This is a genomic window from Flavobacterium sp. Root901 (assembly GCF_001429765.1).
In the GTDB taxonomy this organism is placed as follows: Bacteria; Bacteroidota; Bacteroidia; order Flavobacteriales; family Flavobacteriaceae; genus Flavobacterium.
This window is the reverse complement of sequence record NZ_LMJB01000005.1, coordinates 694,317-751,987: the sequence shown is the minus strand read 5'-3', so window position 1 is coordinate 751,987 and position 57,671 is coordinate 694,317. Positions and strand designations below refer to the sequence as shown.

Here is a 57,671-nt window from a genome sequence, read left to right as displayed (position 1 = left end):
AAAGATGGGAAAATGGCTTTCTTGGACAATTGCGTCCATTTAAAAAAGTGTTACACGAAGAAAACTACCATTTAATCATGCAGGCTTTGAAGGTTCTGGCTCCGGAATTCGAAAAGGATTTTGTAGATAGAAGAATAATTAGTTCAATTTGGGGAATTTGCCATTTAGCAAGAGCATGGGCAATTCATCCAGAAGGAATGTTGCACAGTAACAACTTGATTACCGAAGAACAAACAACACAAATTGATAACTGGATAATGGATATATCATACACTGCGGCATGTCTTTTGGATGGCACAGGTGCAGAAGTAGCTTTTTGGGCTTATGATGAAGAAAACAAAAAAATAAACTAAACAAAAACGCCTGCTAAGATTGATTAGCAGGCGTTTTTTATATAAAATTCATTAGGCACGGCCTAATCTCGCCATTAATAAAATTAATCGAATTACTACGATGATAATAGCAATTATCGACCATGTAGACATTCCGCTTGATGATCCGCTGCTATATTCTCTATCCTTTGCAGCGTCGATTCTGTCTTTGTGAGATCGTATTGTATTACTCAATTCGTAATCAATTGGCTTATAGTTAACCATTGAAGATACCATTGGTTCTAAAAACTCATTTCGTACGACTGCACTAACAATTGAACCAGACATTTTACTGTAAATTGCCCTGATTTTTTTGTCATTTTCTTCAGATCTGAAATTAGAAACCAGCGTATAAAAAGTTCTGTATTTAATAAATTCAATTGCTTCGGCGCCAGATGATAAAGAAGGATTTTGATCAAATTTATTGACAACAAAATCAAGTTTTTCGGTCAGTTTTTGACCTAAATTATCTAACGAATTCTGAGGCAGATATTCCTTAGCATTTAAAAAATCATCAACAACATCAAACTTATTCTGTGCTAAGTTCTGTTCAAAAAATTTATCCAGATCTTTAGCTAAAAACTTATCTATAAATGCTTTAATGTTTTCTTCCGGAACAGAAACGGCATAATCAGAAATAAATCTGTTTCGGGAATAATTTTTTCCCGAAAAGAAATTATATAAGATTCTGTTATTAGAAATAAACAAAAGTTCCTTTGGAAATTCATTTATAGCTGTAATTAAGTTAGCTGCAATTTCCGGATCTAAAACTGGGTTCTGCGATCGTTCGATTTCAAACTGTTTCCTGACTTTTTCAGAGTCCTCAATGCTGAAAGCGCTAAGGTTTTCTCTGTAAATCCCGGCATTTTCAAATAGTTCAATTATATTCATTTTTAAGGTTTTTGGTTGGAAACAAATGTATTGTTTTAATGAATTAATCCTAATTTTTTTATTGAAAATAACCTTAATTTAAAACCATCTTTAAATCAGAAAGACACTTAAATCGCTTCAAAAATTTTTCCCGGCAAAGGTCTGATAAGACCTTTAAGTTCCATATTAAGCAGGGTTCCGGAAATTTTAAATATCGGAAAATCGCATTCAAGGGCAATAATATCAAGCAGTTCTTTACCATTTTTTAAAAGAAAATCGTAGATTTTTTGTTCCTCCGGTTCGAGTTCTGTAAATAATTGTTTTTGAATGGTTTTAGGTTTCTTTTTGATATCCCAGTTCAAAACATACACTAAATCGGCGGCACTGGTGAGTAAATTTGCTTTTTGCGTTTTAATTAAATCATTGCAGCCCTGACTGTATTTATCTGTTACTCTGCCCGGAACTGCAAAAACATCTCTGTTATAATCATTGGCAAGATTGGCTGTTATGAGTGAGCCGCCTTTATCTGCAGATTCAATTACAATTGTTGCCTCGCTGATTCCGGCAACAATTCGGTTTCGACGAACAAATTTTTCTTTATCCGGATTTGAAGAACTCCAAAATTCTGTAATAAAACCACCGTTTTCCTCCATTTTTGCCATGTACTTTTTGTGCGTACGCGGATAAATCTGATTTAAACCATGTGCCAAAACACCAATAGTCTGCAAGTTATGTTCCATCGCAAATTGATGCGCCACAATATCAACTCCATAAGCAAAACCGCTTACAATTATGGGATCCAGCGGTGCGAGATCTTCGATGAGTTTTCTGCAGAATTCTGTTCCGTATGATGTTATCTGGCGAGTACCGACAATACTAATTATTTTTTTATTTTTCAAATCTATATTTCCGCCAGAAAAAATCAAAACCGGAGAATCAATACAATGTTTTAATCGTTCCGGATAATTTTCGTCCTGAAAAAACGAAATGTCGATGCTGTTTTTTTTAATAAACTGAAGTTCATTATTTGCTTTTTCGAAAACTGTTTTATCTTTAATATTTTTAATCAAAACAGCTCCAACTCCATCTATTGCAGCTATCTGGTTAGGTTTTGATTTAAAAATTGATTCGGCATTTCCGCAGTGTGTCAATAATTTTTTTGCGATAATATCTCCCACTCCATCCACTTTCATTAAGGCTAATAAATAAAACAACTCCTGATCTGACATCTGCAAAAAATATTATGTAAAATAGAAAGAAAAACTAATTCAAATTAATACTGCAAATATGCTTAAAATAAAGTAATTTCTTAATAAAAACTAAGTTTTATATATAATTGCTTTAAACAGAGCTGATAACTCAATTGTTAAAATATTGAAAATTAATTGTCTATAAAAAAATGAGAATTGTTAATAAAAATTGTGAATAAAATTTTGATAACTATATTGGTTGATTAATTTTGTTACCATGAAAATCGAAACTTATATAGCACAGTTATTATATCGTTATCAGTGTGTAACGGTTCCAGGATTTGGAGCATTTTTAACCGAAATTCACTCGGCTCAGCTGAATGAAAGCACAAATTCGTTTTTTCCTCCTAAAAAAACGGTTTTTTTCAACAGCCGTCTTAAAAACAATGATGGTCTTCTGGCAAATCACGTTGCTCAGGCAGAAAATACGTCATACGGTTTTGCTGTAAATGCTATTGCATTTGAAGTCCAAAACTGGAGACAAACGCTGGAAGAAAACGGCGTTATCAGCTTAAAAAATATTGGCGACCTTCGTCTTAATTCTGAAAATAATATCATTTTCACGCCAAACGATCAGATAAACTATTTATCAACTTCATTCGGATTAAGTCCGTTTGTTTCTCCGTTGGTGAAAAAAGAAATTTTCGAAAAGAAAATCGATCAAATATCAGAAAGAGAAACAGCTGCTTTGTATGAAGAGGAAGAAGTAAGATCATCCAGACCGTATTTAAGATATGCTGCTATTTTTGTATTGGCACTTGGTGTTACCGGAAGTATCGGCTATCCCTTATATCAAAATCAAATCGCCGCACAAACACTTGTAGTAGAAGGAAATGTGCAGAAAAAAGTTCAGAATAAAATTCAGGAAGCGACATTTGAAATTAAAAATCCGTTGCCTGCCGTAACTTTAGCCGTAGACTCAGCAAAAGTAGAAACTGTTGAAGAAAAACTAATGCCTTACCATATTATGGCCGGCGCATTTAGAAGTGAAGCAAATGCCAGAAAAGCTTATAATCAATTGATTAAAGATGGTTATGATGCCCGAATGTTAGGCGAAAACAAACATGGTTTATATCCGGTTTTATACGGAAGTTATGCTACCATGCAGGAAGCTGAAAAAGCACAAAAAGAAATTCAGAAAGGCGAAAATCCAGCTGCCTGGATTCTGGTCGAAAAGCTATAAATCTTTTAAAATCCCATTTTTTTCAAATGGGATTTTTTTTGTCCTATTCTGTCGTTTTTAAATACTTAACCGGCCATTTTTAAAGTATTCAGTCTTTAATTTCGTTTCGAACAAAAATTAAAAATGATGAATAAACTTTTTAAAACCGCTGCCTTAATTTTATTTGTGATGAATTCACATTACTTTATGGCACAGCAAGTTACTACAGATCAAAAAGCTCAGGAAATCTTTTTGCAGAAAAACGAAATTGAAACAAGAAAGATTTTGGCAGAAAACTATAAAAAGCTTGATGATAAAATTTCAGAATTAAAAAACAAGCAGAAGGAAGTAGAAATTCAGAAAAAAGAAGTTGAAAATAACAAAAAAAACCTCGTTAAAGCTGACAAGAATTTACAGATTACAAAAGAAAAAATAAATACGCTTGAGATGGAAAATCAAAAAATTGAAAACAAAATAACAACCACTTCCGTTTCTGATGAAGAAATTCAAAAGCAAAGAATCAAAACAAAAGAGAACGAGCTGAACATCCAAAAACTAAAATTAATGCAGATAACACAGCAAAAAGAGCTTGAAAAGGCTATGTCTATACTTTAATTAAAACCCCGATTCTTAGAATCGGGGTTTTTTGTTTATCGTGAAACAATTTTAGCATTTTGAGAAAGGATTTCTTTTCCATTCTGAGTAATTACCAATCGCGCGGGCGGCGAATCTTTTTCTCCCATAACAATTATCGAACACTCGTAAACATACAAACCTTTCCTGAATTGGTAACTATGGTTTCCGCCAGATCCGTCAGGAATAAACTTTCCATTCAGGATTATTAAATCCGGCTCTTCAGTCATTGGCTTTTTGATCGACCAAGATGCATAACGGTAATTATCATTGCCCAAATCATCAATTCTGACTCTGAATTTTGAAGTTTCTAAAACACAAACCGGACTTTTGAACTTCGATATACTGGAATGAACTGCTTTTTTTTGCGAAGACACCAGTTTTGTTTTCAAATCTTTTTCATACTTCGACTGATAATTGATTCCAATTAACTTGCCGTCAGTATCAAACCAAATGGTTCCGCCATTCAGCATAATGCCGCGCCAGCCCATTTCCTGCCAGTCTTGATTGATTTTTGACGATCCGATTTCCTTTTTTAAATCTGCATCAAAAATCTGCGAATATCGTTTAATAAATTCTGTTTTATTTTTAACTGCAGGAATAGGATTTTCTCTTTTCAGCGGATAAGACACGATTTTTGCAATCTCCTCTTTCCTGTCGTTTTTTACATTATCAATAAACGTTTGAATAAATTTTTGATATTCTTTTTTGAGTTCCTGAGCACTAGTATTTGTGACAGAAAAAATAACTAATACGATGTATATAAGCTTTTTCATGATTTTCTATTTTACATAATGTTTTTTATAAACAATTCGAATATTGCATTACTCCAAGTTACAAAATCTAAATTAATTTATGCTGGCTTTAAACATTTTAAGTTCATCCCAGGAAAATTCATCACCGTGTTTTTCTTTTAGCGGACTTAAAGATTCTTCGGCATAAAATTCAAATGCTTCACGAAGAGCAAGAATTTTGTCATAAGGAAGTACGTCTGAAATTTCAATTTTCTTTGCCTGAATGAGCTTTACCAGATGCGATTCGATAGTTTGAGGTGTAAGTTTTCGAATGCGTGCAATATCATCAACAGAGTTTTTTTGAAGCCAAAGTTCGTGGGTTTCTTCAACAGTAGTCTTTTTTTCTGCTTTTTCAGCCGTTTTATCTGCTTTTTTAGAAGAATAACGGATCACTGGCTCATCAACCTGAAACATATCTGAATTAGACATTTTAAACTCTTCCTTGATTTTAGAAATTTTCTCGGATTTATAGTTTTTAATTGCTGGCGATGTCAGGCTTTCTTTGCTGATTGTTTCACGGGAAACCACGATATCAACCAATAGTCTGGCTTTCATTAAACGTATAACAGCCTTAGTCTGCAGATCATCCAGCAGAGACAATTCTTCGTAAAACTCTTTTACTTTTTTAAATTTCTGAATTTCCGCCATTTTACTCAAAATATCCGAAACCAGTTTATCCATTGGCTTAAAAAAATAATCATAAGCCGCTGCTACTCTTTCCTGAACAAACTGCAGATCGACAGTTTCTTTGCTGAAAATTTTATTGAGCTGCTGAATAAATTTCTGTGAAGGATCTGCAAGCGCTTCAATCGTGTCCATGCGTTTGTGCGCCCACGCGGCATGCTTTGCCTTTTCTGATCCTGCAGCGTTTTCGTTATAACTAAACCTATGATTTCGCCACTCTTGGGCCAAGTCTGTCCAGTTAAAACTGTTAATCAAATAGTTATGAATAAAATTTTTGGTTTCAAAATGAAGTGAGTTTTTCAAATCATCTTCGGTTGCTTTATTTAAAGCATAATCCATTACATCCTGATCATTAGAAAGACCGTTCATCTGCATTTTTGAAAGCAAAATAAGCCCGTTTAAGGAAGTTAAACGCGAAAGTGCTACATAGGCCTGCCCAGGCAGAAAAACCTGCGATACGTCGAGTGCAGCTTTTTCAAAAGTTAATCCCTGACTTTTGTGTACGGTAATCGCCCATGCTAATTTAATCGGATAATGAGCAAATGTGCCTAAAACTTCCTCTTCTATTTCCTTCGTCAGCTCGTTTACTTTATATCGAATGTTTTTCCATTCGTATTTTTCAACTTCTATAGTCTTGTTTTCTTCCGGAAAATGCACAAATATTTCTTCTGCAGAAAGCGATTTTATAACACCCATTTTTCCGTTGAAGTAACGTTTATCAAAAGACAAATCATTCTTAACAAACATAATCTGAGCACCCACTTTAAGTTTCAGGTTTTCTTCGACGGGGAATATTTTTTCGGGAAAATCACCCACAACAAAAGGCTGATAAGTAAATTCATTTCCTGATAAATCATTAATAGCCTGTTCGTTAATTGTATCTGCTTTTGCATTATGAGTGGTCAGAGTTATATAACCCGGATTCATTTTCAAATCAAAATCTGGCTGTACATATTGATTTAAAACCTCAATATCTTCTTTAGTAATCTGATTATTTCGAAGATTATTTAATACCGAAATAAAAACATCATCGCTCTGGCGGTAAATTTTGGATAATTCAATATATAGTGGTGGATTCTGCTGGATTACATGTGAATGAAAAAAGAATTTCCCTTTATAGTAATTTCGCAGTGTTCTCCATTCTTCATCCCGAATTACGGGCGGAAGCTGCAGCAAATCTCCAATAAAAAGTACCTGAACGCCGCCAAAAGCCCTTGTATTTCTGCGAACTGTCTGCATCATAAAATCTATAGCGTCCAGCAAATCAGCACGAAGCATACTGACTTCGTCAATAATAAGCAATTCCATGTTGCGGATAACATTTCGCTTTACATTGTTCATTTTGAAATGCCTGCGCAGTGATTCCTTATTCTCAAATTTTACCGTTTCTGTAAACTGGGAACTTTCTTCATACGAAGGAATAAAGGCCGAAAACGGCAGCTGAAACATCGAATGAATCGTTACGCCGCCTGCGTTTAGAGCTGCAATTCCGGTTGGTGCCACAACAACAGTATTTTTGTGTGTTGTCGCGATAATTTCGCGCAATAAAGTCGTCTTTCCTGTACCGGCTTTACCTGTCAAGAAGATTGATTTTTGCGTTTGATTAATGAATTGTAAGGTGTAAGCTGCAGCTTCTGAAACGTTTTGCATTAGGCCGGTATTAAACGCCAAAAATATCGCATTTTTATAAAAGAAAAAAACCTAAATCCGAAGTGGATTTAGGTTTTTCAATTTTAGTTTTAGTTAGTTTGGCAGTTTTATTTTTTAGCTTCTTCTTTTGCAGCCGGTTTTTCTTCTGCTTTTGGAGATGCTTTGTATTTATCATTCAAAGCTTTAACTATTTCCTTTGTGATATCATACTTATCTTCTGCATACAATACAGTTGCTGCATCACCTGTTCCATAGATATAAGAATAACCGTTTTTCTTACCGTAATCTTTGATGAATTTTTTAACTCCACTAACAAGAGAATCCATTTCTACGCCACTTTCCTGCTGTAATTGTTGTGATAATGCCTGTTGTGCATAACCCAATTGCTGCTCTCTTTTTTGCAATTCTGCTCCTCTTTGTTGTGCCCAAGCCTGTCCATTTGCCTGCGCCTGGCTTTGAAAATTAGCAGCGTCTTGTTTAAAACGAGTAATTTCAGCTTGTAGTTGTCTTCCTTTTTCTTCTGCCTGAGCTTTGTACTTAGCTTCAAGGTCTTTTGCTTCAGTGTACTCTTTCATCAAAACTGAAGTATCTACATATGCTGTTTTTACTTCTTTAGCTTCTGTTGCCTTATTACACGAAACAACCAAAATTGAAAGTGCGGTAATTACTAATGCTTTTTTCATTTTTTAAATTTCTAATTTTTTTATTGTATTGAAGACAAAAATATAAAAAAATAAATAGCATCAACATAAAGTTTAAAAAATGCTATAATTTTATGATATTAGTTTTATTTATGGATTAAAATAGTGCTGTAACATACATTTAAAATCGCTTGAATAGCTTTGCTCAAATATTCATCAATTGATATCAAAATGATGCTGAATTTTTAAATTCTTTTCTTTTTAAAAAAACGGATAATTTCATAACAGTAATTTTCAATTTTTATTTTAAAATATCAGGTGGAAAATTTTTCAGTTTTAAAAAATTAGCATCTTTGAAATTTATCAAAAAAAGTCAAAAACAGCAGTATTTTTAAGGCATTGGTTTTATTTATGAGTTAAAATGATACCATAAAAAAACACTATTAAAAGTGACTTTCATAGCTTTTATTAGAAGGGCTTTTTTAAAAAAGACAACACAAACCCTCATTTAGTCTCAGAAATCGCCTTAAATACGCTTATTTTGCGTTTTAGCTGTTTTTTATCACATAAATATGAGACGAATACTCTTTTGATGCTGATGCTTTTAAATTAGATCTTAAACCGATAAAAAAAGCTCGGATAAAATTCATTTTTCCTGTTTTGTATTTTTCAGACAAAAGGCTCACGTAAAATGAATCGAATTTCATTGGCAAAACTTTTTCCAGTTTCATATCAACTTTTTCGAAAAGAGATTTAATGGCTTTTTTAGAGAAATGCCAAAAATGAATCGGCACATCAAAAGCTGCCCAAAACTCTTTGTAATAATTTGCATCGTAAGATTTAAAATTTGGAACCGCAATAATTAATGTTCCAGTTGGTTTTAATAATCGCTTCAATTCCTGAATTTGAAGTTCTAAATTTGGAACATGTTCTAAAACGTGCCACATGGTAATTACATCAAAAGAATTATTTTCAAGCAGACTGATTTCTTCTACAAATGAAATTCCTTTTTGCTTTGCAATATTTTTTGCGCGTTCGCTTGGTTCAACTCCAATTACATTCCAGCCGTCATTTTTTGCTGTCAATAAAAAATCTCCTGTTCCGGCTCCAATGTCTAAAATTTTTCCTTTTTGAGATTGTTCTGAATTAATTAAATTGAGTTTGTTTTTTAAAGCAATACTTTTTACAAAATGGTATGCTTTTTCAAAAACAGAACGTTTGTTATCTGTATGCGAAATATAATCTTCACTTTCGTAATACCTTCCTAAATTTTGCAAATCCGGCTGTGGAGATGTAATCAGCATATCTAAATCTTCATCATAGTATAATTCAAAAATTTCTTTAGAAACTGAGTGATCTTTTACAGTAAGAAAATGTTTTTTATTTAAAACGTCCATTTATAATTTTTGTTTTTTTTGTTTATTTCATAGCAAACCCTAAAAATGGAAATTTCATTTTTAGGGTCTGTTTATTTTATTTGTTTTTTATATTCCAGTTTATTTTGACACCAGACATTTTCTGATTTTCGATTCTTGTTTCTGCACAAATTGTAAATCCGTTTTTGATGTAAAACAGCAAAGGAGATTTATAAAGCTCTTTGTTTTGCTTCACATCATTTTCGTGATCGATTACCCAGCCGTTCAAATTTTCTTTGTTCTTTTTTAATTCATTCATCAGCAAAGAACCTTTTCCTTTTCCGTGAATTTCTTTATCCAAAATTATAGCAAACCAATCTTCATTGTCTCTTAAAAAAGTAAATGCCCAACCTTGAATTTTACCTTCATCGTTAATTAGAAAGTAATGCTGTTTTTTTGTTAAAGCATCTAGATAAACATCAAACTCATTAATAGTTTGATAATTTAATTTTTCTGGATATTCATTATTCCAAAGCTCCAATAAAAATTCTTTATCCTGCAATGATAAAAAATCCTTTTTAATTATTTTCATAGAATCTATATTTTAGATTTCTGAATTTAGATTTTTGATTATTTAGAACAGAGAACGTTTCACGTGGAACAATCTGGAAATTTTAGACTTTAGAATGTAGATTTTAGATTTTACTCCGATCGTAATTCGGCAATGCATAATCTAAAATCTAAAATTCAGAAATCTAAAATAATTACCTTCCCATGTATATCAAAAGTACAGAAATATCACTTGGCGATACACCGCTGATTCTTGATGCCTGCGAAATAGTAACCGGTCTAATTTTGCTTAATTTTTGTTTTGCTTCAATCGACATCGATTTGATTTTAGAATAATCAAAATTCTCGGGGATTTTTACTTCCTCGAGTCTAGTCAATTTATCTGCGTTGTTTCTTTCCTTTTCAATATAGCCAGAATATTTCACCTGAATTTCTGCCTGCTCTAAAACTTCTTTATCCAGATTATGTTCTTCAACATATGCCTTTACTTTTTCAAATTTTAGCATATCTTCTAATTCAATCTGCGGGCGGGAGAAAACCTTAAACATTTTATCTCCTTGAGAAATTGGCGCAGATTCTTTAGCTTCCAAAATTGGATTCGTTTCTGCAACTGTTACACTTGTTTCTCTAAAAAATGAAACCATCTTTTCAGACTCGTTCAATTTATATTCCATTCTTCGCATTCTGTCTTCAGAAGCTAAACCAATTTCGTATGACATAGGCGTCAATCTGAAATCGGCATTATCTTGTCGTAGCAATGTTCTATATTCTGCTCTCGATGTAAACATACGATATGGTTCTTCTGTACCTTTGGTAATTAAGTCGTCAATCAAAACTCCAATATAAGCTTCATCACGTTTTAAAATTAACGGCGCTTTTTCGTGCACTTTTAAATGCGCATTTATTCCGGCCATCAATCCTTGCGAAGCTGCTTCTTCATATCCTGTAGTTCCATTAATTTGTCCGGCAAAATATAATCCTTCAACCAACTTAGTTTCTAAAGTATGTTTTAATTGTGTCGGAGGAAAATAATCATATTCGATTGCATAACCAGGACGGAAGAATTTCACATTTTCAAAACCGGCAACAGAACGCAAAGCTTTAAACTGAATATCTTCCGGAAGTGAAGTTGAAAATCCGTTTACATAAACTTCACATGTATTCCACCCTTCCGGTTCAACAAAAAGCTGGTGACGTTCTTTATCTGCAAAACGATTAATCTTGTCTTCTATTGATGGACAATATCTCGGACCTAAACTTTTTATTCTTCCGTTGAACATTGGCGAACGATCAAAACCTTCTCTCAAAATATCATGAACATTCAGCGATGTGTATGTCATATAACAAGAACGCTGTTGCGTTAAAGGTTTCGTCAAATCAGAATATGAAAACTTATCCGGGTTCTCATCTCCTTTTTCTTCATTCATTTTAGAATAATCCAAAGAACGTCCATCAACTCGCGGCGGCGTTCCTGTTTTCATTCTTCCTGCTTCAAAACCTGCTTTGACCAAATCTTCGGTAATTCCGGTAGCTGCACTTTCGCCCGCTCTTCCTCCACCAAATTGTTTTTCTCCAATATGAATTAATCCGTTCAAAAAAGTTCCGTTTGTCAACACAACCGATTTGGAACGAATCTCAACTCCAAGCGAAGTTCTGATTCCTTTTATTTTTCCGTTCTCGATAATTAGACCTTTCACCATCTCCTGGTAAAAATCTAAATTAGGAGTTCCCTCCAGCATCATTCTCCATTCTTCTGCAAAACGCATTCGATCACTTTGAACTCTCGGCGACCACATTGCAGGACCTTTCGACTTGTTCAACATCTTAAATTGTATCGCCGTTTTGTCTGAAACAATTCCCGAGTATCCACCAAGCGCATCGATCTCTCGCACAATTTGTCCTTTTGCTATTCCTCCCATTGCAGGATTACAAGACATCTGTGCAATGTTCTGCAAACTCATCGTAACCAATAAAGTTTTGGATCCTAAATTTGCTGCCGCTGCCGCGGCCTCTGAACCGGCATGACCGGCACCAACAACAATAACGTCGTATTCTTCTAAAAACATTTTGTTTTATTTTTTTTCTCCGAAACGTTTTGCAACGAATCAGAATTACTTTTTATCTGATGTTCCACGTGGAACGATTTATATAAATTCTAATTCAAAAAATTCTAAATTCCAAACTAACTTACATCGTTCCACGTGGAACACAATCACAAAATCTAATCAACTTAAATCGTTCCACGTGGAACGATTTAATTAAATCACTAAAAATCTAAATATTAAATTTTAGTCTTTCGTTCCACGTGGAACGTATTAATATATAATTCAATAATATGTTTCACGTGAAACAAAATTGATTTATGTAAAGATGTTTAATTACTGTTCCACGTGAAACATCGCAATTTTTTCATCCTCTTTTGAACGCATAAGTTCTGCATCTGCATCGCTCTTATCTTTATATCCACAATAATGTAATATGCCGTGAGCAAGAACACGCTTTAGTTCTTCTTGAAATGAAACATTAAAATCTTTAGCATTATCCTCTACTCTTTCGACAGACACAAAAATATCTCCGCTTATTTCATTTCCTACAGTATAATCAAAACTGATAATATCTGTTAGAGTGTCGTGGTTTAAATACTCTACATTTATTTTATGCAGGTATTCATCATCACAGAAAATATAATTTATTTCTCCTTCATTTTTCTTTTCAGAAACAATAACAGCGCTCAACCAATCTGTAAAAGCTTGTTCGTTCTCTAAAGAAAATTCGGTTTCGTAATTAAAGTTTATCATTTTGTATTAAAATATTCTTGAACCTTTTGATTAAAATTCGAGCGCAAAGGTAACGATTGTCTGTTTAAAATCTCTACACTGTTTAAATATTCAGTTAATGAGCTTGGCAAAGCATTTGAACGATTAGAAAATTCAGCCTTATTTGTTTCAGATTGACGCTTTGTATCCTGACCTTGTTCCTGAACTGCATTGTTTAATTTTAATAATTCTTGCTGAATATTTAAAATTCGCTGCAGGTTTTCATTCTTAAAACCTTTATTTAAAATCTGTTTTTCAGAATTTTTCATCTGATCAATTACAGATCGGCCTTGTGCATCTAATCCTTTTTTTGCTAATTCTTTTTGCAAAGCTTCACGCAGTTTTACCTGCTCTTTATAAATCTCCATTATCTTTTCTGCATCTTGTTCTCCATCTTCACCCTCGTTTCCATCTTTACCTTTTCCTCCTTCTTTACTTCCCTGTCCATTTTTACCCTGACTATTTTTTCCATCTTTTCCGTTTCCATCTTTACCTTGGCCGCTGTCTTGTCCCTGTTTTCCTTCCCCACTTTTTCCTTGCTGACCACTTCCGGGTTTATCACCAGACTTCATTCCATCTTTCATTTTATCTGCAAGACCTTTTTGTTTTTGAATAATATCCGGAAGCTGCATCCCTTGTCCGTCTCCTGGTTTAGGTTTTCCTGTTCCCGGTTTAGACATTTGCATCTGCATGTTATTTAAAAGATCACTTAAAAAATCGGCTAATTTGTTTGCTGATGAAACGGCATATTGCTGATGAGAAACTCCTTTTGGGATTTGAACATCAGTTAAAACTTCAATTGCTTTGTCCATATTATATTGTACGTTACCAATTTCTTTGGTTACATCTTCAGCAATTTTTGGGTTTCTAAGAGACATAGCAAACAAACTATCATCGACATGTCTGAACTGCTGTTTTAAGTTTTGCTGAATCTTTATGTTCTTGGTGTAAGCAGAAGAACCCAGTTTCATCGATCTGAATTGTTTCATCACATCTTCCTGGGATAAAGAAAAAGCTAAAAGATTATCCAGAATCTGACGAAGCATGGCAACATCTTCTTCTAATTGTTCTTGTTCTCCACCTTCCATACTTGAACTCATTTGCTCAGCCATTGACTTCATTTTCTTTGAAGCACTTTTTTGTTTTGGCTTGGCCGAAGAAGTATTCTTTTTATTTAATTCTTCTGATGCTTTATTCAGATCGTTCTCTACATCTTTTTCTTTTAAAGCATCTTTAGGAATATCCAAAGGAGATTTTAAACTATTGTTTTCGTCTTTCAAATCTTTAAGATCTTCCTGAATTTTATCAAATGATTTATTGATGTCATCCTGTTTCTCTTTTGTATTTTCACTGTCTTTATTAGAAAGCTGTTCTTGCTTTTCTGCTAACTTATTTAGTTTTTCTGCAACCTGCTCTGCTTTCTTTTCTACATAAAAACGCTTCGTTAATTCAACTAATTGTTCTAAATTACGAGATTGGTTTTTGCTGATTTGTTTGAACTTTTCCATCTTATCAAACAACTCATCATTGTTTAATTTGTCATTTAGATTCTTAAGTTCGTCCATTAATTTTTGATTTTTTTCTAAATCTTTCTCAGCATTATCCAAACGCTTTTGTAAATCTTCGGCAGTTTTATCTTTCTTATCCGTATTATATTTATCTAAATTCTTATTCATTTTTTCAGCAAACTGCTTCATCATTTCATCTTGCTGTTTTTGGCGTTTGATAAATTCGTTTACTTTTTGCTGATCTTTAAATTCTAAATTGTCTTTTTCTTTTCCGGTATTTTTCAGTTTATCCATTTCAGAAAATTGCTTTTCCTGATTCTTTAATGATTTAGATAAACTATTAATATTAGCATTTTGCTGCTGCAATTCTGCATCCTGAATTTCATCTGTTGTAGCAACACGATCTGAAAATGTCGATGACTTTGTACTCTTAAATCCGTGCAGAGCATCGTTATCAAAAACTTCAAAATAGTATTCATAAGATACTCCTTCTTCTACAGGAAGATTACTTGGGAAGTTAAAAACAAACTGATCGAACACTGCCTGCTTTACAGGAATGGTTCCGCGTTTTGCAGTCTGTGGTTTTCCATGTTCATAAAAAACAATCTGCAATTTTGATAAACCATAGTCATCACCCAGTCTTCCTAAAACATAATTCTTATCTAACTTTAAACTATCCGGAGCCGGCGAAACTGTAATTGTTGGGTGCTGATCCTTAATAACAGACAGCTGATAATCCAGTTTTTCATAGTTTTTAACCTTATTGTTCGAAGTAAGAATTTGATATTCTGTATTTTGACTGATATTTTTAGCCAATTTAAACTCATTTTCGGTCTTATTAAACTTAAAAACTGAATTTTCATCTTTCCAAACTACTTCCTGAGTCGATTGCGTTTTCATTTTCCAGGTTACAATTGTGCCTTCAGGAACGATTGCATTTCCGGTTCCCTGAATGATTTCTGATTTCTTTTTTAGGTAAGATGGAAAGTTTAAAACCATTTCGAAGTTGGCAATTGATGGAACTGTAATCACTTTTAATTCATACTCGTTTGATGAAACTGAATTTCCTTCAAATGAAAATTGAATATCCGAAGTTGGCTTTTCAATCTTAAATTCAAACTTTCCGTTTTGGGAAGATTCCATAAAATAACTTTCATCTCCAATATGAATCATGACATTTTCCGGAACAACGTTTCCTTCAGTTTCTACTTTTACAATAAAATCTCTGTTCTGTTCTGTCTGAAGTTTATCATTTAAAACTACAAATTTGAAAGGAGCCGGCGGCAAAAAAGAAGCATTAAAATGGACTACTCTATTAAAACTCTGCGAAATTATATTGCTGTTTCCGGAAACAAAAAAGACTGCAAACAGCAAAACCGGAATCAAAGCTAACGGTAAATACTTTTTATTTGATTTAAAATTGATGGCATTTCCAAACGGAATTGGCTGCAGTGAATTTGCTTTTTGCTCGATCGAAGCCAGCATTAATTCTGAACTTTCTGCTGAATTTTCATTTGATGAAAGCTGCAAAAAGTTCGTCAATTTATCACTTACTTCCGTAAAATGATTTCCAATAATCGCCGAAGCCTGATTATAATCGATTCCTTTTTGAAGTTTGAACAACTTAAAAATTGGAAATAAAATAAAGCGAAACAACAGAAAAATTTCTACTGCAATAAATACCCAGAATAAAAGGGTTCTTCCTAATGGTTTCAACCAAAGAAAGTACTCAATAAAAAGTGTAAATAGAAAATACAAAAGTCCGAACCCGATAAAAAGAAGTGCGCCTTTTATCAATTCGTTCATATAATATTTCTTTATAAATCCTTCTAATTTCTGATATATCGCAGATGATGTTTTCAAAATAAAATCTCTTTTAATTATAACCTATAAAAGTAATAATTTTAATTAGATAATGATCAATTAGATAATTAGTCAATTAAGCTATAAACAAGTAATTATCTAATTATCTTCATTTTTAAATTATCTAATTATGAGTTGTATCTTTGCATCAAAATTTATACAAAAATGTCAAAGCAAGTTCGTGTGCGTTTTGCACCAAGTCCAACAGGACCTTTACATATTGGCGGCGTTCGTACTGCCCTGTTTAATTATTTATTTGCCAAAAAAAACAATGGCGTTTTTTATCTGAGAATTGAAGATACAGATCAGACTCGTTTTGTTCCCGGAGCTGAAGCTTATATTATGGAAGCTTTAGAATGGTTAGGAATTGCTCCAGAAGAAACCGTTGGAAAAAATGAAAAATTTGGTCCTTACAGACAAAGCGATCGTAAAGATTTATACCAAAAGTATGCAGATCAACTGATCAATTCTGGCTGGGCATATTATGCTTTTGACACTCCGGAAGCTCTTGATGCACATAGAAAACAACATGAAGCAGAAGGAAAAACATTTATTTATAACCATCACAATCGTGAAAAACTAGATACTTCTTTAGTAATTTCTGCTGATGAAACTGCCAAAAGGATTGCAAATGGAGAGCATTATGTTATTCGTTTTAAAACTCCGGTAGACGAAACTTTACATTTAAAAGATATTATTCGTGGAGACGTAAAGTTTGAAACGAATCTTCTTGATGATAAAGTTTTGTTTAAAAGTGACGGAATGCCAACCTACCATTTGGCCAATATTGTAGATGACCATTTAATGGAAACTTCACATGTAATTCGTGGTGAAGAATGGTTGCCGTCTATGCCGCTTCACGTTTTATTGTACAGAGCTTTTGGCTGGGATGCTCCGGAATTTGCACATTTACCTTTGATTTTAAAACCTATTGGAAACGGGAAATTATCAAAAAGAGATGGTGATAAATTAGGATTTCCTGTGTTTCCATTAGAATGGAAAACGGAAGAAGGTGTTTCATCTGGTTACAGAGAAAAAGGATTTTTCCCGGAAGCAGTTGTAAACTTTCTTGCTCTTTTAGGTTGGAATGACGGAACAGATAAGGAATTATTTTCCCTTGAAGAATTAGTAGAATCTTTTGACTTAAACCGAGTGCATAAATCGGGAGCAAAATTTGATCCGGAGAAAAACAAATGGTTCAACCACCAATATTTGATCAAACAAAATGATGCTGATTTAGCAAAAGACTTCACTCCTATTTTGATTGAAAAAGGAGTTGACGTTTCTAAATTTGATGTTACGAGAATTGTTTCTTTAATTAAAGAACGTGCTCATTTCGTTTCTGAATTTTGGGATTTAACTGATTTCTTTTTCCAGGCGCCAACCTCTTATGATGAAAAAGCAAGTAAAAACTGGAAAGAAGAAACCCCGGCTTTAATGCAGGAATTGATTTCAACTTTAGAATATATTGATGGTTTTGATTCAGCAAATATCGAAGCAATTGTAAAAGACTGGCTTACTAAAAATGAAATCGGAATGGGTAAAGTAATGCAGCCATTCAGACTAAGTTTGGTTGGAGCGCTTAAAGGTCCTCACCTATTTGACATTGTAGAAATCATTGGAAAAGAAGAAACGATTTCGAGAATTCAAAAAGCAATTGCAACATTATAAAAAACATTTCACCATTAAGATATTAAGAAAATTAAGCTTTCATTAATGGTAAAAAAATCCAAACGCTGGGAACATGACAAATGTTCTTAGCGTTTTTTTTATGATTTAGAAATTTTATTTTAGAAGAATTTTCGTAATTTACCAAAATCAAAAATATAAACTATATAACCATGAGTACAGCATTTATTATCTTATTAGTAATCGCATTCTTTATTTTTATGTCTTCCTTTTTTACAGTAAAACAACAAACCAGTGTTATTGTAGAACGTTTTGGGAAATTTACAAGTGTTAGAAATTCGGGATTACAATTAAAAATTCCAATAATTGACAGAATTGCGGGACGAGTTAATCTGAAAATTCAACAGTTAGATGTCCTTATTGAAACACAAACTAAAGACAATGTGTTTATCAAAATGAAAGTTTCTGTTCAGTTTAAAGTAATACAGGAACATGTATATGAAGCTTTTTATAAACTAGAATATCCACATGATCAAATCACTGCTTATGTATTTGATGTTGTTCGTGCCGAGGTTCCGAAATTAATCCTGGATGATGTGTTTGTTCGTAAGGATGATATAGCAATAGCTGTAAAACGAGAATTAAACGAAGCTATGACAACGTATGGTTATGACATCATTAACACTCTTGTAACAGATATTGATCCTGATATTCAGGTGAAAAATGCAATGAACCGTATCAATGCGGCCGAAAGAGAAAAAACAGCAGCAATGTTTGAATCTGAAGCACAACGAATTAGAATTGTTGCTAAAGCCAAAGCGGAGGCCGAAAGTAAAAAACTTCAGGGTCAGGGTATTGCCGATCAACGTAGAGAAATTGCACGCGGATTAGTAGAAAGTGTTGAAGTTCTAAACAATGTTGGTATTAATTCGCAAGAAGCATCTGCATTAATCGTAATTACACAACATTACGATACACTCCAAGCTATTGGAGCTGATACCAATTCGAATTTAATATTATTACCAAACTCTCCACAAGCTGCAAGTGATATGTTAAACAATATGGTAACCAGTTTTTCAGCTTCAAATATCATTGGCGAAGAAATGAAAAGACAAACCAGAAAAACTAAAAAACCAAATAATTCAGATCTAAACTTCAATCCTTCAGATACTTCAGAGCCAACCGAAACGGCTTAATAAAGAATATTAAAATAAAAAAGAGGCTTAACTGCCTCTTTTTTTATTGATAAACCAACCTATTACATAAGGTAAAATGGACTCAATTATTTTTGAATATGAATTTGAAAAGTAATCTGTATAAGAGGAAACAAATCCGTTTACGATATTTTGTGGTGTAATGCTTTCTTTTGTTTTCTGAAAACTTAAAACTAACTTTTGATAATTGATGTCTTTATTTAGTTTCAGAATTTCTAAATCTCTGTCAATTTCAGCATATGAGGAGTATTTTTTCTTTTCCATAAATGTTAATCATTAAAAAATATTTCTGAAAATTTCTCTAAAATCGGACCTTCGACAATCTTATCTTTTATCAGAAAAAGCAAAATGGTAAACAAAAGATAGATCCCTCCTACTGTTAAAAATCCCAAAGCATTACTTCCTAATAAGTCACCAAAAGCATATGCTGCTGCAAAAGATCCAAAAAGCAAAACCATACTAAAACACAATAATATCAGAGTAAACTTAAAAATTAAAGTGGTTGATTTCATCGCAACTTTAAAACCCCAAAGTTTGTAATAAGCTAAATGACTGTCAATATATACTTTAGTCTGTTCCTGAATTTTCTCTGTATTTTCTTTTAACTCTTCAAAAGCCATAATTAAATTTTTAAAATAAAAAAAAGCACAAAACTGTCTTATAAAAATAATCAAGTTATGTGCTTTCTTGTAAATATTATTTCTGAAGTTTAGCGTTCTGCGCTTTTAAATCAGCCAGTTTAGATTCTAAAAAAGTGATTACTTCTTCTGTTTTATGACTTACGTTTGAAAGTAAATCGTTTAAAGTTCCATCAAAATTTTGAGTTGCATTTGTGAATTTTTCACGAAGAACTTCAGAACTTGCTTCAAATGAATCCTGCAAATTATGTTTTGCATCATCAATTCCTTCTTTTATTTTAGAACGGGTTTTTGACCCTTTGTCCGGAGCAAATAAAATTCCTATCGCTGCTCCTACTGCAGCACCAGCTATAATTGCTGCAATTGTATTTGAATTATTTGACATGATATTTCTATTTTTAAGTGATTAATAAAGATACTTCTTTTTAAAATGCTAAATAGCATAATTTAAAATTTAACAATAGAATTAATACACATAACCTACAGCTTCATATTTTCCATCAGCTTTTTCAATAATACTCACAAAAGGATAACCACTTGAAGCCGATTTAGATTTGATTCTCATTGCAGTTTGTTTTTGATTTGCAATTGGCGGTTCGCCTTTTGTCCTCGTCGAAGTTCCTGTAAAACTTGCCGCCTGCTTCAGCCCTATTGTTTTTTCCTGAGGCAGAACAGTTACCATTTTATAATCGTCTTTTGAATCTACAATTATTTTATCAGAAATTTTTTGTGTTTGCTTGGTTTGTTTATTTGTAATGGTCGAAACTGCATATTTGCTAATTTTAATTTCTTCAGAACTTCCGTTTAAAGAATAGTAAATTAAGCCATTTTCGTTTTTTATAAAATTAACATCAAGTTGTTCTCCGTTGTGTTTTGAAATTTGATGTGTTTGTGAAATTGCAATATTTGCAAATAATAGTGCTAGCGTAAAATATAAAATTTTCATGATAATTGGATTTAAGTTTTTATAATTAAAAAAATTGCAGGACTGAGTTATAAAAACAATTATCGCCTAAAACCAATGCTATGGAAATTTTACAATTATGAAGTAATTTGAAAAATACCTTTTACGCGAAATATTATCAAAACTATATCATAAAAAAATTAGAACATAAAATTTGCTGTTTCAAGAATTCAAATTAGAAATACTTAAAAACAAAACTGCAATTGTTTTATTCTTAAAAATTCAGTTTAGAATCTAATCGGAAATATAAATTTTTATAAAATCATCTCTGACTTTGGTGTTGAGATAAAAATAGCAACTTTATAAACAATTGTATGTTAATAACCCGTTAAACTGACAAAAATAACGGTAAAACTTAAAATAAAGATCATAAATAAACAATAATTCAAAAAATGAGTTACGTATCGAGAAGATAAAAATATTTGTTTAAAATCAATTTATGAAGGTTAATTTTTATATAAAAAAATTATAAATTTTATACTAATAATAGATTTTATAAATAATAATTAAAATAAATAATTATAAATTTTATATAAGAAAAATTAATAAGTAAAATTCTGTTTTATATTTTGAGAAAGGCAACAATTTTAAAAAATGGCTAAAAAAATCAAAACTTAAAATAAAGAGTTTTAAGAAAGGATTTGAGAAAAAAGGATTCAAGAGATGGAGAAAATTAAATATTGTCTTAAAATAAATTTATGAAAGTTATTTTTAATTCAAAATATTTATAAAAATTTTAATTCTAATAGAAAATATAAATAATAAAAAAAGCGCTTATAAAAAGCGCTTTCAATAGATTCTAATTATTTTTATTTTTTTACCATTTCTGATAAAATTTCAATTTCTCTTTCCGAAGCATTTTTTGGAGTATTAGAATATAATTTCAAAATTTCATCATCAAATTGATTTTTGAAACTTTCATTTTCAATATCTCTTAAATTTAAAAGTGCTTTTGATCGAACATAAGTCGATTCACTTTTTAAAGACATCGAATATAATTTCTTTACATCATCTTCTTCAAAATCAGAAGATTTCCAATTTGAATATTTCAATAAAAATTGAGAAAACAACAATGAAGCTTTATTATTGTTGATATTCTTCTTTAAAGAATTCTGCAGCAAAGAGAAACTGGAAATATTTTTGATGTTCTCCCCTATTGCACTTTCAATCGCAATTCTGTCCTCTTTACTCTCAACTTTAAAATATTTGTTGATTTCTTTTAAAGAATTATTAATGCTGTTTTCTTCTTTCTTACCCTTTTCTTCCCAGGCATCTTTCAACCCAACAGTTTTGTTAAATACTAATTTTGAAGGAGTTGAGTCTTTATCAACAGTAAAATATCCTAAACGCTGGAACTGAAATTTATCTTCATTTTGAGCTGTTGCTAAACTTGGTTCTACATATCCAGTCACAATTTCTAGAGAATTTGGATTTACAAAATCTAAGAAATTTTTCTCTTTATAACTGTCAGGAGCTTCATCTGTAAACAGACGATCGTACAAACGAACTTCTGCTTCCAAAGCATGTTTTATTGAAACCCAATGTAATGTTCCGGATACTTTTCTCTGGCTTGCTTCTGTCCCGCTTCCACTTAAAGAATCGGTGTCATATGTAACATGAATTTCAGTAATATTCCCTTCAGCATCTTTTACAACTGATTCTCCTTTAATAATATACGCATTTTTAAGACGAACTTCTTTTCCTAAAGTCAAACGAAAATATTTAGCCGGAGCTTCTTCTAAAAAGTCTTCTCTTTCGATATATAATTCACGGGAAAAAGGCACTTTTCTAAAACCTGCATTTTCATCTTCCTGATTATTTTCTGCTTCCAGCCACTCTTCTTTTCCTTCCGGATAATTGGTAATTACCAGTTTTACAGGATCTAAAACAGCCATTACACGAGGTGCAATTTTGTTCAAATCTTCACGGATACAGAATTCTAAAACCGAAACATTAATCAAATTATCACGTTTTGCAATACCAATTGTGTTCGCAAAATTACGTAAAGAAGCTGCTGTATAACCACGTCTTCTTAATCCGGAAATTGTCGACATTCGGGGATCATCCCAACCGTTAACATGCTTTTCCTTAACAAGTTGCTGTAATTTTCTTTTACTAACAACAGTGTGTGATAAGTTACGTCTTGCAAATTCTCTCTGCTTAGGACGCAGTTTATTATCATCAAAAATCTGATCTAAAAACCAATCGTATAATTCACGGTGAGGCAAAAATTCCAGTGTACAAAAGGAGTGAGAAATTTGTTCCAAATAATCACTTTGTCCGTGTGCCCAATCGTACATTGGATAGATTTTCCAGGCATCTCCGGTTCTATGGTGATGCTTATGTAAAATTCTGTACATGATAGGATCACGCATTAACATGTTAGTTGATTTCATGTCAATTTTTGCACGAAGTATATGTGTACCAGCCTCAAATTCACCATTTTTCATTCTTTCGAATAAATCTAAGTTTTCTTCAACAGAACGATTTCTATATGGGCTGTCAGTCCCCGGAGTTGTTGGAGTCCCTTTTTGAACTGCCATTTCTTCAGAAGTCTGGCTGTCAACATAAGCTTTATCTTTTTTAATTAATAAAACTGCCCAGTCATATAATTGCTGGAAATAATCTGAAGCATAACATTCTTCTGCCCAGGTATATCCTAACCATTCTACATCTTTTTTAATAGCATCAACAAATTCCTGCTCTTCTTTTTCCGGGTTTGTATCGTCAAAACGTAAATTCACAGGAGATTGATAATCAATTCCTAAACCAAAATTTAATGCAATAGAACTAGCATGGCCAATATGTAAATAACCATTTGGTTCTGGTGGAAAACGAAAGCGAAGTTTATTATTTGAAAGACCTGTTTTTATGTCTTCCTCTATGATTTGTTCAATAAAATTGAGTGATTTCTCTTCTGATGCCATTATTTTATAGTAATTTTAGCAAAGATAAAAAAAAGGTTTCAGGTTTCAGGTTTAAAGTTATATAAGTGGCGCAAAACCTGAAACTTTAAGCGTGAAACCTGAAACAAATTATTATTTGTATTTTTGTATAAATATTAAGAATTATGAGACAATTAACTGTTACAATTCCAGACGATTTCTACGAAACTTTTATTAGTTTTTTCAAACATGTTCCTGATGTTTCTATAAATGAAAATACAACAGATGAAATACCATTATGGCAGCAAGAAATGGTTTTGGAACGTATGAAAAATGCTAAACCTGAGGATTATATAAGTTGGGAAGAATCTAAAAAAAGACTCAACGATAAATGGAATAAAAATAATGTTTGAAATAATTATTCTCTTACGAGCTGATTTAGAAGTAGATGAAATCGCTGAATATTATGAATCTCTTTCTAATGGCTTAGGAACAAAATTTTTTAATGAGTTCCAGGATTATGTGGAAACGTTAATTTCATTTCCTTTTTTTGAAGAAAAATACAATACTGTTCGCACATTACCACTAAAGAAATTTCCTTACACTATACATTTTACAGTTGATGAAAGCAAGAAAACAGTTTATATTTATGCTATTACTTCAAATTATCAAGATCCAAATACTACAAGAATAAAATTATAAAAATGGGAGTTATAAAACTAAAAAACATTCGTACTTTTTCTTATCACGGATGTTTAATTGAAGAAGGAAAAATAGGATCTGATTATACTGTAGATCTAAAAATTAAAACTAATCTTCAAAAATCAGCCGAAACAGATCATCTTTTAGATACGGTTGACTATGTTCATCTGAACAAAATTGTTACTGAAGAAATGGCAATTCGTTCTCATTTATTAGAGCATGTGGCAAAAAGAATCAATATTCGCGTTCTGGCAGAAATAGAAACAGTAGAAAAAACAACTGTTTGGGTTTCAAAAATAAATCCACCTATTGGTGGTGATGTTGAATCAGTTACTATAAAAATGACGGAAACCAGATAGGAATTATTACTATGATAAAAGTATTTTTTTTAAAATAGTTTCTATTAAACTTTTGAATTTTAAAGATTTTAGTTACTTTTGCCGTCCGTTCAAGTAATGGCGTCGTGGCCGAGTGGCTAGGCTGGGCTCTGCAAAAGCTCCTACTCCGGTTCGAATCCGGACGATGCCTCTAACCTCTAAAGAAATTTAGAGGTTTTTTTATGTCTAAATTTTTTAGAAAAATTAGAGAAAAATTATGTTCGAATCCGGACGACGTTTCTAAAACCTCTAAAGAAACTTAGAGTTTTTTATGTTTAGATTTTTAAAAAAATTAGATAAAGATTATGTTCGAATCCGGACGACGTTTCTAAAACCTCTAAAGAAACTTAGAGTTTTTTTATGTTTAAATTTTAAAAAATTAGATAAAGATTATGTTCAAATTCAGCCGATTCTTCAAAAAGAGATTCACATCTGAATTTCTTTTTATTCTAAATTTTAAAACATAGCCCGCGGTTTCAACCGTGGGAACGCAGGCATTATCACAATTCGTTTCCCACGGTTGAAACCGCGGGCTATGTTCTTAGATTGAAATTTATGCAATTCTGAAAAGTCAACTTTGTCAAATTTTAAAATTTGACGAAGTATTAACGAACGTTGTGAACACAAAAAAACCTCTGAAATTCAGAGGTTTAATTTTAGCATTTTGAGTTATTAACAACTATTTCTTTTCTATTCTTTCAAAAGCATTTTTAACCATTTCCTTTTCTTTCGGAAACCATCCCTGAGTTATTAACACCACTCCAAAAACCATTAAAACAACACTAATTCCTTTTTTGATTTTTAGGATATTATTTGGTGTCAGGTTAGATTTTAATTGTTTTGCTAATACAATTTTAGCGCAATCAACTAACAAATATGTAATGATGACGGAAGCAAAAAAGGTAAACATTCTCGAATTTACCATTTCTAATTTTGGTCCGACAGAAATGATAACAGCTAACCAAAAACCAAGAACTCCAATGTTGATAACGTTTAAAATAAAACCTTTTATAAACAAACTTCCATAGTTTCTTTTTATAATATCACGGTCTATTTCTTCATCATCCATTTTTTCGTCATTCTTTAATCTTACAAAAGAAATAATTCCGTAAGCCAGCATTATAATGCCTCCAAAAATAAACAATGCCGGTTTATCTTTTAAACTCTGAATAAGTCTGTAACTGCCTAAATATGCAATGCCTATAAAAAATACATCACCTAATACAACACCTAAATCAAAAGCCATAGCAGCTCTGAATCCTTTTGTAATACTAGTTTCAATTAGTATAAAAAATACCGGACCTACCATAAAACTTAAAAAAAGTCCCCAAGGGAGTCCCGTTACGATATCATTTATCATTCAAATACAATTAGTTACTTTACTTCTTCGATTTTACCTCCCAAAACTGTTTTTTGATTGATTTGTTTTGGTTTTCCATAAATGTAAATAGAGCCTCCTGCGCTTACTTTTGCATCAACAAGTATCGAAGCATTAACATCGGCTTTTCCTCCCGCAGAAACGCTTACTTTGGTCTGAGAAGTAGATAATTTACTTCCAAGGAAATATCCGCCGGCTCCTAAACTTGCATCAAGGTTATCTGCTTTTCCAGTTACAGTAATTTCTCCACCAGAAACGGAACTTACTTTTAGTTTATCAACATTCAGGTCTACATCAATTTTCCCGCCTTCTTGTGCGCTTACTTTAAATGAAGTTGCTTTTAAGGTTTCTTTACTGGTAACCTGGGCACCTTCATTAACATCAATTAGTTCAATATGTTTATAATACACGGTTACATCAAGATCATTTCCTGATAAAAGTTTAGGAAAAGGCATTCTTAATTTTAAAATACCATTTTTATTAACAGCCTCTAACTCTGCTTCTCTTGCACCTTTTATAACAATTTTATTTTCAGATGACTGCACTAATTTTACACTCAATTTATCGAATACTTTTACTGTATCAAAATCACCCAACTCTTTGGTAACCTGACCAAAAGACATTTGTACAAATAAAATTGCTGCTCCAATAATTAGCTTTTTCATACTTTTATTTTTTTTAAATTAATATTATTCTGCTCTTCGTAAAAAATGAAAATCCAATTGTTTTTTTACTAAATCAGCATTTTTTACTTTCACATAAATTTCGTCTCCCAGCTGCAATATATGATTTGAAGTTGCTCCGACTAATGCATATTGCTTTTCATCAAAAGTATAGTAATCATCTTTTATTTCTCTGATTCTTACCATTCCTTCGCATTTATTAGAGACGATTTCAACATAAATTCCCCATTCTGTAACGCCAGAAATAACGCCAAGGAATTCTTCATCCTGATGATCCTGCATGTATTTAACCTGCATGTATTTAATACTATCCCGTTCAGCATTAGTGGCTAAACTTTCCATATTAGAACAATGCAGACATTTTGTTTCGTACGTTTCTTCATCTACAGAAGCACCTCCATCAAGGTAATATTGCAGTAAACGATGAACCATAACGTCCGGATAACGACGAATTGGTGATGTAAAATGGCTGTAATATTCAAAAGCTAAACCGTAATGTCCAATATTTTCTGTCGAATATTTGGCTTTACTCATACTTCTAATTGCAAGAGTATCAATTAAGTTTTGCTCTTTTTTACCATTTACTTCTTCCATTAAGGAATTCAATGATTTTGCAATATCTCCTTTATTTCTAAAATCTATTTTATAGCCAAATTTAGCAATTACAGTCTGCATCGCAATTAATTTGTCTTCATTTGGTTCGTCGTGAATTCTGTAAACAAAAGTTTTCTTTTGTTTTCCAATATATTCGGCTACTTTTCTGTTAGCCAAAAGCATAAATTCTTCAATCAAATGATTGGCATCTTTTGAAACTTTAAAATAAACACCTTCCGGTTCTCCTTCTCCATCAAGATTAAATTTTACTTCAACTTTATCAAAAGAAATAGCACCATTCTGCATTCTTTTCTTTCTTAAAATCTTGGCTAATTCATCTAACTTTAAAGTTGCTTCGGTAATTTCATCTGAAACTACATACGATTCTCCGGTTATGGAAACATCAACCGGAATTGTATTATCTTTTGTTTCAATGATATACTGTGCTTCTTCATAAGCAAAACGCTGATCTGAATAAATTACAGTTCTTCCGAACCATTGGTTCACAACTTGTGCTGCAGGCGAAACTTCAAATATGGCTGAGAAGGTATATTTTTCTTCATTTGGTCGAAGTGAACAGGCAAAATTAGACAAAACTTCAGGAAGCATTGGCACTACTCTATCAACTAAATATACAGAAGTTGCTCTTTGATAAGCTTCGTCATCGAGAATTGTTCCTTCTTCCAGATAATACGAAACATCGGCAATATGGATCCCGATTTCGTAATTTCCGTTTTCTAACTTTTTGAAAGATAAAGCATCATCAAAATCTTTTGCATCTTTTGGATCAATCGTAAACGTAAGGGTATCACGCATATCACGACGTTTTGCAATTTCAGATTCCTGAATCGAAGTATCCAGTTTCTGTGCATAAACCTCTACTTCTACCGGAAATTCAGACGGCAATCCGTATTCAGCTAAAATGGCATGAATTTCTGTATTATGTTCTCCAGGTTTTCCTAAAACCCTTATTACGGATCCAAAAGGGCTATCTGCTCTTTTTGGCCAGTCATCAATTTTAACTAAAACTACATCTCCGTTTTCTGCATCACCAATTTTATCTTTTGGAATAAAAATATCAGTATACATTTTCGGATTTGCAGTCGAAACAAAAGCAAAATTTGTCTGGATATCAATTACTCCCACAAATTCTGTTTTATCCCTTTCTATAACTTCAATTACTTCACCTTCAGGTCTTTTTCCTTTTCTTCTGTTATAAACGTAAACTTTTACTTTGTCTTTATCCAATGCACGATTCAAATTATTACTCGGAATAAAAACATCTTCTTCAAATTCGTCACAAATAAAATATGCCGTTTTTCTGCTCGTCATATCTATTGTTCCTTCATAATAATCCTGGCTGATAGCTTTTACTAAATATTTTCCAGGTTCTGTTTCTATAATTTTCTTCTGAGCTGCCAGAATCTTTAAATCTTTTATAATCTGGTTTCTGCTATTTGTATCGTCAAGTTCTAACTTTGCTCCTATCTGTTTATAATTAAATGGCTTATTGGCATTTTGCGATAAAATTTTAAGGATCTTCCCAGAGAAATCTTTCTCTTTTTTTATCGGCTTTCTAATTTTCTTACTCATATATCTTTTCTTATAAGGTTTAAAATTACAAATAAGAAATCAGATAATTCTTTTTAACAAATAGAATTATTAAAAATATAACTTTTCGTACATTTACAAAAAGACCTCATATGCAAAGCTTTAAGACAATCGCCGTATTCAGTTATCAGCACGAAACAGTGGTTCTCAAACACTTATTAGATCAGGAAGAAATTCCATATTATTTTGAAAACGAAATCACACTTTCTGTTATGCCGCTTTACTCCAACGCGGTTGGCGGAATCAAACTCAAAGTTCATCCAAACGATTTCGAGCAGGTTCAGGCAATACTGGACAATCTAAACAATCCTCTCAAAATCGTTTAAACGTATTCTTTTTTCCAACTCAAAAAATTTTTTTTCCTTTTCAACTTTTTTAGTTTTCAACATATATTAAATACAACAAAAAAAGATTTTTAAAAATTTAAAAAAATTTGATGGTTATTATAGCGTGTTAATATGTCCAATAAATTTATTTTTAAAGTCATTGAAATTTGGTTTTACTTATTTATTCTGAGTTATCAACATAGTTATTTTTAGTTAAAAGATTAATTTATAAGACTTTTTGTATTTTAATTAACAATGGTTGACAACCAAAATTTAATTCATTTTGTAAATAAGTTCATATGTTGAAAGTTGTTGAAAATGTCATTTTTGATATTGATAACTTTTCTAAAAATTCATGAAACTTTTCTTGCATTTTAAATTCCGGTTTTGGATTAGGTTTTTTTTTAAAACAACCAAAAAAAACTTCTAATTTTCTTTTCCAACTTATTAACAAATAATGTTAACTTAAAGTTAATTGAATATCAACGAATTACGAATTGCTATTAACACCTTAAAATTTTAACAAATTTTCTGTTTATTATTTATTGATTATGAGATAGTTATATAGTTATCAAAATTGTTGATAAGTGATAAGACTTTGAACGTAAGTTAGTTGTGATAATTAGTTTTTTATCACGAATTCTAACATTTTCTATTAATTAGAATTTTGAATTTTTAGTAATGTTTAAAACTCTCGGTTAAAAAAGAAATTAGTGAAAATTACTGCAATTCGCGGCAAACATATATTAATTAATTAAATTTGTACTACACAACTTAATAGTATATAAAATGAAAATTTCGATAGGAAACGACCACGCCGGACCAGAATATAAAAAAGCAATTGTTACAATGCTTGAATCAAAAGGATATGAAGTAACCAATTATGGAACCGATACAGATGCTTCTGTAGATTATCCGGATTTTGGTCATCCGGTTGCCAATGATGTGTCTGAGGGAAAAGCTGATTTTGGAATCGTTATCTGCGGAAGCGGAAACGGAATTGCAATGACAGTTAATAAACACCCTAAAGTTAGAGCTGGTTTGTGCTGGACTAAGGAAATTGCCTATTTAACCCGCTTGCATAACGATGCCAATATTGTCAGCATTCCGGCGCGCTTTACCTCAATTCCGCAGGCAGTAGAAATTGTCGAAACTTTCCTGACAACAGCTTTTGAAGGCGGAAGACACCAAAACAGGGTTAATAAGATTGCTTGTTCGTAAAAAGTCAAAAAAAATCGGGTGCTTCGCACCAATATAAAGAAACACACCGGGCGGATTTTTAAAATTCATCCGGTTTTTTATTTAATGTGTTGAAATTTAATTAATTGAGTAAATATTAAATAACGTTTTTAAAGGTTATCAACATTGTTAATATCTCTATATTTTACCAATTAAAATTAGATAAATCAAAACAATTTGGATCAAAAAAATCAGGGTGAATTTGACAATAAATGACGTTTTACTCGTTTTATGTCTAAATAAAAACATGGCTGTTAATAAACCTATTGTTCCGCCCACTGCTTCAAGAAAAAATAAAGTATTTTCGGGAATTCTTCGTTTGTTTTTTTTGGCCAGATATTTATCATATCCTGCAACAATAAAAAGAATGATATTTATAAATAAAAAATAGAGTAAAAAAATTTCCATTGGCGTAAAATTAAAAACAAAGATATTATTTTAGCCGAATCATTGATGAATTTGCAAAATGATTTTAACAAGTAAATTATATCAATTTATAATCAAGAATTTATTTCATTAAAAGTATGACTAATATTCAATTTATTGCCAAGTCAGTTCAGGCGCCGGCAGTCAGCATTCAAAACACAGTAAAATTATTAGAGGAAGATTGTACGATTCCGTTTATTTCGCGATACCGAAAAGATGCAACCGGAAACCTCGACGAAACTGTAATTGAGCAGATTGCAAAATTGCAAAAAGACTATGATACACTTGTAAAACGTAAAGAAGCTGTTTTAAAATCTATCGAAGAGCAAAAAGCGCTTACGCCGGAATTGAAGAAAAAAATTGAAGAAAGTTTTGATTTACAAGAAATTGAAGATTTTTACCTTCCGTATAAAAAGAAGAAAAAAACAAAAGCCGATGTTGCGAGAGAATTTGGTTTAGAACCTTTGGCAAAATTGATTATATCTGAAAGCGATGTTGATATCGATTTTCTTTCGACACAATACATAAACGAAAATGTTGTAAACGAAGAAGCGGCCATTCAGGGCGCAAGAGATATTGTAGCCGAATGGATTAACGAAAATATTTATGTTCGTAAACAGCTTCGAAGGTTGTTTCAAAGAAAAGCAATAATTGCTGCCAAGGTCGTAAAAAAGAAAGCTGAAGAAGAAGGCGCACAAAAATTCAGTCAGTATTTTGATTGGGAAGAACCATTGACAAAAGCGCCCGCACACCGATTGTTAGCAATGCTTCGCGCAGAAAATGAAGGTTATATCAAAATTAAAATCGATGTTGATATTGATGATGCTTACGATGTTATCGACGAAATTATCATTAAAAAACAAAATAATACAACGGCTCATTTGCAACTGGCAATTGAGGATAGTTATAAACGTTTATTGAATCCGGCAATTGGAAATGAAACTTTGCAGGAAGCAAAAGCAAAAGCCGATGCCAATTCAATTCAGGTTTTTGCCAACAATTTAGGACAATTATTATTGGCTCCGCCATTGGGAGAAAAACGAATTCTGGCAATCGATCCGGGATTTAGAAGCGGTTGTAAAGTTGTTTGTCTGGACGAAAAAGGTGATTTATTATATAACGAAACCATTTATCCACACGCGCCTCAAAACGAGGAAACAATGGCGATCAAAAAAATTCGTTCGATGGTCAATGCGTATCAAATTGATGCGATTTCTATTGGGAATGGAACAGCTTCTCGCGAAACGGAATTTTTCATTAAAAAAATCGCGTTCGACAAACCGGTGCAGGTTTTTATTGTTTCTGAGGCAGGAGCGTCGGTATATTCGGCATCAAAAATTGCGCGTGAAGAATTTCCAAATTATGATGTAACAGTTCGTGGTTCGGTTTCTATTGGGCGACGACTTTCAGATCCTTTGGCCGAATTGGTAAAAATCGACCCGAAAGCCATTGGAGTTGGACAATACCAACACGATGTTGATCAGACAAAATTAAAAGAAGAATTAGACAGCACCGTAATTCGCTGCGTGAACTCGGTTGGAATTAACATCAACACGGCAAGTAAACATTTACTAAGTTATGTGAGTGGAATAGGAGAGAAGCTGGCTGAAAACATCGTACAATACCGTTCTGAAAACGGACCTTTTGAAGATAGAAAACAATTGAAAAAAGTGCCGCGTTTAGGAGATAAAGCCTATCAGCAGGGCGCGGCGTTTATCAGAATTACAAATGCTAAAAATCCGTTGGATAATTCGGCAGTGCATCCGGAAGCTTATCCGGTTGTGGAGAAAATGGCGAAAGACCTGAATGTTTCTTTGAATGATTTAATTGCTAATAAAGAAAAAACAGCACTAATTAAGCCTGAAAAGTACGTTACACCAGAAATTGGTTTATTAACCTTAAAAGATATTATTAAAGAGCTTGAAAAGCCAGGATTAGATCCGAGAAAATCAGCAAAGGTTTTTGAATTTGATGCGAATGTAAAATCGATTAAAGATTTAAGAACCGGAATGATTCTTCCGGGAATTGTTAATAACATCACCAACTTTGGCTGTTTTGTTGATATAGGAATCAAAGAAAGCGGCTTGGTGCACATTTCGCAGTTAAAAGCCGGTTTTGTAAGTGACGTAAACGAAGTGGTAAAATTACATCAGCATGTTGATGTGAAAGTTACTGAGGTTGATGAAGATAGAAAGAGAATTCAGCTGACGATGGTTTTATAAAAATTCCAAAATATTTTGGAATTTTTAAAATAAAAGACTCCCAAATTACAGCTGTAATTTGGGAGTCTTTCGTTTAAATCAAACAATTATATTTTAATGAACTTTTGAGAGGCTTCTCCGTTTTCAGCTTTTATTTTAATTAAATACAAACCTGATCTAAAGGAGCTTACGTCTATTGAGTTATTTACATTTTCTTTTGTGTAAATCAATCTTCCCAACAAATCATAAATTTTTATGGAGTAATTAGATTCGTTTAATGAGTTGATGTTTAATGTATTTTTTACTGGATTAGGCCATATAGAAAAAGTTTTGTTTTCTTTGATAAATTCTTCGTTTGACAAAGCAACTTCAGTTCCTTTAAGTTTAATAAGATGAGCAGATCTATTATCTTCTTGGTAACCCGAAAACCATCCTCCTACATATATTTGTCCATTAGGTTCTAGGACTACAGATGTTACATTAGGCGCATTACCTTGAAATGATGTCCCGACATTAAAACTTTGATCTTTAGTTCCATCAGAATTATAACGAGCTAATTTATTTTGAAAATAACCTCCAACAATTATTTTTTTATCCTTTTGTATAACTATAGAATAAATTCTATGTCCCAATTTAATTAAACTACCAAAAGAAGTATCTTTACTTCCATCTTCATTTATACGAAATAGATTACCAGAAGAACCGCCTGGAGAGCTAAACGCCACTACTATTTTTCCGTCATCTTGTAAAGTTAAAGTTTGTACAGCAGACATAGTAAATTCAGTTGTTAACTGGAAAGAATTATCAATACTTCCATCTGCATTTAAACGTATTAAATATTTTGCATCTTTGCCTTGGTATTTAGTAAAATCTCCTGCAACTAGTATTTTTCCATCTGGCAATAAAACGATGTTATAAACTCTTGCATCAAATCCTGCTCCTACTTTAAAAGTTGTATCAACAGATCCGTTAGAATTTAAACGTATTAAATTACTGCAGAGAGTACTTTGATACCTAGAAAAATAACCTCCTACTAGTACTTTACCATCAGGCTGAACTTGTATGTTATGAACAGTTAAGTAGTTAGGATATCGATCTCCTGCATATAGTCCAGAACCAGTATTAAAAGTAGTATCTGGGGAACCATTAGCATTTAATCTTATTAAAGCGGAATATTTTTTGCCTTGATAAGTTCCAAAAGTACCGCCAATGAGAAGTTTTCCGTCAGATTGTGGAGTTATAACCATAACCCTGCAATTACTGCCAGAGGTTGCCGATGTAGTAAATCCCTTTCCAATATCAAAATTTTTGTCCGGAGTTCCATTAGCATTAAATCGAATTAATTTTTTTTGAGAACTTTCGTCGTAACAGTTAAAATCTCCTCCAACGATAATTTTTCCGTCAGATTGACGAGAAATGCACTCAACTTCTCCGTCAAAACCAGAACCTATTTTAAATAAAATGTCTTTAGTTCCATCAGTATTTAAACGAATTAAACCATTTTGAGTAACGCCTTCAAATTTGGTAAAGCTTCCTCCCGCAATTATTTGTCCATCCATTTGAACAGCAATTGTCTTAACATCAGAAAAATCAAATTTATCGCCTATTTTAAAAGTTTTATCATTTACACCGTCAGGATTTATACGTACCAAATAACTTTGGGAAGACCCCTGATATGAGTTAAAGATACCTCCAACAAGAATTTTATCATCACTTTGAACTTTGATGATATTTATATTACAAGTATAAGGGTACATATTATAAGAAAAACGAATTTTTGATGAAAAAATATCGTTTTTAGTTCCGTTACTTCTTAACTGTACTAAAAAACCATCAAAAGTTCCTCCTACAAGTATTCTATCATCCGATAGAATATTGATGACATTGACGTTATTGTTAAATGTATTTCCAACATTAAAAGCAGCATCCTTACTGCCATCAATATTTAGTCGAATTAAACGGTCTTGTTGTTGAGTTTTATTTTTAATATATTGACCTCCTATTATTAATTTACCATCAGATTGTAAACCAATTGCGTTAACAATAATATTTGGATTTTGGGCAATAAAAGAATCGTCTTTACTTCCGTCGGCATTTAAACGTATTAAAAAATCTTGACTTTTGTTTTGATAATAGGAAAATCCGCCGCCTAAAACTATTTTTCCATCTGGCTGTAAAACCATAGATTTGATACAATTGTCTTCAAAATAGTTTTTACGGAAACCGGTTTCTATATTTAATGAAGTATCTTTACTTCCATCTGGATTTAAACGAATTAGACCACCTTGTAGCTTGCCTTGAAAATATCCAAAATCACCCGCAACTAATATTTTTCCATCATTTTGGAGTAAGATACAAGATACTGAATTATCAAAGCCTTCGCCAATATTAAAGGATTCATCTTTGCTTCCATCAGTATTTAAACGAATAAGACCATTTTGAGAATCGTTTTTAAAAGTCCGGAAACTGCCTCCAACAATTATTTTTCCATCGGGTTGTATAACCGTACTTCTTACTTCTGCGCTAAAACCTGAAACACTGCCAAATACTTGAGAAATATCTGTTGGATTTTGAGCATATATTGCAGAGAATTGTAAAAAGAAAATTAAAAAGAGTAAGTTTTTTTTCATAAAAATAAATTTTGCCAAATATATAAAGATTAAAATATAAGTTTCTTAAATTGAATTTTCTAAAACAAAAAAAATCCCAGATTACAATTTGTAATCTGGGATTTTTTAATAAGTTGAAGGTTACTATTTTGTTTCTTCTTCTTGTTTTTTAGCAGATGCAGGTTGATCGTCTTTAGCAGCGTTTTTAAATTCCTTAATTCCACTTCCTAAACCTTTCATTAATTCTGGAATTTTTTTACCTCCAAAAAGTAATATCACAATACCTACGATAACAAGGATTTCTGTAAGACCTAATCTTCCCATGACTATTATATTTAATGCCGAAGCAAATTAATTTTTTGTTTTTCACCGCAAAGGTATATAGAATATACGAACAAGAATCGCTTTTGGATTAAAATATTTCTTTTTTACTGCGTTAAATATTTTATAAAATCATTATATTACTGTAAATGCTCCTTTTTCACTAACATGAGCAATGCGATTAATTACTATATTTGCTCGTATAAACAACCAAAATGGCTAAGAAAAAGAGGAATTTCAGGAAAAAATTATTCATCAAAAACCGACTGGTAATTTTGAATGAAGATACTTTTGAAGAAATTTTTTCATTCAGATTAACGCTCATGAATGTCTTCGTAATGTTTACTTTAGGAGGAATATTTCTAATCTTGGTTACAACTTTTATTATTGCTTTTACTCCCCTGCGTGAATTTATTCCCGGTTATTCATCGTCTCAGTTAAAAAAGAATGCAACTCAACTGGCTATAAAATCAGATTCATTAGAAAAGGTGCTCAAAAAAAATGAAGCATATATAAAAGGAGTCCAAAAGGTTTTGAAAGGAGAATTAGATTATGCAAAATTTAATAAAGATTCTATTTTGGCAGAAAACGATGTACCGGAAGACTTGAATATGAAAGCTTCTGAAGAAGAAATAAAATTAAGGGAAGAAGTCGCAAAAACTGAGAAAGAGTCGGGTGAAAGCAAAGGCAGAAAAAGTAAAAGTGACAAAAAATAATACCACAAAAAATGTCAATTAAATCGATCGCAGCAAAAATATTTGCCCGCAAAATATACAATCAAACAATTTCCTGGGCAAATAAGCCGGCAGAAACACAATTAGAAGTTTTTAAAAATTTGATTGATAATGCCAGGCAAACAGAATTTGGAAAAGACCATCATTTTGACTCCATAAAAACAATTAAAGATTTTCAAAAAAACGTTCCCATTCGGGATTACGAAGATTTGAAGGATTATATTGAAAAGGTTAAAATGGGCGAAGAAAATATTCTCTGGAAAGGAAAACCACTTTATTTTGCCAAAACTTCGGGAACAACTTCGGGAGCAAAATATATTCCGCTTACAAAAGAATCAATGCCTACGCATGTTAATGCAGCTCGCAACGCCATTCTTCATTATATTAATGAAACAGGAAATGCCAATTTTGTCGACGGAAAAATGATCTTTTTGCAAGGAAGTCCAATTTTAACTGAAAAACACGGAATTAAATTTGGAAGACTTTCGGGAATTGTAGCACATTTTGTCCCGAAATATTTGCAAAAAAACAGAATGCCTTCCTGGGAAACCAATTGTATCGATGATTGGGAAACCAAAGTAAACGCCATTGTCGATGAAACAATTAAAGAAAACATGTCGGTTATTTCAGGAATTCCGTCCTGGGTGCAAATGTATTTTGAGCGTTTACAGGAAAAAAGCGGCGGAAAAAAAATAAGCGAAATTTTTAAAAACTTTAATTTGTTTATTTACGGAGGCGTTAATTATGAACCTTACCGTGCTAAATTTGAACAAATGATCGGCAGGAAAGTCGACAGTATCGAATTGTTTCCTGCTTCTGAAGGATTTTTTGCGTATCAGGATTCTCAAAAAGAAAAAGGAATGCTTTTACTTTTGAATTCGGGAATTTTCTATGAATTCATTAAAGCAGATGAATTCTTTACTGAAAATCCAAAAAGATATACAATTGGCGAAGTAGAACTGGGCGTAAATTATGCGCTGATCGTTTCTACAAATGCCGGACTTTGGGGTTATAACATTGGCGATACCATTCAGTTTACATCTTTGGCTCCGTATCGTCTCATAGTTTCAGGGCGTATCAAACATTATATTTCTGCTTTTGGCGAACACGTTATTGCAAACGAAGTCGAAAATGCAATGAAAGAAGCCACAGCGGGAACCAATATTGTAATAAACGAATTTACGGTTGCGCCTCAAATTACACCAGCCAACGGACTGCCGTATCACGAATGGTTAATTGAGTTTGAAAAAGAACCGGAAAACATGGAAACTTTTGCAGCAGCAATCGACGACTCGATGCGAAAGCAAAACATTTATTATGACGATTTAATTACCGGAAATGTTTTGCGAAAAGTAGTTGTGAGCAAAGTTTCAAAAAACGGATTTCAGGAATACATGAAATCTCAGGGAAAATTAGGAGGTCAGAATAAAATTCCGAGATTGTCGAATGACAGAAAGATTGCAGATAATTTGAAGTAAAAACAACTTTTACTTATGAAATATAAATATCATTTAAGACCTGGATATAAATCTCAGGATTTATTAATTGAAATATTTAGTGGAGTAGAAGACGAAAATTTTATGACCGATTTATTAGATTCCATTGCGGCAATACATCCAAAAATGGATGAAATTAATGACTTATGGATGAACGATGAAATTTTGATGGAAATGAGTTCAGACAGCGGTTTTTTTTCTATTTCAAAAGACATTTGGGATTTTGCCTTTATAATGTCAGATAATCAGGAATGTATAAATAGAATCAATTCATTATTATCAGAAAACAAAAACTTTCAAAAAGTGGAAGTTGATTTCGAAAATTATAAATGAAGGCATTTATACAATTTCGAAGTATAATTCCTAATTTAGATTAACAAAAAAGCATATTACATCTTCTGAAAAAGGAGATTTTTAAATAAAAAAGCATGAAAGAAACCAAACATATATCAAGATCAAGAGCGCAGGAATCATCTGCAGCGATAGAAAAAATGTACATTACGATGCGCCATTTATTCAACCGTGGTTTTTACAAACCAATGGGAGTTTCGGGCGACAGCTTACGCGAATCATTATTGGCATTACGACCTGAAATTTACGGAAATATAGCCGAGGAAAAAGTAGAACTAAATGGACTTTTATATGTTATAGAACGTCTTCCGATTGGAATTGAACAATGTAGATTCATCAATTTAACTTCAGATGAAGGATATTCGAAATCCCATTTTCAGCCTATTGTTCCTCCAAAAAGAAGAAGAAACTGTTACAGAATCGACGAAGAACAAATGAATGTCGAAATTACGCGAGGACGCTCAGATATTTATGATATCCTGACGCATTTGACTTTTATTTTTATCGAATCACACAAAATTAAAAACAGAGTTTTAATTGATGACGGCGGAGAAGTTTCCCGCGATTGGTTAAAACTGGAGCAGGCTATAACACAGACAAAAAAGCTTTCGCAGATTGAAAAAGAAAAAGCAATTTCGCATGTTGCCAATATTTTAGCCAGAACTTTTGAAGAGGTTTTGGATATTTACGATGCCTTTGGATCAGAAAATGCACCAGATCGTTTTCTGCATGTTATTTATTGGTTAGGGAAGTTAGCAATCGAAGAAATTGTAGAAAACAATAAACGTACGATTACTTTTAGTCCGGTTTTACGTGAACGTTTAGGACATCATATTCACGGAGAAATCTGGGCAACAAACATCAAAGAAGTTCTGAAGGCAAATGATCTTATAAAACGACCAATTCATGTAATAAGTGCCAACATGCACAGTGTAATGAATTCGATTTTTGCAACGCCATTATTAACACCAAAATATAAGGGCAAATCAGATTTTTTTATTTATGAAGAATTAAGTAATTCCGGTTCCAAAGAAATTAGAAGCCAGGTTGAAGAATTGGCCCTGAAAAACGGAATGATATCTCTTCCGGATACTTCGGGAACAAATATCGATGTCCAGATTTTTGACACGGCAAAAATTGACTGGTCAAAAACAGCCTTTTCTTACGGAAATATCGATGAAGAGAAACCGGTTATTATCGTTATGGATTATGCTTTTGGCGAGCAGGCTTACGAAACAATCGATGAGCTTTTAAAACCATTTAAAAAAGAAACATTATTGAATGTAAAATCAGTTTCGATAATGGGTAAAGCAGGAATTCTGGAAGGCGGAAAAGGAGATATCATGATTCCGTCAGCACATATAAACGAAGGAACGGCCGATAATTATTTCTTCGAAAATGAATTAACAGGTGCAATGTTTGAAGGAAACGATATTGATGTTTACGAAGGTGCAATGGTTACGGTTTTAGGAACTTCACTGCAAAACAGAGATTTACTAAAATTTTTCCACGAATCGACCTGGGGTGTAATTGGTCTTGAAATGGAAGGATCTTATTATCAAAAGGCAATTCAGTCGGCATCAAAAATCAGAAAAAGCGTGCCGCACGACATAAAAGTCCGTTATGCGTATTATGCATCAGATAATCCTTTGGAAACAGGAAGCACTTTAGCTTCGGGTGGATTGGGAACAACGGGTGTAAAACCAACTTATTTGATTACAATTAAGATTTTAGAACAGATTTTCAACATCAAATAAAAGAAAAAAATGAGTACAAATGTACCACAACATAATACAGATCAGGAAATTGATATTTTTCAGCTTTCAAAAAGTATCGGTAATTTTTTCGACAGAATAAACGCCGTGATTTTTCGGTCAATCCAGTTTTTTATCAGAAACTGGATTATCGTTTTAATATTAATAATTCTCGGATTTGGATTAGGATGGTACCTGGATTCAAGTAAAAAATCGTTTCAAAATCAGGTTATTGTAACACCAAATTTTGGCAGTGTCGATTATCTGTATTCAAAAATAGATTTAATCGAATCTAAAATTGCATCCGGAGATACTCTTTTCCTTAAAAATGTTGTTGGGATTCGGCATCCAAAAACAATCAAAAAAATTCAAATAAAACCAATTGCCGATGTATATAAATTTATTGAAGACAAAGAACAAAATTTTGAGCTTATAAAATTAATGTCTGAGGTTGGCGAAGTCAATAAAGTTTTAGAAGATAATGTTACCAGTAAAAACTATACCTTCCACACTATTTCTTTTGTATCCAATACGGCGACAGAGGAAAAAGATATCGTAGAACCGTTATTAAAATACTTAAACAGTTCGGGGTATTTTAATGCGCTTCAAAAGATAGGATATAAAAACATGGAACAGCAAATAGTTCAAAACGATACGATTATATCTCAAATTGATCAGGTTTTAAATGGTTTTTCCAATACGGTAAAGAACAGCGTGAAAAATGATAAGCTGGTTTATTATAATGAAAATACACAGCTTAACGACCTTATTAAAACAAAGCAGTATTTGATTGTAGATCAGGGAAAAAACAGGTTAAAACTGATGAATTACGACAAAGCGATTAAGGAAATTAATGCGACTTTAAATATAAATAATACTAAAATTACCAACGGAAATTTTAAACTTCTGCTGCCTCTTTTCTTTCTTTTTGTTTTTGTTTTAGTTCATTTATTCAAAAAGTTCTACCGCAGACAGCATTTGAAATCGCAGGTAAAATAACACTCATTTGAAAACGAATAAAATCTTTGAAAGAATTTCTGAAAACTCATTTCTAAAGCAAAGTTTAAATACTTTGTTTCTACGAATATTTGGAGTTCTTTTATTGTTTGGTTTCACTGTTTTTTTAACCAAAAACTACACTCCGAAATTAGTTGGGCAATACGATTTTGCCCGTTCCTATCTATTAGCGGCCGGCAGTATCTGCATGCTTGGTTTTGATCAGTCTATTTTATATTTTAAAGGATATTTAGCAAGTCAAAACGCCCTTGAACAGCTTAAACATGTGTATGTTAAAATGGTGACTATGCTTTTTGCAGCTTCATTATTAACTTTAATTATTATTGCCGGTATTGACGAAAAAAGAATAAATAATTATTTTTTAGACGATGAGGTTTATACACTCCTTTTAAAAAGCACGGCAGCATTATTTTTCTACGGTTTATCTCTTTTAAACACCGAGGTTTTAAGGGCTTTAGACAAATTATATATTGCAGAATTATTTAGAAACGTCTTAAAATATATTCCGCTGATAATTGGATCTATTGTTTTGTTTTACTGGAATAAAGAAACCTATTTAGTTGATGTATTTTTAATTGGATTTGTGTTTTTAGCGATTTTGAGTTCCGTTTTTGTTTTCCTTTATTTCAATAAAACGGCTCTAATAAATACACCGCAGATTTTTTCAAAAAAAGAAATTTTTACAAAATCGTACCCAATTGCCATAAGCGGAATGGCCTTATTTTTATTAATGTGTTTTGATATTATGTTTTTAAAGAAATATCGAAACGATGAAACGGTTGCATTTTATTCTGTTGGAGTAAAAGTAATGACAATAGTTTCTGTCATTATTCTGACGGTAAATATTACCGTTTCGGCAAAGATTGCAGAGTTATTTTCGAGTCATAATATGGCAGAATTAAAAAAAGTTTTAAGAAACAGCGCACGTTTAATTTTCTGTATCACTTTTCCGGTAATTTTGTTAATCAGTGTATTTTCAGAACAGGTTTTGTCCTTTTTCGGACACCAATATGCTGCCGCTCAGCAGGCTTTTTTAATTTTAATTATTGGTCAGGGAATTTGCTCGTTATTTGGTTCGGCCCCGGTTTATTTAAACATGACCGGAAGACAGCATATTTTCCAAATTATATTAATAGCTGCTGTTGTCATTAATTTTGTTTTAAACCGGTTTTTAATTCCAATTTACGGAATGACAGGCGCAGCATCTGCTTTTGTTTTAAGTTCTTTTTTCTGGAATTTTATTTCGGCGATTGTTATTTACAGGAAAGATAGATTAAAAGTTTTTTTGAATTAGTAAATAATGAAGATATTACAAGTAATTAATGGTTTAGATCCAGGAGGCGCCGAAAAGCTGCTTTTAGAAACAATTCCGCTTTATAATAAAAAAGGAATTGAAGTCGATTTATTGGTTTTAAACGGTAAAGATTTTCCATTTATGCAGGCTCTAAAAGCTGCAAATTGCTGTAAAATATTTTCTTTGGGCAAAACGGTATATAATCCTTTAAATGTTTTTAAAATAATACCGTTTTTAAAAAAATATGACATTGCGCATGTACATTTATTTCCGTCACAATACTGGATCATTTTATCGAAAATAATTTCATTTTCCAAAATCAAAATAGTAGTAACAGAACATAATACAACAAATCCAAGGCAAGAAAAATTTTTATTAAAGAAAATAGACCGCTTGATTTATAAAGCGTACAATAAAATTATTTGTATCTCAGATGAGGTTTATGAAATTATGAAAGATCATTTAAAAACATCTGAATCAAAATTAATCGTAATTCATAATGGTGTTAATTTAGATGATATTAATGAAGCGCAGCCTTATGAAAAGCATAAGATTTCTAATTTGTTTTTAGATAATGATATATTATTGATTCAGGTAGCCAGATTTAGTAAACAAAAAGCGCAGCAAACAGTTATAAATGCTTTACAATATCTCCCTGAGAATATTAAACTTATATTCGTTGGCGATGGCGCCCTGCAAAAGGAATGCGAAGATTTGGTTAAAAAATTAAACTTAGCAAACAGAGTTGCTTTTTTAGGAATACGAATGGATGTTCCAAGACTTTTAAAAACAGCTGATATCACAGTTTTAAGTACAAATTGGGAAGGATTGAGTTTGTCTGCTATTGAAAATATGGGTTCTGGAAAACCTTTTATTTCGTCAAATGTGCCCGGAATGCTAAATCTTACAAAAGGAGCTGGTATTTTGTTTGAAAAAGGAAATCATCAGGAACTTGCTTTTCACATTGAAAAATTAATTAATGATAATGATTATTATGAGAAAATAGTAAATTCTTGTAAAAATAGGGCAAGACAATTTGATATAAAATCGATGGTTGATAAACATATCGATTTATTTGAATCTATGGTTAAAGAATGAAAATCATAAGAAAAAATAAGGCAGCGTTTTTTATCATTGCAGCAGCAAATTTAGTTGTAGCAATATTTTCGTCGTATATTTTACCACCTAAATTTTTCTATGATGCAGCCATTATTGCTTATGACAAATTTAATGAAATAGGATATTTTGGAAGTTATCCTCTTACAATTTTGTTTTATAAAATTACAGGTTTTCGCTACTTACCGTTTCCAATAATTGCCATAATACAATTCCCAATTCTGATTTATATTTTATATAAAATAGGAATCCCAAATGACTTTGAAAAAATAAATATTAAAAATATTTTAGTCTATCTGGGAATTTTTATGATTGCCATTTTCATAGCTATGCCATCAAAGGAATTCATTACATTTTTATACATCACTCCGATTATTTTAATGTGTGTAAACAAAAAATATTCTCTTCAAAAAACTATAGTCATATCAACATTGCTTTTGATAATTTTTGGAGCAGTTTATCGACCTTACTTTGCTTTGATTCCTATTATTGCCGGCGGAATGTATTTAATAAGTTTCATAAATTTTAAAAACAAAACTATAACTACGATTTTTTACGGACTATTAATTGCTTTTTTTCTATCCTTAAGTTATGGAATAGTAAAAGGAAAATATTTTTCTGAAATGAGCCGGGAAGTAGTAAATAAAGCACGTATAGGTTCGGCAGATGCTAATTCAATGATTACGCCGCCTCTGAAACCTGATACATGGTATGGAGAAATGACGGCTGTTTTTTACGGTTTTTTTACAGTAAATATTCCGGTTAATGGTTTAAAACATTTATTTTCTCCTCAAATTATTGTTTTTATAATTTGGCAGCTTTTACTGTTTTATATTTTATTGGTTCGTTTTTCCAAATGTTTAAAAGAAAGAACAAAATATAAATATGAGCTTTTTATTTTATTTATATTATTTTCTTTTTTTATTCTTCAAGGTGTTTTTGAACCTGATTTAGGATCAGCAATTAGACATAAAATAGGTATTTTTCCATTAATTTATTTTGCGCTGTATTATGACCATTTCAGAAAAGAACTTCAATAAAATCTTTCATGTTTTTTTATGTGTTATTGCTGTTGCAATGATTTTTAGAAAACCATGTTCATTGCTCATAATATTATTTGCAGTCTTTAATTTAATCTTTTACAGAAAATTAAAATATTCAAAAACGTCATTAATTTTAATGGCTTGTGTTGCCTCGCCATTATTATTAGAACTATTAATGTTTTGGAATAATGATTCTTTTTCAAAAGGATTAAAAGCACTTGAAAAAAGCACTTCGCTGTTGGTATTTCCGCTATTTATTATTGGAAATTTTCAACGTGTAAAATTTTTAAAACTTGTCAGGATTTATGTTTTCGCAACAACATTAATACTATTTTTTTTATTCATCAGATTTAATGTTTTATTTCCCGAATTAATGTCTAAATACCTCAATGGTATTCATTTATGGGAAATGGGTTATCAATTTTCAAATAGTTTTGGAATTCATGCTCCGGCATTAAATATGCATTTGGCTTTTGTTTCTGTTTCAGCCTTTTATTTTATGTTTAATAATTTTCGGGAGAAAGAAAATTTAAAAACTAAAATTTTCTGGATTATTGTATTTCTTTTTTCTTTTTTCTTTGTTCTTTTCGTCAATACCAGAATGGCTTTAGGGAATATTTTTATTGGCTATTTGATCATTTTATTTTTAGAAATAAAATCAAAATTCAATGTAAAAAAACTGTTTTTAATAACAACACCAATTTTAGTTGTACTGTTTGGAATTCTTTTTTTATTCATTCAAAAAGATCCCTATATGAAAGAAAAATATTCAACAGTAAGTTTTTCTTATATGGATAAAGTGGGAAAATTAGATGAAATTGATCATCCGGAAGTTAAAGTTTTTAATTCATTAGTTACCAGACTTTCGATTTGGAAATCGGCTTGGGAATTATCTGTTAAAAATCTGCCTTTTGGAGTTGGTGCTTCAGATGGAAAACCGGAATTGAATAAATATTATGCAGTAACAAATCAGAAGTTTTTGGCAAAATATGAATTTCCAACACACAATCAGTTTCTGGATTTTTTATTAAAATTTGGAATTTTGGGCCCGATTGTAGTTGTGTTATATATTTTTGCAATTGGATATTTAGGTTATGATTTAAAGAATGGTATTATCCTTTCCTTTTTTTTAATTTTCTTTACTTCAAATCTTGTAGATGATTTTTTATTGCGTTTTGATGGAATTGCTTTTAGCGGATTTTGGTTTTCCATTTTTGGAAGTTATTGGATGCAGCAGAAACTATTGGTTATAAATAGACAATAATTCTTTAAAGTTTTTGTCTTTATCAAATAATTCATCGCATCTCATATATGCATTTTCTCCAAAAATTACTCGCACAGCAGGATCTTTTAAAATTTCTAAATAATGTTCTAATTCGCTAATATCATTAAAAAGAAATCCTGTTTTGTTATGTAAAACAGTATCTTTATTCCCAATTATATTGGTTGCAATTACAGGTTTTTGTAATGTCATTGCTTCTAGAACAGCAATTGGCAAGCCTTCCCAAAGAGAGAGCTGCATGTAAATATCAATATTACTGAGTTCATTTAAAACTGTTGTTCGGTCTAAAATCCAACCTGTAATTTTAATATTTGGCGAAGCAAGAACAGGTCTTAATTCACCGTCGCCAATCCAGATAAAATTAAAATCGGGAAACTTTAAAGCTATTTGATTAAAAAGTTCAGGATTTTTTTGGCAAGTAATTCTTCCCATTACACCAATCGTTATTTTTTCATTTTCATGTGGTTGAAATTGCTTGTGAACAGCTTCGATATTAATGCCATTTCTAACCAATTTTGATTTACCAATCTGTTTTGCGATTTCAAATTCGGTATCTCCACAGGCAACGGTCGTTCCTCCAAATAGTTTTTGAAAGCTCTTCTCTATTAGCCAATAAATTTTCCTTACAGGTTTTGAAATATCTTTTCTTAAAAATGAATATCCATGCGGCGTATAATAAAGTTTCTTTTTTTTGAATAAGAAAAAATAGGCAATTCTTCCTAATACTCCTGCTTTAGAAGAATGAAGATGAATGACATCCGGATTTATTTTTTTAAGCTCTTTTGTAAGTTTGTAAACAGATTTTAAATCTTTAATTGGAGAAAACTCCCGAACCATATTAAGCTGGATCAAATTTACTCCATTAGAAAATTCAGATTTTATCTTATGTGGATTAATTTCTTTTCGATTGCCGCTGTAAATGATTGTAGTCTCAACTTCTTTAGCAATTTCTTTATCTCCAAAATAGGTTGATAAATCTCTAAAATAAGTATAAACGCCTCCGCCAAGAGCTTCAATAACATGTACAACTTTCAAAGTAGTGGATTTAATTTAAAGACAAAAATAGATAAATTAGCTTCAAATGTAAGTTGAAATCTTAAAACTTCTTTTATCATATGGTTTTATATCTAATTTGAAAGGCGAGATTATTTATTACATTTGTGCATCGTTTTTTGATATCATTATTTTGATCAAAAAATTACAATCTATAAAACTATCATGAAAAGAATACTTATAACCGGAGCAGCGGGATTTTTAGGATCACATTTATGTGACAGATTTATCAAAGAAGGATATTTTGTTATCGGTATGGATAATTTAATTACCGGAGATCTTAAAAATATCGAGCATTTATTCAAACTGGAAAACTTCGAATTTTACCATCATGATATTACTAAGTTTGTACACATTCCCGGTGATTTAGATTATATTTTGCATTTTGCATCGCCTGCAAGCCCGATCGATTATTTAAAAATTCCAATTCAGACTTTAAAAGTAGGATCTTTAGGAACACATAATTTATTAGGACTTGCAAGAGTTAAAAAAGCCCGGATTTTGATCGCCTCGACTTCAGAAGTTTATGGAGATCCTTTAGTTCATCCACAAACGGAAGAATATTACGGAAACGTAAATACAATTGGTCCCCGCGGAGTTTATGACGAAGCGAAGCGTTTCCAGGAATCGATCACAATGGCGTACCATACTTTTCACGGAGTAGAAACCAGAATCGTTCGTATTTTTAATACTTACGGTCCAAGAATGCGATTAAACGACGGACGTGTAATCCCGGCATTCATTGGTCAGGCACTTCGCGGCGAAGATTTAACGATTTTTGGAGACGGAATGCAGACACGTTCTTTTTGTTACGTAGACGATCAGGTAGAAGGGATTTACAGATTACTGCATTCTGATTATGTGTATCCGGTAAATATTGGAAATCCGGACGAAATCACGATTAAGGATTTTGCCGAAGAAATCATAAAACTTACAGGTACAAATCAAAAAGTAGTGTATCATCCACTGCCAATAAACGATCCGCTGCAGCGCCAGCCGGACACTACAAAAGCAAAAGAATTGTTAGGCTGGGAAGCAAAAGTAAGTCGTGCGGAAGGAATGAAAATAACTTACGATTATTTCAGGTCATTATCTCAGGAAGAACTTTCAAAAGAAGAACACAAAGACTTTTCGAGTTATATAAAATAATAGTTTTACAAAGCTCGGATTTTAAATTAAACCCGGGCTGTTTTAATTGAAATACCAAACAAATACCATCAATGAACGACTTAGTTTCTATTATAGTGCCAACATATAATACTGAAAAGTTCATTACTGAAACCATTCAATCTGTTCAAAATCAAAGTTATAAAAACTGGGAAATGATTTTGGCTGATGATGATTCGACAGATAAGACGGTTGCAATAGTTGAAGAATTTGCTCAGAACGACAACCGAATAAAGCTTTTTAAATTACCTAAAAATCGAGGAAATGGTTTTGCCAGAAATGCTGCTTTAGAAAAAGCCACAGGAAAATACATCGCTTATTTAGATGCTGATGATTTATGGTTTCCTGAAAAGCTGGAAAAGCAAATACAGTTTTTAAAAGCAAATAATCTCCATTTTACGTATAGTTTTTACGATTCGATTGATGAAGAAGGGAATAATTTAAACAGAAGAGTTGAATCTCCAAATCCATTAACGTATAGACAATTGTTTTTTTGCAATTATGTTGGTAATTTGACAGCCATTTACGATGCCGATTTTTTCGGAAAAATTATGCTGGAAACTTCACAAAAGCGTCAGGATTGGAGAATATGGCTTACGATTTTAAAGCAAATTAAAATTGCCAGACCAGTTCCTGAGCCTTTGGCTTTTTACAGAATCAGGAAAGATTCTGTTTCTTCTTCAAAATTTAAACTAATCAAACATAACTTTGGGGTTTATAGAGAATTTCACGAATATAATTTTGCATTTTCTGTTTTGCTGATGTTGAGGTTTTTGTTTACACAATTGATGATTAAGCCAAAATATATTAAGAAGAATTAAATTGATTCTTCAAGGCCACAATTTGTGACCTTGAAGAATATCGATGTATTTTCAAACATAGCCCAAGGTTGAAACCTTGGGCTATGTTTTTTTCAATTAAAACTTGAGGTCATAAATTGTGACATCAAGTTTTAAGGTCGCAATTTGTGACCTTAAAAAATTATTTTTGTACCCATAAAGCATTGCCAAATCACGATCTAGCATTACCTTTTGTCCGCGAATAAAATATATTTTGTCTGAAATTGTTTCCTCAGAGAGAAGAGAATAATCGCCCATAAGTTTTTAATTAGAAAAACAAATGTAAGTTTTTATTTATATTTATAAATACGATTTAAACTGTTTTAGTTTTCCGCGATTGGTTCTTTCTAAAACAAGTTTTCTTGTAAAAGTGAAGTTTAAATTTGGCTCAAGGTATAAATCAATTGCTTCTTTTATTTTTTGAATTTGGTTTAAAGACAGTTCATTTTCAGAAACATATTCAATTTCAAAAGCGTCTATTTTGGTTTGTTTGATGATAAATTCTTTTACGTTTCCATCATCTTCAATAATACTTTTGGTTACGTAATAAAACGTCAAACCCGGAGATTTTTTCCCGCTTGGGAGAATCGCAACATCATTGGTTCTTCCAATAAGTTTTTTTAGAATGGGTTTTTGAGGAGTGCTTTTTTCATCCAAAATTCCAATGTCGCCAATTTCATATCTTATAAATGGATTTGCTTTATTAAAGAGAGAAGTAATTACAATTTTACCTTCATTTCCGTAAGGTAAAACCCGATTGTTTTCATCTAAAATTTCGACAAAAAGTGTTTCAGCATTTACCTGCCATTCGCCTTCAGGATTTTCAAAAGCAATCAAATCGAGTTCAGATGCACCGTATTCGCTGATAATGGGAATTCCGAATTGCTTTTCCAATAGTTTTTTATCCGTTTCAAAAAGCATTTCAGAAGTAACAAAACAAGCTTTTAAGGCTGGGCAAATTTCTTTTAGAATAATGTTTTTCTGTTCTAAAAATTTCGCAAATAAAACAATCGAACTTGTGTAACCATTGATATAATCGAATTTTTTTGATTTGAATTTCATCAGAAATTTTTCTAAAACTTCATCAGATAAATCAAAAACCGGAAACCGAAAACGATGAGAAAGAAAGTCCTTGAAACGTTCTTTTTGATAGCCGGGAAAATTCATTGGGATTCCGTAAAAACGGGCTTGATACGAATAATTAAAATCAATTCCAAACCAGCCAAACCGCATAATATTAGAAGCCCAGGTCAAGGCGTGCGAATATTTATCTTTAGCAAAAACAAAAGGAGTGCCGCTTGATCCGGAAGTTTTGTTGAGGTAAATGTTATTTTTTGAATACCCTTTTGAAAGTCTTTCGTCGAGTGGTTTTTGCAGGTTTTGTTTGTTCAAAATTGGCAGATCTTCCCAATTTACGGCATTTGAACTTCCTGCTAATTCCATGTAAAAGAAGTTATTTTTTAAATGAAAATCAACAATTTCCTTTTTTTTCCTTTCAAGAAAAGCAGCGTATTCTTCTTCAGAAAAATGAACAATTTTATCCAATTCGGCTTTGGCTTTCTTTATCGGAAAACCATTTAATTGAAGGGAAAGATCAAAAAGACGAATCATTTTTAGGATAATTTTCGTCAAAAATAATATTTACCAATTACTAACAGCGAAGAATCAGCAAGTTTTTAAGATTTAATTATTTTTTACGTTCAAAAGCAATTATTTTTGCACCCACAACATAAATACAACTATACCATGACAATTTTATTATTGGGATCAGGAGGAAGAGAGCATGCTTTTGCGTGGAAAATGATTCAGAGCCCGCTTTGCGAAAAACTTTTTGTTGCACCAGGAAATGCAGGAACGGCTGCAATTGCTGAAAATATAGCAATCGCTCCAACCGATTTTGAAGCAATAAAAGCATTAGTACTTAAAGAAAATATAAGCTTAGTAGTCGTAGGACCGGAAGATCCATTGGTAAAAGGTATTTATGATTATTTTAAAAATGATGAAAGTTTAAAACATATTCCGGTAATTGGTCCGTCAAAATTGGGCGCACAATTAGAAGGAAGTAAAGAATTTGCAAAAGAATTCCTGATGAAACATAATATTCCGACTGCAGCTTATGACAGTTTTACTGCCGAAACAGTTGAAGAAGGATGTAAATTTTTAGAAACATTACAGCCTCCATTTGTTTTAAAAGCAGATGGTTTGGCAGCAGGAAAAGGTGTTTTGATTATTCAGTATCTTGAAGAAGCTAAGACAGAATTGCGAAACATGCTGGTTCATGCAAAATTTGGAACTGCAAGTTCAAAAGTGGTTATTGAAGAATTTTTGGACGGAATCGAATTAAGCTGTTTTGTTCTGACTGACGGAAAAAGCTATAAAATTCTTCCAACAGCAAAAGATTACAAACGAATTGGCGAAGGCGATACAGGTTTAAACACAGGCGGAATGGGAGCCGTTTCTCCGGTTCCTTATGTTGACACAGTTTTAATGGAAAAAATTGAAACGCGTATTGTAAAACCAACAATTGAAGGTTTTGAAAAAGACGGAATTGAATATAAAGGCTTCGTATTTATTGGTTTAATCAATGTTAACAATGAACCAATTGTAATTGAATACAACGTAAGAATGGGTGATCCTGAAACAGAAGTTGTGGTTCCAAGATTAAAATCTGATTTGGTTGAATTGTTTTTATCTGTTGCAGATCAGAAATTAGGAGATTTTAATTTAGAAATTGATCCAAGGAGTGCTACAACTGTAATGGTGGTTTCCGGCGGATATCCTGAAGATTTTGAAAAAGGAAAAGTAATTACAGGTTTAGAAAATATTACCGATTCGATAGTTTTTCATGCAGGGACAAAATTAGATAACGAAAATGTCGTTAGTAATGGAGGACGTGTTTTGACTGTGACATCATACGGAGATGATTTTCAGCAGGCCATAAAAAAATCTTACCAAAACATAGATAAACTAAATTTTGATAAGATGTATTTTAGAAAGGATATCGGCTTCGACTTACTTTAAGAAAGAGTGAGCCGTTGTATCTTGGTTTTCAGTTCCTGCAGCATCAAAAATACGTAATTGTTTAATCCAATATACGATTGCTGCAGAACAGATAATCATAAAAATCCAGTTGATAGTGTTTGCACCAAACCACGTAACTAATTCCAAACGGCGTAAAAAGTCAAGAGGAGCAAACAAAATGTTAACGAATAAGTATTGTATTCCTTCAAAAAAAGCTTTCATAATTTTATAAAATTATATGTTATTATTGTTTTAACGCGTTGAAGTAAAATTCAATTAGGGAATCTTTTTTCAACTTGTTGGTTTTCCTTTTTAAACAAGTATTATATTTACAGTCACAAAAGTATAAAATATCCTTATGATAACAAGTGTTTTTAAAAAATCTACGCCATTAAATTATTCGTTGGTTGTAATTTTGATACTGGTTTTCTTCTTTATGTTTCAAATTCGGGAAACATCTTGGATAAATTCTTATTTTACGATATTTCAAAAAGTAAGCTTACTGTGCTTTATTTTTGCTTCATTCTTTATGGTAAATTTTATTGTAAAGAAAAACGGGCTCAGTAAAGACAACGGTTACGCGATATTTTTCTATTTACTTTTTCTGTTATTTTTTCCAACGATATTAAATAATTCCAATGTCGTTTATGCTAACTTTTTTATTTTGCTGGCACTTCGAAGACTGATTTCACTGCAATCTTTAAAATCATCCAAAGAAAAAATATTCGATGCATCGTTTTGGATTTTTGTGGCTTCTTTATTTCAATTTTGGAGTATTCTGTTTATCATCTTAGTTTTTATTTCGATAATTTTTCACGTTTCAAGAGATTATAGAAACTGGGTTTTGCCATTTATAGCTTTTTTTGCAGTGGCCATTATCTTCTATATGATTTCTTTAATGTTTCATATTGATGCTGTGAGATTTTTTGAGGAACGCGCCTTAATTGATTTTCGAATAGATTATTTTAAAAACAATTATGAAAATGGCGCACTTTCAATATATGCAGCCGTTGTTGTTTTCTTTGTTTTTTCAATGTTAACAACGCTGTCAAACAGACCGCAGATTGTGCATACTTCTTATAAAAAAGTGGTGGCCTGTTTTTTTATTGCTGTTTTTGTATACCTTATTTCACCGGATAAAAGCAATGATTTACTCTTATTCAGTATCGCGCCATTGGCAATTATGGCAGCAAGCCACGTAGAGTATATGCAGCAAAAACTGAATAACGAAATTGTATTTTATATACTGGTTTTGTGCAGTTTATTTACTTTTTTCTCGCAGTTATAATTTACTTCCGTAAGCAAGATCGCCGGCATCACCAAGACCTGGAACAATGTAGTTTTTCTCATTTAGTTTTTCGTCTAAAGAAGCCACCCATAAATGACAATTTTCCGGAAGATTTTTCTCCAGATGCGCAATTCCTTCAGGAGCAGCAATAACTACTACAATATGAAATTCTGACGGAGCAGCATTTTCTATCAGTTTTTTATGAACCGCCACAATAGATTGTCCCGTTGCCAGCATTGGGTCAAGAAGTAAAACCGTTTTGTTATTTAAGTTTGAAATCGCCTGATATTCAACTAAAATCTCAAACTCATCATCATTATTAGGATGATGCCTGCATGCCGAAACAAAGCTGTTTTCTGCATGGTCAAAATAATTTAAAAACCCGTTATGAAGTGGCAATCCCGCTCTTAAAATGGGACACAAAACGAGATCTGTTTCAATTTCAGTTGTTTTTTTGATGCCAAGCGGCGTTTGAATTTCAACATTTTTATAGGGCAGAGTTTTACTTAATTCATATGCCATAATCTCTCCAATGCGCTCAATATTTCTTCTAAACCGCATGCTGTCGTTTTGCACATTTACATTTCTGATTTGTCCAAGAAAATGATTTAAAACGCTGTTGTTTTCAGATATATAATGAATTTTCATGATGAAATTTTGATTTATTAACGGATAAAAATTAGAAAACGAAAAATAATTTCTTTTCTTCGCAGCATAAAAGTATAAAAAGTATCTTTGTATCTATAAAAAAATAAAGACATGTTTTCAAAATTAGCATATTCGGTTTTCGAGCAAAGCATCAAAGATTATCATCAATTTGATAATGTTGACCAGCCAATAAACAATCCATACCCAAAAGATAAATTTGAACATTTATTATATCTTAAAAACTGGATTGATACGGTTCAATGGCATTTTGAAGATATTATCCGTGACCCGCAGATTGATCCGGTTGCTGCTTTAACTTTAAAAAGAAGAATCGACGCTTCAAATCAGGAGCGTACGGATATGGTAGAATATATCGACAGCTACTTTTTACAAAAATACAGCAATGTACAAGCAAAAGAAGGAGCAAAAATCAATTCTGAAAGTCCGGCTTGGGCATTTGACAGATTGTCTATTTTAGCTTTAAAAATTTATCATATGCAGGAAGAAGCGAATCGTGCAGAAGCTTCACAAGAACACAGAGATAAATGTCAGGAAAAACTAAATATTCTTTTAGAGCAAAGATCAGATTTGTCTACAGCAATCGAAGAATTATTGACAGATATCGAAAACGGAGATAAATTCATGAAAGTGTACAAACAAATGAAAATGTACAATGATGATGATTTGAACCCGGTTTTGTATCAAAATAAAAAATAATTTGGCAGAGTTGTCTAACAGCCAGATTAAACATATAGCCGTCATGAGACTATCTGCAATGGGAGATGTCGCCATGACGGTTCCTGTTTTACGCGCTTTTGTAAAACAATATCCAACAGTAAAACTGACCGTTATTTCGCGTCCTTTTTTCAAACCTTTCTTTGACGGAATTCCAAATCTTGATTTTTTTGCTTTTGATGAAAAAGAAAGACATAAAGGTTTCTTTGGGCTTTTGCGTTTATTTAAAGACGTAAAAAATCTCAAAATCGATGCTTTTGCAGATCTTCATAATGTTTTACGATCTAAAGTTGTGAGTTTGCTTTTCGCTTTAAGCGGAAAAAAAAGAGCTGTTGTTGACAAAGGAAGAGAAGGAAAAAAAGAATTAACAAGAGCTGAAAATAAGATTTTTAAACAATTGCCATCCATGTTCGAAAGACATGCAAAAGTGTTTGAAGAACTTGGTTTTCCTTTAGATTTATCGAATCCTCTTTTTCCTGAAAAAGCTAAATTAAGCACAGAAATTTTAGAAATTATCGGAAACGAAAATTCAAAATTAATTGGAATCGCCCCTTTTGCACAATACAATTCTAAAGTTTATCCGTTAGATTTAATGAAAGATGTTATTGCAAAATTAGCAGAGAATCCATCAAATAAAATTTTGCTTTTTGGCGGAGGAAAAAAAGAAATCGAAATTCTGGATTCAATTTCAGAGCCTTATGAAAATGTAATCAATATGGCAGGAAAAATTAAATTTCAGCAGGAATTACAACTCATAAGCAATCTCGATGTAATGCTTTCTATGGATTCCGGAAATGCTCATATTGCTGCAATGTTTGGCGTAAAAGTGGTAACGCTTTGGGGCGCTACACATCCTTATGCCGGATTTTTACCTTTCAACCAAAGCTTAGAAAACGCATTGACTTCAGACCGAAATCAATATCCAAAACTGCCAACATCTGTTTATGGAAATAAAATAGTTGAAGGTTATGCAGATGCCATGAGAACCATTTCACCTGAGAAAATAGTTAATAGTATTCAGTCACAATTATAGTGTAAATTCCAATAAAAAACTTCCAAATCCCAACTTTGACAATAGGATTTGGAAGTTTTTATTATTAGAATTTCTTATAAATCCAGAATAAAATATCCCAAGGCTTTTTTCTTGTTTTTATCTACTATAACTTTTACGAAGTGATTTTCTTTTTCGGTAGCGAGTAAAATGTGTTCACGATCTTCAGTTGAATTTCTATAAACTTTATGCACCAATTCAGATTCTTTAATTTTTTTCGATAAGACTTTAGCAGCCTTTAATTCACTTACATACGGCCAAATATTAAAAAAGCTGTCATTAGTGATTGATATCTCTTTCATTCCCTCACTCATTAAAGAATTATACTTTTCTTCTGAAAGTAATTTTGGAGCTTTTCTGTTTCTTCTTTTTTTAATGATGAAGTAAATACAAAAACAAGAAGTAATTACAAATAGTAATATAAAAGTTAGACGGAGGTAGTGATGCATTGCCATAATATATAAGTTTTAAAAACGTGTTGACAATCAAATTGGCTGCAAAATCGATCTGGTAAATAAAATATCTGTCAGTTCTAAGCACACTACTAATATACTAAATTTTCAGCTTGTTTTTTAAACATTTCCAAATATTCAAGTTCTTTTTCGAGCATTGTTCAAAAATGATTCTAAATCAAAAAAAATTCCAAATCCCAATAGTAAAATTGAGATTTGGAATTTGAAAAATTTTGGGATTTTAATAATTATACGTCGTCGTAATCTATATAAATCGTTTCTGAAGTTGGATGAGCCTGACAAGTTAAAATTAAACCTTCGGCAATTTCACCATCTGTTAAAATAGAATTTTTTGTCATTTCAGCAGAACCGGCTGTAACACGTCCTAAGCAGCTGCTGCAAATTCCGCCCTGACAAGAATACGGAGCATCGACACCATGTTTTAAAGCTGCATCAAGAATCGTTTGTTTTTTAGACATTTCAAATGTAACCTCTTCATCATCAACTAAAACCGTGATTTTAGTATGTCCTTCCTGAGAGCCCTGAATTACTTTTTCGTCAGAAGAAGAAGTAAAAAGTTCAAATTTAATAGCAGATTCTTTTACGTTTTTTTCTTTCAAAACATTAGAAACCGTATTGATCATTTCTTCAGGACCACATAAATAGAATTTATCAAATTCAAGTTCTTTATGTTTGTTATTCAATACAAAATTTACTGTCGATTTTTCGATTCTTCCAAATAATTCATTTTCAACTTTCGCCTGACTGTAAATATAATGCACGAAAAAACGACCTACATATTGCAATTGTAAGTCATGTAATTCCTGTTGAAAAATTGTCTGTTCCGGAGTTCTGTTTCCGTAAACCAATACAAATGAACTTTTTGGCTCATTTTTTAAAACTGATTTTATGATAGAAAGTACAGGCGTAATTCCGCTTCCTGCAACAAAAGCTGCGTAATTTTTTTGTCTTTCGGCATCAGGTTCAAAAGTAAATTTTCCTTCTGGCTGACCTACTTCAAGAACATCTCCAGCTTTTAATTTGGTGTTGGCAAATTCAGAAAACAAACCATTTTTTACTGCTTTAACAGCAATTCTCAACTCACCGCTGTCTGGTGCAGAACAAATAGAATAGGCACGACGAATTTCTTGATTATCAAGTGTTAGTTTTAAATTTATGTATTGTCCGGCTATAAATTTATAGTCTTGTTTAAGTTCTTCTGGAACATTAAAAAGTATCGAAACAGCATCGGCAGTTTCGCGTTTTACCTCTTTAATTATAAGTTTTAAGAATGAAGGCATGATTTATTTTTTTTGCAAAAGTAGCAAACCATAAGTAATTGACACTTACTAAAATATTTTTTTTA

54 protein-coding genes and 1 tRNA gene (1 of these 55 only partly in view) are annotated in these 57,671 nt (G+C 32.0%); 27 read left to right on the top strand and 28 right to left on the bottom strand.

The window, feature by feature from the left end; all coding sequences use genetic code 11:
• A protein-coding gene (locus tag ASE21_RS07025; protein ID WP_057121894.1) for a hypothetical protein crosses the window boundary here: on the top strand, positions 1-353 show its 3' portion. It extends 67 nt beyond the left edge of the window; only the last 353 of its 420 coding nucleotides appear in the window; its start codon lies off the left edge, out of view; the stop codon is at positions 351-353.
• A gap of 51 nt (positions 354-404) precedes the next feature.
• Here the strand turns inward: ASE21_RS07025 and ASE21_RS07020 are convergent, their stop codons facing one another.
• Together ASE21_RS07020 and dprA are read right to left on the bottom strand one after the other, a co-directional pair.
• Positions 405-1,262 carry a hypothetical protein gene (locus tag ASE21_RS07020; protein WP_057121893.1) on the bottom strand — a complete coding sequence of 286 codons (858 nt, stop codon included), beginning with the start codon at positions 1,260-1,262 and terminating at the stop codon, positions 405-407.
• A gap of 107 nt (positions 1,263-1,369) precedes the next feature.
• Complete coding sequence (gene dprA, locus ASE21_RS07015) at positions 1,370-2,470, bottom strand: DNA-processing protein DprA (protein ID WP_057121892.1); 1,101 nt, start codon at positions 2,468-2,470, stop codon at positions 1,370-1,372.
• 238 nt (positions 2,471-2,708) lie between these two features.
• On the opposite strand from dprA, the gene ASE21_RS07010 reads away from it, so the two are divergent.
• Both ASE21_RS07010 and ASE21_RS07005 read left to right on the top strand, forming a co-directional pair.
• Positions 2,709-3,674, top strand: a complete 966-nt coding sequence (locus tag ASE21_RS07010) for an SPOR domain-containing protein (protein WP_057121891.1) — start codon at positions 2,709-2,711, stop codon at positions 3,672-3,674.
• 123 nt (positions 3,675-3,797) lie between these two features.
• Complete coding sequence (locus tag ASE21_RS07005) at positions 3,798-4,268, top strand: hypothetical protein (RefSeq protein ID WP_128414664.1); 471 nt, start codon at positions 3,798-3,800, stop codon at positions 4,266-4,268.
• A gap of 35 nt (positions 4,269-4,303) precedes the next feature.
• Here ASE21_RS07005 and ASE21_RS07000 read toward each other — a convergent pair whose 3' ends face one another.
• From ASE21_RS07000 to ASE21_RS06965, 8 genes are all read right to left on the bottom strand, one after another.
• The gene (locus ASE21_RS07000) at positions 4,304-5,062 is read right to left on the bottom strand and encodes a hypothetical protein (RefSeq protein ID WP_057121889.1); all 759 of its coding nucleotides are present in this window, start codon (positions 5,060-5,062) and stop codon (positions 4,304-4,306) included.
• A 72-nt stretch (positions 5,063-5,134) separates the two neighbouring features.
• Positions 5,135-7,414, bottom strand: a complete 2,280-nt coding sequence (locus tag ASE21_RS06995; protein WP_057121888.1) for a helix-turn-helix domain-containing protein — start codon at positions 7,412-7,414, stop codon at positions 5,135-5,137.
• A 107-nt stretch (positions 7,415-7,521) separates the two neighbouring features.
• Entirely contained in the window at positions 7,522-8,097 is a 576-nt protein-coding gene (locus ASE21_RS06990; RefSeq protein ID WP_057121887.1) for an OmpH family outer membrane protein, read from the bottom strand.
• Positions 8,098-8,603: 506 nt separating this feature from the next.
• A complete protein-coding gene (locus ASE21_RS06985; protein ID WP_057121886.1) occupies positions 8,604-9,452 on the bottom strand; it encodes a class I SAM-dependent methyltransferase in 849 nt (282 codons plus the stop codon).
• Positions 9,453-9,528: 76 nt separating this feature from the next.
• A complete protein-coding gene (locus ASE21_RS06980; RefSeq protein ID WP_057121885.1) occupies positions 9,529-10,002 on the bottom strand; it encodes a GNAT family N-acetyltransferase in 474 nt (157 codons plus the stop codon).
• A 172-nt stretch (positions 10,003-10,174) separates the two neighbouring features.
• Entirely contained in the window at positions 10,175-12,046 is a 1,872-nt protein-coding gene (gene mnmG, locus ASE21_RS06975; RefSeq protein ID WP_057121884.1) for a tRNA uridine-5-carboxymethylaminomethyl(34) synthesis enzyme MnmG, read from the bottom strand.
• Positions 12,047-12,358: 312 nt separating this feature from the next.
• On the bottom strand, positions 12,359-12,778 hold the full coding sequence (gene ybeY / locus ASE21_RS06970; RefSeq protein ID WP_057121883.1) for an rRNA maturation RNase YbeY: 420 nt from the start codon (positions 12,776-12,778) through the stop codon (positions 12,359-12,361).
• On the bottom strand, positions 12,775-16,167 hold the full coding sequence (locus ASE21_RS06965; protein ID WP_057121882.1) for a DUF4175 family protein: 3,393 nt from the start codon (positions 16,165-16,167) through the stop codon (positions 12,775-12,777). The genes ybeY and ASE21_RS06965 overlap by 4 nt, the downstream gene beginning before the upstream one ends.
• A 165-nt stretch (positions 16,168-16,332) precedes the next feature.
• Here ASE21_RS06965 and gltX point away from each other — a divergent pair, with 165 nt between their 5' ends.
• Positions 16,333-17,838 (top strand): glutamate--tRNA ligase, encoded by a 1,506-nt coding sequence (gene gltX / locus ASE21_RS06960; protein WP_057121881.1) that lies wholly within the window; start codon positions 16,333-16,335, stop codon positions 17,836-17,838.
• A 170-nt stretch (positions 17,839-18,008) separates the two neighbouring features.
• Complete coding sequence (locus tag ASE21_RS06955; RefSeq protein WP_057121880.1) at positions 18,009-18,992, top strand: SPFH domain-containing protein; 984 nt, start codon at positions 18,009-18,011, stop codon at positions 18,990-18,992.
• Between the two features lie 27 nt (positions 18,993-19,019).
• On the opposite strand, the gene ASE21_RS06950 is transcribed toward ASE21_RS06955, so the two are convergent.
• The 5 genes from ASE21_RS06950 to ASE21_RS06930 all read right to left on the bottom strand — a co-directional run bounded on the left by ASE21_RS06950 (position 19,020) and on the right by ASE21_RS06930 (position 23,539).
• Positions 19,020-19,274, bottom strand: coding sequence for a DUF6327 family protein (locus tag ASE21_RS06950; protein ID WP_057121879.1), 255 nt, complete (start codon positions 19,272-19,274; stop codon positions 19,020-19,022).
• A gap of 5 nt (positions 19,275-19,279) precedes the next feature.
• A complete protein-coding gene (locus ASE21_RS06945) occupies positions 19,280-19,630 on the bottom strand; it encodes a hypothetical protein (RefSeq protein ID WP_057121878.1) in 351 nt (116 codons plus the stop codon).
• 76 nt (positions 19,631-19,706) lie between these two features.
• A complete protein-coding gene (locus ASE21_RS06940) occupies positions 19,707-20,033 on the bottom strand; it encodes a YtxH domain-containing protein (protein ID WP_057121877.1) in 327 nt (108 codons plus the stop codon).
• An 81-nt stretch (positions 20,034-20,114) separates the two neighbouring features.
• The gene (locus ASE21_RS06935; RefSeq protein WP_057121876.1) at positions 20,115-20,594 is read right to left on the bottom strand and encodes a hypothetical protein; all 480 of its coding nucleotides are present in this window, start codon (positions 20,592-20,594) and stop codon (positions 20,115-20,117) included.
• Between the two features lie 827 nt (positions 20,595-21,421).
• Positions 21,422-23,539: a glutamine--tRNA ligase/YqeY domain fusion protein gene (locus tag ASE21_RS06930; protein WP_057121875.1), complete on the bottom strand. Its 2,118-nt coding sequence runs from the start codon at positions 23,537-23,539 to the stop codon at positions 21,422-21,424.
• A gap of 143 nt (positions 23,540-23,682) precedes the next feature.
• Between ASE21_RS06930 and ASE21_RS06925 the strand changes: the two genes are divergently transcribed.
• The 4 genes from ASE21_RS06925 to ASE21_RS06910 all read left to right on the top strand — a co-directional run bounded on the left by ASE21_RS06925 (position 23,683) and on the right by ASE21_RS06910 (position 24,727).
• A complete protein-coding gene (locus tag ASE21_RS06925; RefSeq protein WP_057121874.1) occupies positions 23,683-23,910 on the top strand; it encodes a hypothetical protein in 228 nt (75 codons plus the stop codon).
• Complete coding sequence (locus ASE21_RS06920; protein ID WP_057121873.1) at positions 23,903-24,199, top strand: type II toxin-antitoxin system RelE/ParE family toxin; 297 nt, start codon at positions 23,903-23,905, stop codon at positions 24,197-24,199. The genes ASE21_RS06925 and ASE21_RS06920 overlap by 8 nt, the downstream gene beginning before the upstream one ends.
• Positions 24,200-24,201: 2 nt before the next feature.
• Positions 24,202-24,558 carry a dihydroneopterin aldolase gene (gene folB / locus ASE21_RS06915; protein ID WP_057121872.1) on the top strand — a complete coding sequence of 119 codons (357 nt, stop codon included), beginning with the start codon at positions 24,202-24,204 and terminating at the stop codon, positions 24,556-24,558.
• A gap of 98 nt (positions 24,559-24,656) precedes the next feature.
• Positions 24,657-24,727: transfer RNA gene (locus ASE21_RS06910), tRNA-Cys, on the top strand.
• A gap of 528 nt (positions 24,728-25,255) precedes the next feature.
• On the opposite strand, the gene ASE21_RS06905 is transcribed toward ASE21_RS06910, so the two are convergent.
• Genes ASE21_RS06905 through rnr form a run of 3 tightly spaced genes read right to left on the bottom strand, consistent with a single transcriptional unit; the run spans position 25,256 to position 28,824 of the window.
• Positions 25,256-25,936, bottom strand: coding sequence for a LysE family translocator (locus tag ASE21_RS06905; protein WP_057121871.1), 681 nt, complete (start codon positions 25,934-25,936; stop codon positions 25,256-25,258).
• A 14-nt stretch (positions 25,937-25,950) separates the two neighbouring features.
• The gene (locus ASE21_RS06900; protein WP_057121870.1) at positions 25,951-26,619 is read right to left on the bottom strand and encodes a head GIN domain-containing protein; all 669 of its coding nucleotides are present in this window, start codon (positions 26,617-26,619) and stop codon (positions 25,951-25,953) included.
• Between the two features lie 24 nt (positions 26,620-26,643).
• Entirely contained in the window at positions 26,644-28,824 is a 2,181-nt protein-coding gene (gene rnr / locus ASE21_RS06895) for a ribonuclease R (protein WP_057121869.1), read from the bottom strand.
• A 110-nt stretch (positions 28,825-28,934) separates the two neighbouring features.
• Here rnr and ASE21_RS06890 point away from each other — a divergent pair, with 110 nt between their 5' ends.
• On the top strand, positions 28,935-29,168 hold the full coding sequence (locus ASE21_RS06890) for a DUF2007 domain-containing protein (protein WP_057121868.1): 234 nt from the start codon (positions 28,935-28,937) through the stop codon (positions 29,166-29,168).
• A gap of 789 nt (positions 29,169-29,957) precedes the next feature.
• The gene (gene rpiB / locus ASE21_RS06885; protein ID WP_057121867.1) at positions 29,958-30,389 is read left to right on the top strand and encodes a ribose 5-phosphate isomerase B; all 432 of its coding nucleotides are present in this window, start codon (positions 29,958-29,960) and stop codon (positions 30,387-30,389) included.
• Positions 30,390-30,545: 156 nt separating this feature from the next.
• Here rpiB and ASE21_RS06880 read toward each other — a convergent pair whose 3' ends face one another.
• Positions 30,546-30,815: a DUF1294 domain-containing protein gene (locus ASE21_RS06880; protein WP_057121866.1), complete on the bottom strand. Its 270-nt coding sequence runs from the start codon at positions 30,813-30,815 to the stop codon at positions 30,546-30,548.
• A gap of 116 nt (positions 30,816-30,931) precedes the next feature.
• Between ASE21_RS06880 and ASE21_RS06875 the strand changes: the two genes are divergently transcribed.
• Positions 30,932-33,055: a Tex family protein gene (locus ASE21_RS06875; protein ID WP_057121865.1), complete on the top strand. Its 2,124-nt coding sequence runs from the start codon at positions 30,932-30,934 to the stop codon at positions 33,053-33,055.
• Positions 33,056-33,141: 86 nt separating this feature from the next.
• Here the strand turns inward: ASE21_RS06875 and ASE21_RS06870 are convergent, their stop codons facing one another.
• Positions 33,142-35,664, bottom strand: a complete 2,523-nt coding sequence (locus ASE21_RS06870; RefSeq protein ID WP_057121864.1) for a T9SS type A sorting domain-containing protein — start codon at positions 35,662-35,664, stop codon at positions 33,142-33,144.
• A 123-nt stretch (positions 35,665-35,787) separates the two neighbouring features.
• The gene (locus ASE21_RS06865; RefSeq protein ID WP_057121863.1) at positions 35,788-35,967 is read right to left on the bottom strand and encodes a twin-arginine translocase TatA/TatE family subunit; all 180 of its coding nucleotides are present in this window, start codon (positions 35,965-35,967) and stop codon (positions 35,788-35,790) included.
• 212 nt (positions 35,968-36,179) lie between these two features.
• Here ASE21_RS06865 and ASE21_RS06860 point away from each other — a divergent pair, with 212 nt between their 5' ends.
• From ASE21_RS06860 to ASE21_RS06820, 9 genes are all read left to right on the top strand, one after another.
• Positions 36,180-36,680, top strand: a complete 501-nt coding sequence (locus tag ASE21_RS06860) for a hypothetical protein (RefSeq protein WP_057121862.1) — start codon at positions 36,180-36,182, stop codon at positions 36,678-36,680.
• A gap of 11 nt (positions 36,681-36,691) precedes the next feature.
• A complete protein-coding gene (locus ASE21_RS06855) occupies positions 36,692-38,176 on the top strand; it encodes a GH3 auxin-responsive promoter family protein (protein ID WP_057121861.1) in 1,485 nt (494 codons plus the stop codon).
• Between the two features lie 15 nt (positions 38,177-38,191).
• Positions 38,192-38,527 (top strand): hypothetical protein, encoded by a 336-nt coding sequence (locus tag ASE21_RS06850; RefSeq protein ID WP_057121860.1) that lies wholly within the window; start codon positions 38,192-38,194, stop codon positions 38,525-38,527.
• A gap of 95 nt (positions 38,528-38,622) precedes the next feature.
• Positions 38,623-40,302, top strand: a complete 1,680-nt coding sequence (locus tag ASE21_RS06845; RefSeq protein WP_057121859.1) for a DUF6909 family protein — start codon at positions 38,623-38,625, stop codon at positions 40,300-40,302.
• A 9-nt stretch (positions 40,303-40,311) separates the two neighbouring features.
• Positions 40,312-41,298 carry a hypothetical protein gene (locus ASE21_RS06840; RefSeq protein WP_057121858.1) on the top strand — a complete coding sequence of 329 codons (987 nt, stop codon included), beginning with the start codon at positions 40,312-40,314 and terminating at the stop codon, positions 41,296-41,298.
• Positions 41,299-41,305: 7 nt separating this feature from the next.
• Entirely contained in the window at positions 41,306-42,610 is a 1,305-nt protein-coding gene (locus ASE21_RS06835) for an MATE family efflux transporter (protein WP_057121857.1), read from the top strand.
• A gap of 6 nt (positions 42,611-42,616) precedes the next feature.
• Positions 42,617-43,708, top strand: coding sequence for a glycosyltransferase (locus ASE21_RS06830; RefSeq protein WP_057121856.1), 1,092 nt, complete (start codon positions 42,617-42,619; stop codon positions 43,706-43,708).
• A complete protein-coding gene (locus tag ASE21_RS06825; protein ID WP_057121855.1) occupies positions 43,705-44,766 on the top strand; it encodes a hypothetical protein in 1,062 nt (353 codons plus the stop codon). The genes ASE21_RS06830 and ASE21_RS06825 overlap by 4 nt, the downstream gene beginning before the upstream one ends.
• A 139-nt stretch (positions 44,767-44,905) precedes the next feature.
• Entirely contained in the window at positions 44,906-46,033 is a 1,128-nt protein-coding gene (locus ASE21_RS06820) for an O-antigen ligase family protein (RefSeq protein ID WP_242410235.1), read from the top strand.
• On the opposite strand, the gene ASE21_RS06815 is transcribed toward ASE21_RS06820, so the two are convergent.
• Positions 46,010-47,086 (bottom strand): glycosyltransferase, encoded by a 1,077-nt coding sequence (locus tag ASE21_RS06815; protein WP_057121853.1) that lies wholly within the window; start codon positions 47,084-47,086, stop codon positions 46,010-46,012. The genes ASE21_RS06820 and ASE21_RS06815 overlap by 24 nt on opposite strands.
• A gap of 183 nt (positions 47,087-47,269) precedes the next feature.
• On the opposite strand from ASE21_RS06815, the gene ASE21_RS06810 reads away from it, so the two are divergent.
• Positions 47,270-48,253, top strand: a complete 984-nt coding sequence (locus ASE21_RS06810; protein ID WP_057121852.1) for a UDP-glucuronic acid decarboxylase family protein — start codon at positions 47,270-47,272, stop codon at positions 48,251-48,253.
• 71 nt (positions 48,254-48,324) lie between these two features.
• Entirely contained in the window at positions 48,325-49,092 is a 768-nt protein-coding gene (locus tag ASE21_RS06805; protein ID WP_057121851.1) for a glycosyltransferase family 2 protein, read from the top strand.
• A 96-nt stretch (positions 49,093-49,188) separates the two neighbouring features.
• Here ASE21_RS06805 and ASE21_RS22390 read toward each other — a convergent pair whose 3' ends face one another.
• Together ASE21_RS22390 and ASE21_RS06795 are read right to left on the bottom strand one after the other, a co-directional pair.
• Positions 49,189-49,368, bottom strand: a complete 180-nt coding sequence (locus tag ASE21_RS22390) for an ORF6N domain-containing protein (RefSeq protein WP_057121850.1) — start codon at positions 49,366-49,368, stop codon at positions 49,189-49,191.
• A 42-nt stretch (positions 49,369-49,410) separates the two neighbouring features.
• On the bottom strand, positions 49,411-50,721 hold the full coding sequence (locus tag ASE21_RS06795) for a phenylacetate--CoA ligase family protein (protein ID WP_057121849.1): 1,311 nt from the start codon (positions 50,719-50,721) through the stop codon (positions 49,411-49,413).
• 135 nt (positions 50,722-50,856) lie between these two features.
• Between ASE21_RS06795 and purD the strand changes: the two genes are divergently transcribed.
• On the top strand, positions 50,857-52,131 hold the full coding sequence (gene purD, locus ASE21_RS06790; protein WP_057121848.1) for a phosphoribosylamine--glycine ligase: 1,275 nt from the start codon (positions 50,857-50,859) through the stop codon (positions 52,129-52,131).
• On the opposite strand, the gene ASE21_RS06785 is transcribed toward purD, so the two are convergent.
• Positions 52,123-52,353, bottom strand: a complete 231-nt coding sequence (locus ASE21_RS06785; protein ID WP_057121847.1) for a DUF6341 family protein — start codon at positions 52,351-52,353, stop codon at positions 52,123-52,125. The two genes, purD and ASE21_RS06785, sit on opposite strands and share 9 nt — an antisense overlap.
• Before the next feature lie 136 nt (positions 52,354-52,489).
• Here ASE21_RS06785 and ASE21_RS06780 point away from each other — a divergent pair, with 136 nt between their 5' ends.
• Positions 52,490-53,419 (top strand): DUF6427 family protein, encoded by a 930-nt coding sequence (locus ASE21_RS06780; RefSeq protein ID WP_057121846.1) that lies wholly within the window; start codon positions 52,490-52,492, stop codon positions 53,417-53,419.
• On the opposite strand, the gene upp is transcribed toward ASE21_RS06780, so the two are convergent.
• Positions 53,414-54,067 carry a uracil phosphoribosyltransferase gene (gene upp, locus ASE21_RS06775; protein ID WP_057121845.1) on the bottom strand — a complete coding sequence of 218 codons (654 nt, stop codon included), beginning with the start codon at positions 54,065-54,067 and terminating at the stop codon, positions 53,414-53,416. The genes ASE21_RS06780 and upp overlap by 6 nt on opposite strands.
• A 111-nt stretch (positions 54,068-54,178) precedes the next feature.
• Here upp and ASE21_RS06770 point away from each other — a divergent pair, with 111 nt between their 5' ends.
• Positions 54,179-54,784 (top strand): DUF4254 domain-containing protein, encoded by a 606-nt coding sequence (locus tag ASE21_RS06770; protein WP_057121844.1) that lies wholly within the window; start codon positions 54,179-54,181, stop codon positions 54,782-54,784.
• Positions 54,785-54,827: 43 nt separating this feature from the next.
• Positions 54,828-55,835 (top strand): glycosyltransferase family 9 protein, encoded by a 1,008-nt coding sequence (locus tag ASE21_RS06765; protein WP_057122354.1) that lies wholly within the window; start codon positions 54,828-54,830, stop codon positions 55,833-55,835.
• A 74-nt stretch (positions 55,836-55,909) separates the two neighbouring features.
• Here ASE21_RS06765 and ASE21_RS06760 read toward each other — a convergent pair whose 3' ends face one another.
• Entirely contained in the window at positions 55,910-56,308 is a 399-nt protein-coding gene (locus tag ASE21_RS06760; RefSeq protein ID WP_057121843.1) for a hypothetical protein, read from the bottom strand.
• 245 nt (positions 56,309-56,553) lie between these two features.
• Entirely contained in the window at positions 56,554-57,606 is a 1,053-nt protein-coding gene (locus tag ASE21_RS06755) for a ferredoxin--NADP reductase (protein ID WP_057121842.1), read from the bottom strand.
• Positions 57,607-57,671 lie beyond the last annotated feature (65 nt).

What these genes read in the sequence shown, in the direction of transcription:
- ASE21_RS06840 (WP_057121858.1), top strand. Translation starts at nt 40,312, where the DNA reads ATGAGTACAAATGTACCACAACATAATACAGATCAGGAAATTGATATT.
- ASE21_RS06980 (WP_057121885.1), bottom strand. Translation starts at nt 10,002, where the DNA reads ATGAAAATAATTAAAAAGGATTTTTTATCATTGCAGGATAAAGAATTT.
- ASE21_RS06855 (WP_057121861.1), top strand. Translation starts at nt 36,692, where the DNA reads ATGTCAATTAAATCGATCGCAGCAAAAATATTTGCCCGCAAAATATAC.
- ASE21_RS06995 (WP_057121888.1), bottom strand. Translation starts at nt 7,414, where the DNA reads ATGCAAAACGTTTCAGAAGCTGCAGCTTACACCTTACAATTCATTAAT.
- ASE21_RS06900 (WP_057121870.1), bottom strand. Translation starts at nt 26,619, where the DNA reads ATGAAAAAGCTAATTATTGGAGCAGCAATTTTATTTGTACAAATGTCT.
- ASE21_RS06830 (WP_057121856.1), top strand. Translation starts at nt 42,617, where the DNA reads ATGAAGATATTACAAGTAATTAATGGTTTAGATCCAGGAGGCGCCGAA.
- ASE21_RS06880 (WP_057121866.1), bottom strand. Translation starts at nt 30,815, where the DNA reads ATGGAAATTTTTTTACTCTATTTTTTATTTATAAATATCATTCTTTTT.
- ASE21_RS06845 (WP_057121859.1), top strand. Translation starts at nt 38,623, where the DNA reads ATGAAAGAAACCAAACATATATCAAGATCAAGAGCGCAGGAATCATCT.
- ASE21_RS06985 (WP_057121886.1), bottom strand. Translation starts at nt 9,452, where the DNA reads ATGGACGTTTTAAATAAAAAACATTTTCTTACTGTAAAAGATCACTCA.
- upp (WP_057121845.1), bottom strand. Translation starts at nt 54,067, where the DNA reads ATGAAAATTCATTATATATCTGAAAACAACAGCGTTTTAAATCATTTT.
- ASE21_RS06795 (WP_057121849.1), bottom strand. Translation starts at nt 50,721, where the DNA reads ATGATTCGTCTTTTTGATCTTTCCCTTCAATTAAATGGTTTTCCGATA.
- ASE21_RS06820 (WP_242410235.1), top strand. Translation starts at nt 44,906, where the DNA reads ATGGCTTGTGTTGCCTCGCCATTATTATTAGAACTATTAATGTTTTGG.
- ASE21_RS06945 (WP_057121878.1), bottom strand. Translation starts at nt 19,630, where the DNA reads ATGGCTTTTGAAGAGTTAAAAGAAAATACAGAGAAAATTCAGGAACAG.
- rpiB (WP_057121867.1), top strand. Translation starts at nt 29,958, where the DNA reads ATGAAAATTTCGATAGGAAACGACCACGCCGGACCAGAATATAAAAAA.
- ASE21_RS06875 (WP_057121865.1), top strand. Translation starts at nt 30,932, where the DNA reads ATGACTAATATTCAATTTATTGCCAAGTCAGTTCAGGCGCCGGCAGTC.
- ASE21_RS06770 (WP_057121844.1), top strand. Translation starts at nt 54,179, where the DNA reads ATGTTTTCAAAATTAGCATATTCGGTTTTCGAGCAAAGCATCAAAGAT.
- ASE21_RS06865 (WP_057121863.1), bottom strand. Translation starts at nt 35,967, where the DNA reads ATGGGAAGATTAGGTCTTACAGAAATCCTTGTTATCGTAGGTATTGTG.
- ASE21_RS06925 (WP_057121874.1), top strand. Translation starts at nt 23,683, where the DNA reads ATGAGACAATTAACTGTTACAATTCCAGACGATTTCTACGAAACTTTT.
- ASE21_RS06990 (WP_057121887.1), bottom strand. Translation starts at nt 8,097, where the DNA reads ATGAAAAAAGCATTAGTAATTACCGCACTTTCAATTTTGGTTGTTTCG.
- ASE21_RS06930 (WP_057121875.1), bottom strand. Translation starts at nt 23,539, where the DNA reads ATGGCATCAGAAGAGAAATCACTCAATTTTATTGAACAAATCATAGAG.
- ASE21_RS06870 (WP_057121864.1), bottom strand. Translation starts at nt 35,664, where the DNA reads ATGAAAAAAAACTTACTCTTTTTAATTTTCTTTTTACAATTCTCTGCA.
- ASE21_RS06760 (WP_057121843.1), bottom strand. Translation starts at nt 56,308, where the DNA reads ATGGCAATGCATCACTACCTCCGTCTAACTTTTATATTACTATTTGTA.
- ASE21_RS06780 (WP_057121846.1), top strand. Translation starts at nt 52,490, where the DNA reads ATGATAACAAGTGTTTTTAAAAAATCTACGCCATTAAATTATTCGTTG.
- ASE21_RS07005 (WP_128414664.1), top strand. Translation starts at nt 3,798, where the DNA reads ATGATGAATAAACTTTTTAAAACCGCTGCCTTAATTTTATTTGTGATG.
- ASE21_RS06955 (WP_057121880.1), top strand. Translation starts at nt 18,009, where the DNA reads ATGAGTACAGCATTTATTATCTTATTAGTAATCGCATTCTTTATTTTT.
- ASE21_RS06785 (WP_057121847.1), bottom strand. Translation starts at nt 52,353, where the DNA reads ATGAAAGCTTTTTTTGAAGGAATACAATACTTATTCGTTAACATTTTG.
- ASE21_RS07020 (WP_057121893.1), bottom strand. Translation starts at nt 1,262, where the DNA reads ATGAATATAATTGAACTATTTGAAAATGCCGGGATTTACAGAGAAAAC.
- ASE21_RS06810 (WP_057121852.1), top strand. Translation starts at nt 47,270, where the DNA reads ATGAAAAGAATACTTATAACCGGAGCAGCGGGATTTTTAGGATCACAT.
- dprA (WP_057121892.1), bottom strand. Translation starts at nt 2,470, where the DNA reads ATGTCAGATCAGGAGTTGTTTTATTTATTAGCCTTAATGAAAGTGGAT.
- ASE21_RS07010 (WP_057121891.1), top strand. Translation starts at nt 2,709, where the DNA reads ATGAAAATCGAAACTTATATAGCACAGTTATTATATCGTTATCAGTGT.
- ybeY (WP_057121883.1), bottom strand. Translation starts at nt 12,778, where the DNA reads ATGATAAACTTTAATTACGAAACCGAATTTTCTTTAGAGAACGAACAA.
- rnr (WP_057121869.1), bottom strand. Translation starts at nt 28,824, where the DNA reads ATGAGTAAGAAAATTAGAAAGCCGATAAAAAAAGAGAAAGATTTCTCT.
- ASE21_RS06920 (WP_057121873.1), top strand. Translation starts at nt 23,903, where the DNA reads ATGTTTGAAATAATTATTCTCTTACGAGCTGATTTAGAAGTAGATGAA.
- ASE21_RS06940 (WP_057121877.1), bottom strand. Translation starts at nt 20,033, where the DNA reads ATGTCAAATAATTCAAATACAATTGCAGCAATTATAGCTGGTGCTGCA.
- ASE21_RS06765 (WP_057122354.1), top strand. Translation starts at nt 54,828, where the DNA reads ATGAGACTATCTGCAATGGGAGATGTCGCCATGACGGTTCCTGTTTTA.
- ASE21_RS22390 (WP_057121850.1), bottom strand. Translation starts at nt 49,368, where the DNA reads ATGGGCGATTATTCTCTTCTCTCTGAGGAAACAATTTCAGACAAAATA.
- folB (WP_057121872.1), top strand. Translation starts at nt 24,202, where the DNA reads ATGGGAGTTATAAAACTAAAAAACATTCGTACTTTTTCTTATCACGGA.
- ASE21_RS06825 (WP_057121855.1), top strand. Translation starts at nt 43,705, where the DNA reads ATGAAAATCATAAGAAAAAATAAGGCAGCGTTTTTTATCATTGCAGCA.
- purD (WP_057121848.1), top strand. Translation starts at nt 50,857, where the DNA reads ATGACAATTTTATTATTGGGATCAGGAGGAAGAGAGCATGCTTTTGCG.
- mnmG (WP_057121884.1), bottom strand. Translation starts at nt 12,046, where the DNA reads ATGTTTTTAGAAGAATACGACGTTATTGTTGTTGGTGCCGGTCATGCC.
- ASE21_RS06890 (WP_057121868.1), top strand. Translation starts at nt 28,935, where the DNA reads ATGCAAAGCTTTAAGACAATCGCCGTATTCAGTTATCAGCACGAAACA.
- ASE21_RS07000 (WP_057121889.1), bottom strand. Translation starts at nt 5,062, where the DNA reads ATGAAAAAGCTTATATACATCGTATTAGTTATTTTTTCTGTCACAAAT.
- ASE21_RS06935 (WP_057121876.1), bottom strand. Translation starts at nt 20,594, where the DNA reads ATGAAAATTTTATATTTTACGCTAGCACTATTATTTGCAAATATTGCA.
- ASE21_RS06905 (WP_057121871.1), bottom strand. Translation starts at nt 25,936, where the DNA reads ATGATAAATGATATCGTAACGGGACTCCCTTGGGGACTTTTTTTAAGT.
- ASE21_RS06850 (WP_057121860.1), top strand. Translation starts at nt 38,192, where the DNA reads ATGAAATATAAATATCATTTAAGACCTGGATATAAATCTCAGGATTTA.
- ASE21_RS06805 (WP_057121851.1), top strand. Translation starts at nt 48,325, where the DNA reads ATGAACGACTTAGTTTCTATTATAGTGCCAACATATAATACTGAAAAG.
- gltX (WP_057121881.1), top strand. Translation starts at nt 16,333, where the DNA reads ATGTCAAAGCAAGTTCGTGTGCGTTTTGCACCAAGTCCAACAGGACCT.
- ASE21_RS06755 (WP_057121842.1), bottom strand. Translation starts at nt 57,606, where the DNA reads ATGCCTTCATTCTTAAAACTTATAATTAAAGAGGTAAAACGCGAAACT.
- ASE21_RS06950 (WP_057121879.1), bottom strand. Translation starts at nt 19,274, where the DNA reads ATGGAAAAGAAAAAATACTCCTCATATGCTGAAATTGACAGAGATTTA.
- ASE21_RS06860 (WP_057121862.1), top strand. Translation starts at nt 36,180, where the DNA reads ATGGCTAAGAAAAAGAGGAATTTCAGGAAAAAATTATTCATCAAAAAC.